The sequence below is a fragment of the Paenibacillus sp. M-152 genome (genome assembly GCF_003856555.1).
Classification (GTDB): Bacteria; Bacillota; Bacilli; order Paenibacillales; family Paenibacillaceae; genus Paenibacillus; species Paenibacillus polymyxa_C.
Map to the genome: position 1 here is coordinate 5,222,501 of NZ_CP034141.1, position 57,671 is coordinate 5,280,171.

Annotated in this window: 40 protein-coding genes and 1 pseudogene (2 of these 41 running past the window's edge); 5 read left to right on the forward strand and 36 right to left on the reverse strand. The window is 42.5% G+C overall.

Annotation, left to right across the window (positions count from 1 at the left end; all coding sequences use genetic code 11):
- The 9 genes from ligA to EGM68_RS25835 form a co-directional block, all read right to left on the reverse strand.
- Nucleotides 1-1,057: the 5' portion of an NAD-dependent DNA ligase LigA gene (gene ligA, locus EGM68_RS22955; RefSeq protein WP_129550062.1), read on the reverse strand. Its footprint begins 959 nt before the window's first position; only the first 1,057 of its 2,016 coding nucleotides appear in the window; the start codon lies at nt 1,055-1,057; its stop codon lies beyond the left edge, outside the window.
- A gap of 94 nt (nt 1,058-1,151) precedes the next feature.
- On the reverse strand, nt 1,152-3,476 hold the full coding sequence (gene pcrA, locus EGM68_RS22960) for a DNA helicase PcrA (RefSeq protein WP_129550063.1): 2,325 nt from the start codon (nt 3,474-3,476) through the stop codon (nt 1,152-1,154).
- A 42-nt stretch (nt 3,477-3,518) separates the two neighbouring features.
- A complete protein-coding gene (pcrB, locus tag EGM68_RS22965; protein WP_481854789.1) occupies nt 3,519-4,211 on the reverse strand; it encodes a heptaprenylglyceryl phosphate synthase in 693 nt (230 codons plus the stop codon).
- A 144-nt stretch (nt 4,212-4,355) separates the two neighbouring features.
- On the reverse strand, nt 4,356-5,228 hold the full coding sequence (locus tag EGM68_RS22970) for a phosphatidylinositol-specific phospholipase C/glycerophosphodiester phosphodiesterase family protein (protein WP_129550065.1): 873 nt from the start codon (nt 5,226-5,228) through the stop codon (nt 4,356-4,358).
- A 238-nt stretch (nt 5,229-5,466) separates the two neighbouring features.
- Nucleotides 5,467-6,867, reverse strand: coding sequence for an undecaprenyl-phosphate glucose phosphotransferase (locus EGM68_RS22975; protein ID WP_129550066.1), 1,401 nt, complete (start codon nt 6,865-6,867; stop codon nt 5,467-5,469).
- Nucleotides 6,864-7,772: a glycosyltransferase family 2 protein gene (locus EGM68_RS22980; protein WP_129550067.1), complete on the reverse strand. Its 909-nt coding sequence runs from the start codon at nt 7,770-7,772 to the stop codon at nt 6,864-6,866. Before EGM68_RS22980 ends, EGM68_RS22975 begins: the two co-directional genes overlap by 4 nt.
- 370 nt (nt 7,773-8,142) lie before the next feature.
- Nucleotides 8,143-8,235 (reverse strand): putative holin-like toxin, encoded by a 93-nt coding sequence (locus EGM68_RS26595; protein WP_219727884.1) that lies wholly within the window; start codon nt 8,233-8,235, stop codon nt 8,143-8,145.
- A 1,112-nt stretch (nt 8,236-9,347) separates the two neighbouring features.
- Nucleotides 9,348-9,743: a DDE-type integrase/transposase/recombinase gene (locus tag EGM68_RS22985; RefSeq protein WP_129550068.1), complete on the reverse strand. Its 396-nt coding sequence runs from the start codon at nt 9,741-9,743 to the stop codon at nt 9,348-9,350.
- Between the two features lie 99 nt (nt 9,744-9,842).
- A complete protein-coding gene (locus EGM68_RS25835) occupies nt 9,843-9,986 on the reverse strand; it encodes a hypothetical protein (RefSeq protein WP_165264075.1) in 144 nt (47 codons plus the stop codon).
- 1,014 nt (nt 9,987-11,000) lie between these two features.
- On the opposite strand from EGM68_RS25835, the gene EGM68_RS22990 reads away from it, so the two are divergent.
- Nucleotides 11,001-11,948 carry an acyltransferase family protein gene (locus EGM68_RS22990; protein ID WP_129550069.1) on the forward strand — a complete coding sequence of 316 codons (948 nt, stop codon included), beginning with the start codon at nt 11,001-11,003 and terminating at the stop codon, nt 11,946-11,948.
- Nucleotides 11,949-12,830: 882 nt separating this feature from the next.
- Here the strand turns inward: EGM68_RS22990 and EGM68_RS26285 are convergent.
- The 13 genes and pseudogenes from EGM68_RS26285 to EGM68_RS23050 form a co-directional block, all read right to left on the reverse strand.
- A pseudogene (locus tag EGM68_RS26285) lies at nt 12,831-13,483 on the reverse strand (transposase); the annotation flags it as partial.
- 679 nt (nt 13,484-14,162) lie between these two features.
- On the reverse strand, nt 14,163-15,146 hold the full coding sequence (locus EGM68_RS22995) for a glycosyltransferase family 2 protein (protein WP_129550070.1): 984 nt from the start codon (nt 15,144-15,146) through the stop codon (nt 14,163-14,165).
- A gap of 95 nt (nt 15,147-15,241) precedes the next feature.
- Nucleotides 15,242-16,117, reverse strand: coding sequence for a dTDP-4-dehydrorhamnose reductase (rfbD, locus tag EGM68_RS23000; RefSeq protein WP_129550071.1), 876 nt, complete (start codon nt 16,115-16,117; stop codon nt 15,242-15,244).
- Between the two features lies 1 nt (nt 16,118).
- Nucleotides 16,119-17,138 carry a dTDP-glucose 4,6-dehydratase gene (gene rfbB / locus EGM68_RS23005; RefSeq protein WP_129550072.1) on the reverse strand — a complete coding sequence of 340 codons (1,020 nt, stop codon included), beginning with the start codon at nt 17,136-17,138 and terminating at the stop codon, nt 16,119-16,121.
- 113 nt (nt 17,139-17,251) lie between these two features.
- On the reverse strand, nt 17,252-17,800 hold the full coding sequence (gene rfbC / locus EGM68_RS23010) for a dTDP-4-dehydrorhamnose 3,5-epimerase (protein WP_129550073.1): 549 nt from the start codon (nt 17,798-17,800) through the stop codon (nt 17,252-17,254).
- Nucleotides 17,801-17,830: 30 nt separating this feature from the next.
- Nucleotides 17,831-18,574, reverse strand: coding sequence for a sugar phosphate nucleotidyltransferase (locus EGM68_RS23015; protein WP_129550074.1), 744 nt, complete (start codon nt 18,572-18,574; stop codon nt 17,831-17,833).
- Between the two features lie 19 nt (nt 18,575-18,593).
- Nucleotides 18,594-19,970 carry a sugar phosphate nucleotidyltransferase gene (locus EGM68_RS23020; protein ID WP_126666380.1) on the reverse strand — a complete coding sequence of 459 codons (1,377 nt, stop codon included), beginning with the start codon at nt 19,968-19,970 and terminating at the stop codon, nt 18,594-18,596.
- Nucleotides 19,971-19,974: 4 nt separating this feature from the next.
- Entirely contained in the window at nt 19,975-21,192 is a 1,218-nt protein-coding gene (locus EGM68_RS23025; RefSeq protein ID WP_165264077.1) for a glycosyltransferase family 2 protein, read from the reverse strand.
- On the reverse strand, nt 21,182-22,357 hold the full coding sequence (locus EGM68_RS23030; RefSeq protein WP_129550076.1) for a glycosyltransferase family 4 protein: 1,176 nt from the start codon (nt 22,355-22,357) through the stop codon (nt 21,182-21,184). The genes EGM68_RS23025 and EGM68_RS23030 overlap by 11 nt, the downstream gene beginning before the upstream one ends.
- The gene (locus EGM68_RS23035) at nt 22,354-23,865 is read right to left on the reverse strand and encodes a coiled-coil domain-containing protein (protein WP_129550077.1); all 1,512 of its coding nucleotides are present in this window, start codon (nt 23,863-23,865) and stop codon (nt 22,354-22,356) included. Before EGM68_RS23035 ends, EGM68_RS23030 begins: the two co-directional genes overlap by 4 nt.
- Nucleotides 23,862-24,785 carry a class I SAM-dependent methyltransferase gene (locus EGM68_RS23040; RefSeq protein WP_129550078.1) on the reverse strand — a complete coding sequence of 308 codons (924 nt, stop codon included), beginning with the start codon at nt 24,783-24,785 and terminating at the stop codon, nt 23,862-23,864. The genes EGM68_RS23035 and EGM68_RS23040 overlap by 4 nt, the downstream gene beginning before the upstream one ends.
- Nucleotides 24,786-24,799: 14 nt before the next feature.
- Nucleotides 24,800-26,098, reverse strand: a complete 1,299-nt coding sequence (locus EGM68_RS23045; RefSeq protein WP_129550079.1) for an ABC transporter ATP-binding protein — start codon at nt 26,096-26,098, stop codon at nt 24,800-24,802.
- A gap of 19 nt (nt 26,099-26,117) precedes the next feature.
- A complete protein-coding gene (locus EGM68_RS23050; protein WP_240664099.1) occupies nt 26,118-26,909 on the reverse strand; it encodes an ABC transporter permease in 792 nt (263 codons plus the stop codon).
- Between the two features lie 140 nt (nt 26,910-27,049).
- Between EGM68_RS23050 and EGM68_RS23055 the strand changes: the two genes are divergently transcribed.
- Nucleotides 27,050-29,506, forward strand: a complete 2,457-nt coding sequence (locus EGM68_RS23055) for an O-antigen ligase family protein (protein WP_129550080.1) — start codon at nt 27,050-27,052, stop codon at nt 29,504-29,506.
- An 88-nt stretch (nt 29,507-29,594) separates the two neighbouring features.
- On the opposite strand, the gene galU is transcribed toward EGM68_RS23055, so the two are convergent.
- The 5 genes from galU to EGM68_RS23080 all read right to left on the reverse strand — a co-directional run bounded on the left by galU (nt 29,595) and on the right by EGM68_RS23080 (nt 37,512).
- Nucleotides 29,595-30,476, reverse strand: coding sequence for a UTP--glucose-1-phosphate uridylyltransferase GalU (gene galU, locus EGM68_RS23060; protein ID WP_058830169.1), 882 nt, complete (start codon nt 30,474-30,476; stop codon nt 29,595-29,597).
- A gap of 193 nt (nt 30,477-30,669) precedes the next feature.
- Nucleotides 30,670-33,180, reverse strand: a complete 2,511-nt coding sequence (locus EGM68_RS23065; protein ID WP_058712204.1) for a U32 family peptidase — start codon at nt 33,178-33,180, stop codon at nt 30,670-30,672.
- A gap of 433 nt (nt 33,181-33,613) precedes the next feature.
- A complete protein-coding gene (locus tag EGM68_RS23070) occupies nt 33,614-34,075 on the reverse strand; it encodes a GNAT family N-acetyltransferase (protein ID WP_058712203.1) in 462 nt (153 codons plus the stop codon).
- A gap of 241 nt (nt 34,076-34,316) precedes the next feature.
- Nucleotides 34,317-36,230: a stalk domain-containing protein gene (locus EGM68_RS23075; RefSeq protein WP_129550081.1), complete on the reverse strand. Its 1,914-nt coding sequence runs from the start codon at nt 36,228-36,230 to the stop codon at nt 34,317-34,319.
- A gap of 49 nt (nt 36,231-36,279) precedes the next feature.
- Complete coding sequence (locus EGM68_RS23080; RefSeq protein ID WP_129550082.1) at nt 36,280-37,512, reverse strand: S1C family serine protease; 1,233 nt, start codon at nt 37,510-37,512, stop codon at nt 36,280-36,282.
- A 359-nt stretch (nt 37,513-37,871) separates the two neighbouring features.
- On the opposite strand from EGM68_RS23080, the gene EGM68_RS23085 reads away from it, so the two are divergent.
- Nucleotides 37,872-39,497: a nitrite/sulfite reductase gene (locus tag EGM68_RS23085; RefSeq protein WP_129550083.1), complete on the forward strand. Its 1,626-nt coding sequence runs from the start codon at nt 37,872-37,874 to the stop codon at nt 39,495-39,497.
- A 117-nt stretch (nt 39,498-39,614) separates the two neighbouring features.
- Here the strand turns inward: EGM68_RS23085 and EGM68_RS23090 are convergent, their stop codons facing one another.
- From EGM68_RS23090 to uvrB, 3 genes are all read right to left on the reverse strand, one after another.
- Nucleotides 39,615-40,826: a hypothetical protein gene (locus EGM68_RS23090; RefSeq protein WP_016324774.1), complete on the reverse strand. Its 1,212-nt coding sequence runs from the start codon at nt 40,824-40,826 to the stop codon at nt 39,615-39,617.
- A gap of 409 nt (nt 40,827-41,235) precedes the next feature.
- On the reverse strand, nt 41,236-44,097 hold the full coding sequence (uvrA, locus tag EGM68_RS23095; RefSeq protein WP_129550084.1) for an excinuclease ABC subunit UvrA: 2,862 nt from the start codon (nt 44,095-44,097) through the stop codon (nt 41,236-41,238).
- Nucleotides 44,098-44,266: 169 nt separating this feature from the next.
- Nucleotides 44,267-46,258, reverse strand: coding sequence for an excinuclease ABC subunit UvrB (uvrB, locus tag EGM68_RS23100; RefSeq protein ID WP_013373322.1), 1,992 nt, complete (start codon nt 46,256-46,258; stop codon nt 44,267-44,269).
- Between the two features lie 208 nt (nt 46,259-46,466).
- Here uvrB and EGM68_RS23105 point away from each other — a divergent pair, with 208 nt between their 5' ends.
- Together EGM68_RS23105 and EGM68_RS23110 are read left to right on the forward strand one after the other, a co-directional pair.
- A complete protein-coding gene (locus EGM68_RS23105) occupies nt 46,467-47,294 on the forward strand; it encodes a flagellar motor protein (RefSeq protein ID WP_016324776.1) in 828 nt (275 codons plus the stop codon).
- Nucleotides 47,278-48,093, forward strand: coding sequence for a flagellar motor protein MotB (locus EGM68_RS23110; protein ID WP_013373324.1), 816 nt, complete (start codon nt 47,278-47,280; stop codon nt 48,091-48,093). Before EGM68_RS23105 ends, EGM68_RS23110 begins: the two co-directional genes overlap by 17 nt.
- Nucleotides 48,094-48,326: 233 nt before the next feature.
- Here EGM68_RS23110 and EGM68_RS23115 read toward each other — a convergent pair whose 3' ends face one another.
- From EGM68_RS23115 to EGM68_RS23140, 6 genes are all read right to left on the reverse strand, one after another.
- Nucleotides 48,327-48,554, reverse strand: a complete 228-nt coding sequence (locus tag EGM68_RS23115; RefSeq protein WP_013373325.1) for an aspartyl-phosphate phosphatase Spo0E family protein — start codon at nt 48,552-48,554, stop codon at nt 48,327-48,329.
- Nucleotides 48,555-48,846: 292 nt separating this feature from the next.
- A complete protein-coding gene (locus EGM68_RS23120) occupies nt 48,847-50,250 on the reverse strand; it encodes a DNA-binding protein (protein WP_129550085.1) in 1,404 nt (467 codons plus the stop codon).
- A gap of 258 nt (nt 50,251-50,508) precedes the next feature.
- Entirely contained in the window at nt 50,509-51,906 is a 1,398-nt protein-coding gene (locus tag EGM68_RS23125) for a helix-turn-helix domain-containing protein (protein WP_129550086.1), read from the reverse strand.
- 281 nt (nt 51,907-52,187) lie between these two features.
- Nucleotides 52,188-56,252 (reverse strand): glycosyl hydrolase, encoded by a 4,065-nt coding sequence (locus tag EGM68_RS23130; protein ID WP_129550087.1) that lies wholly within the window; start codon nt 56,250-56,252, stop codon nt 52,188-52,190.
- A 372-nt stretch (nt 56,253-56,624) separates the two neighbouring features.
- On the reverse strand, nt 56,625-57,008 hold the full coding sequence (locus tag EGM68_RS23135) for a hypothetical protein (protein WP_016324783.1): 384 nt from the start codon (nt 57,006-57,008) through the stop codon (nt 56,625-56,627).
- A gap of 273 nt (nt 57,009-57,281) precedes the next feature.
- Nucleotides 57,282-57,671, reverse strand: the 3' portion of a protein-coding gene (locus EGM68_RS23140) for a class I SAM-dependent methyltransferase (protein WP_016324784.1). Its footprint extends 168 nt past the window's final position; the window shows 390 of its 558 coding nt (coding positions 169-558); the start codon falls outside the window, past its right edge; its stop codon occupies nt 57,282-57,284.

A 57,671-nucleotide genomic window follows, 5' to 3' on the forward strand; every position in this document is an offset into this window, starting at 1 on the left:
CAGTGACTCCCGCCAGCTCTACCGGTTCTACCCTAGCCAGTGGAGTGATCTTCCCGGTTCTTCCTACATTCCACTCGACCGAGTTAAGCACCGTAGTCGTTTCCTCTGCTTCGAACTTATATGCCACCGCCCAGCGTGGGAATTTATCGGTATATCCGAGAACCTCACGTGTGCGCATATCTGTAATTTTCAATACTGCCCCATCAATAAGATAATCCAAACCGGCACGGGATTCTTCAATCTCAATTAACTGCTCCATTACATCATCAAAATTATCAAAGTAAGTTAGGTATGGGTTTACCTTGAAATGATTTTCACGCAGGAAGGTCATCATCTCCTGGTGGCTGTTAAACTGAATACGGTCCGCATAGCCTACATTATAGAAAAATGCATTCAAACGCCGCTCTGCTGTTACTTTGGGATTCAAGTTACGCAAAGCCCCTGCTGCGGCATTTCGTGCATTTTTAAGAGGCTCTACGGCCTTCTCATTATAATTGGACAGTACGGAGAGATTCATGATCCCTTCACCCTGCACCTCAATAGTTCCATTTTGATAAGGAATTTTAAGTGGCACGGATTTAATCGTCTTTACCTGTGCCAGTATCCCCTCACCTACCACACCATTACCACGGGTAGAAGCCTGCACCAGTTGTCCATCCGTGTACGTCAGGTTCAGTGTCAGTCCATCAAATTTTAGTTCTATCGCATAGCCTGGAGATGGCAAAGGTTGCTCCGGGTTCTTGGTATTGTAATCATTGACCAGCTTCACGACACGCGCGTTCCATGCACGCAGCTGCTCCATATTCTGAGCTTTATCAAGGCTCCATAATGGAGCGAGGTGGCGATGCGGTGTGAAGCCCTTGAGTATCTCCCCGCCCACACGCTGTGTTGGCGAATCTGGCAGAACAAGACCGCTTGTTTGTTCAAGCGCTACCAGTTCGTCATAAAGCACATCATATTCTTTGTCGCTGATCTGGGGGTCATCCAATGTATAGTAGTGATAGTTATATGTGTTCAGTTCAGCAACAAGCTGCTCCATCCTGTGCATTGGGTTCATGCAGGCGTATCCCTCCGGGAACTTCATTAGGGCAGAGACCTAAGCCAAGCTGCCCTATGAGGTTCGAGATTTAATGAAATTTGAGATTTGAGATTTACTCTACTTTTGTAATCGGCGCAAATCCAGCCAACAGTCGCTTAACCCCTACCGGAGCAGGGAAAGCAATCTGAAGTTCCATATCATTGCCCGTCCCTTTTACAGCTACAATGGTTCCAATTCCCCATTTGCCATGCTGTACCTTGTCTCCGGCAGCAAAAATGGATGGACCTCCTGCCGAAGCAGTCGAAGTTGGTTTTGCGGGCGAGGAAGTGGTCACTGTTACGCGGGGCGACGCGGAGGCAGACGAGCCACTACGGCTCATCGTATCAAACGAGCGCTCTCCACCAAAGTTGCTGCCACTGCTTTTGCCCAGTCCGCGACCACCATAAGATCCTCCTACATTGCCTGAACGACGGTAGCGGTCACGCTTGATGATCGTATCTTCTTTTAACTCATCCGGAATCTCTTCGAGAAAGCGGGAAGGCGGGTTAGCTGTGGTACGTCCAAACAGAGTGCGCATCTGTGCGCATGTGAGGAACAACTGCTCCTCAGCACGGGTAATCCCGACGTACGCCAATCTGCGCTCTTCCTCCAGCTCTTCATTATCCAAAAAGGCCCTGCTGTGAGGGAATACTCCCTCCTCCATACCGACAATAAATACGATGGGAAACTCCAGTCCTTTGGCGCTATGCATGGTCATCAATACAACCGCATCGCTTTGCTCTTCTTCATCGTCATTCATAGAATCAATATCGGCAATTAGCGCAAGGTCGGTCAAGAAGGAGACGAGTGACTTGTCTTCCGCTCCTTTTTCAAATTCCATGGTTACCGACAGGAACTCATCAATATTCTCCAAACGTGAGCGTGACTCGAGTGTATTCTCGTTTTGCAGTTCTAATCGATATTGGGTGGTTTCCAGCATTTTTTCGGTCAGCTCAGTAACTGACAGATAATCCACCATCCGACTTAAACCCTCGATCATATCGTAAAACTCTACAAGCGCATTGCGCGTGCGTCCAGCAAAGCCTAAGTCATCTACCACTTGAAGTACACGGAAAATTGAAACGCCACGTTCCGCTGCAGCTGCCTGCAATTTGCCGACCGTTGTGTCGCCGATGCTTCGTTTCGGCACATTAATGATTCGGATCAAGCTGATATCGTCGTCAGGATTGGACAGTAGGCGAAGATACGCCAGTAAATCCTTAATCTCTTTACGATCATAGAACTTGATTCCGCCCACGATTTGGTAAGGAATATCCGATTTAATCAAAATTTCCTCGACTACCCGAGACTGGGCATTCGTACGGTACAAAATAGCATGATGGCTATAGGTTTTGCCCGCCTTAATATTCTTATGAATTTCTGAGGCGATAAAGTAGCCTTCGTCATGTTCGGAGTCAGCACGATAAACCTTAATCTTGGCACCGCCTTCTTTGTCGGTCCATAGTTTTTTCGGCTTACGGCCTGTATTTTGGCCAATGACTTCGTTAGCCGCATTAAGAATATTCGAAGTTGAGCGATAGTTCTGCTCCAACAAAATAGTACGTGCTTCTGGGTAATCCTCTTCAAAGTTCAAAATGTTGCTAATATCCGCCCCCCGCCACCGATAGATGGATTGGTCGCTGTCACCTACAACGCATAGCCGGTGATGCTTGTCAGCCAGCATTTTGCACAGCATGTACTGCGCACGGTTCGTATCCTGATATTCATCAACATGAATGTATTGAAATTTCTTTTGGTAGAAATCAAGCACCTCAGGCACTTCTTTAAAGAGCTGAATCGTTGCCATGATCAGATCATCAAAATCAAGAGAGTTGTTATTTTTGAGCCGTTGTTGATACTTGGTATATACCTTCGCCACAATTCCTTCAAAATAATCGCCAATCTTGCGCTCATACATTTCGGGAGTGACCAATTCATTTTTAGCCGTACTCATCATAGACTGAACCGCTTTGGGTTCAAACTTCTTAGTATCTATATTCAAGTCCTTCATGCAGCTCCGAATGACAGACAATTGATCCGTAGAATCCAAGATGCTGAAATTGGAGGTAAAGCCGATCCGCTCAATATCCCGGCGTAAAATACGCACACACATGGAGTGAAAGGTGGATACCCACACATCTCTCCCCTGCGGGCCAATTAGCTTGGATACGCGATCCTGCATTTCACGCGCGGCCTTATTCGTAAAGGTAATCGCCAAAATCCCCCATGGAGCCGTCTTGCGGGTCGCAATGAGGTAAGCTATTCGGTGCGTCAACACCCGCGTCTTACCACTGCCTGCGCCAGCCATAATCAGCAGCGGACCATCTACAGCCTCCACGGCCTGACGCTGAGGCTGATTAAGGCGCGCTACCGCCTCGTGTATATCTATTGATTGCATGCGTGCATGCTCCTTTCTCTAAGCCTTCATAAAATTCACGATCTATACTTCCAATTTCACAGCTACCGTCTCCAGCGCTTTCGCCAAATTACGATAAATAATGTTCCCTACTACAATGGTGTCACAAACAGCTGCTGCTTGTAACGCGGTAGATTTATCCACGATCCCTCCTCCGTATAGGACACGAGATCGCTCCATACCACGATGTATTTGTTGTACCAGCTCCATATCTCCAAAGACACCGCTATATTCCACATATACAATCGGTAGATTCATAAGCTTGTCAGCAATCTGTGCATATGAAGCGGCAGCAGAAGCACTCAGCGAAGTATCCGCACTGGTAAGCTTAGCGACGGTGGAATCACCGTTCAAAACAATATATCCTTCCGTCACAAGCAAATCCCAAGGGATCATATAACCAAATTGCTCAATCGCACGTTGGTGCTGGCCCATGATCCAATTACTGTCACTGGTATTCAGCACCATGGGAATCATATATAGATCAAACCCCGGCACCACAGCTTCGAGATCGGATACCTCAAGCACACATGGCACCTCATAACGCCGAACCCGTGACAGCAAATCCACCGTATTTTCATACGTTACGCCCGATGAACCGCCTACCATAATGGCGTCCGTACCAGACATACACACGGCATCAAGCGCTTCATCATTCAGTTCCTTGTCAGGATCAAGCTTAAATACATGCCTCCATGATTGAATTGAATCTGCCAACACACATTCCTCCAGCATCCATTGCTTTTATCATCATCCAGACGAGCCGAATTTTAATATCCAAAAGCGTTCTATGCTAAGTCTATGACAGTGCTTAAAAGGTGTCAATGTTCGTATCAAATGGGAACACCGAGTTCAGACAGCTTATGGTCTCAGCGCATACAACCAACTGCCTCTACTAAGTTCTTTTTCCGTTAAAACGTCTGTATAGAAACCTCTTACACCCATCTGTTCGTACTCAGTAGCATCCTTCAACTCGTTAATCGTATTTACATAGCACACTGCCCCTGCCTGACGCAAACTTTCAACTAAGGCACCACTCACGCGATTTTCCGGTAAAGTTACTGCCGTTATATCATGTTGTTGAACAAATTGAATGATCTGGTCATCCGTATCTTCTGTAGCATAGAGCGTATAAATAATGGATGTATAAGGATAGATACTCCGCAATGTTTGCAGCATTTTCTCATTATAAATTTGAGGGACAATACGAGATAAAAGTTCGGGATTTTTCTCCTGAGCCTGACGGGTCAGTTGCGCAAACAACCGTTTGATTTGGGCAGAGTCCTGCTCTTTCGTATCGGTCACAATATAGGCATCCGGGTACTTTTCCAATAAATCCAATACATCCTTCCAATCTAGTGGAGTATAGGAACCGTGTATAGGGGTGTTTTTAAATTGATGATAGCTCCAGGGCTTTCCGCCCTGCTCTGTAGCAACTGCGTATTCCTGTTGCATTTGTTTTGTAAAGGATTCTGTCCATTCATGGCGTGCCACCAAATGTTCATCCGAAGTAAACATCAGGTCGACCTCGAATACACGGCTGCCTTTTTTATAATTTTCTACAAACGCTTCACGCGCATTGGTATAAGCCAAACCATCAACAGCTCCCATGGCATGCGTAATTACGCGGTGTGTGGTAAAGCCAGTATGTTCTTCTGTAGATTGTCCTTTATAAGCCAGTAAAAATGTACCGATTAACATTAAAAGAATAACCGCAGCAATCACTCGTTTCATAGGGTGTCACATCCTTTTCGTACAGGTCAATACCCTACATACACCTACTCAAAACAGCTCTATATCAGCTGAACTAAAAAATGTACATATAAGTAGGAAAAATAGTTAAGTAGGCAAAATAGTGCTGAACTGGTGAAGCGCGTATTCATTGGCCTTATTATTGAAATCTCGGGACGTTGGCTATGGAAGTGTAATAGACACAAAAATACCCTCCGGCTAAGCCGAAGGGTGCTCTGAATTAATAAGCGTTTTTGAAGCCGTTACGGATTGTACGAAAAATAATTTTAATATCGAATAATAGCGACCAGTTCTCAATATAGAAGATGTCGTGCTTAATCCGTTCCTCAATAGATGTATCTCCACGTAAACCGTTACTCTGTGCCCAACCTGTAATTCCAGGACGAACATGATGCTTCACCATGTATTTTGGAATTTCCTCACGGAATTGATCCACATAATAGGGCCGTTCCGGACGTGGGCCAACGACACTCATATCACCTAACAGTACGTTGAAAAACTGTGGCAGCTCATCAAGACTCGTTTTACGAATAAAAGTACCAAAACGTGTGCGTCTTGGGTCATTAGCAGTCGTCCAGCCCGTATCTTCAGTTCCAGGTGGCAGTACCCTCATCGAACGAAATTTGTACATCCGGAAGGTGCGACGATTCAAGCCTACCCGCTCCTGCTTAAAAATAATGGGGCCTCTCGATGTGACCTTCACACCAATCGCCACGGCCAGCATAATCGGAGAGGTCAGAATAATGGCGAATAAAGAAAATAAAATATCAAACAGACGCTTAAACAATCGATTCCCTGCTACATCCAGTGGAATATCTCGTACATTGATCATCGGCATACCTGCAAAGTTGTCAAAGTAAGGTCGTGCCGGCAAATAATCGAAGAAATCGGGAATAATAAGCGTGCGCACTCCAGCCTTTTCACACATGTTGATAATCTTGGGATACTTATCATGAGCATCCAGCGGCAGCGCCAGAATGACCTCATCAATCATCAGGCGTGACAGCGTTGCCTCCAACTGATCTAATCCTCCAAGAATCGGGCGAAAATGAGCTTCTTCCTCTTCGTTCCAATGCCGTTTATCATCCAGAAATCCCACTACTTCATAACCTAAATCAGGATACTGTCCAAGATTATGATAAAATCGTTGGCCCAAAGAACCCGCTCCAAGTATGAGCATGAATTGCTTATTGTATCCTTTTTGACGGAGGACTTTAAGAACTTGCTTCAAAAAATATCGATAAAACAAAATAATCAGCACATTACCAACCATATAGATCGCCAGGTAGGACCGCGAGATGTCGATTTGCTTTACGAAAAACATTACACTCAACAGCACAAACAGGCCAACAATGTGAATCTGGGTAACGCGAAACACGTCATCTGCAAATCTCTTTTTGCGTTTTGGTGAATAGAGTGAGAATAACATTCCCAGCACTACGGCAATCAGACCGTATATTAAGCTCCAACCTCCATATACTTGAATAGGAAGTGGCTCTTTATAAGTGATCCATTCACTTTCAAATTTGAAAAACCAAGCGATCAGAAAGGATAACTGAATGACCGCGAAATCCGCCACAATATATAATTGGGTTAAAAAACGCTGATTTCTGCGTATCATGCTTTCACCTCAGTACGAGATTGTTCCCCGCCGTCCGGCTTAACCGGTGCAGACAACTTATTTTTAAGAAAAGCCATTCCAAACTTCACCGTAATTCCGGCATATACAGCCATGTTGGTGATCCAGCTGTATTGCTGCTTATAATGCTTACGATGAAATACCCACATAGCTCTATGAAACTCATAAATAATTTTCAAAGGGCGACGGCGAGCACTGCCTCCTTTGATATGAATAATATATGTGCGTGGGTAGTAGTAAATGCCCCAACCAGCTTGTTTAATCCGGTAACACCAGTCTATGTCCTCACCATACATAAAAAAGGTTTCGTCCAATCCGCCGACCTGGTCAATCGTCTCCCGACGCACCAGCATAAAAGCCCCAACCAGTACATCCACAGGATACTCATCATCCGGGCTTAGATGCCCAAGCTGATATTGGTTGTACTTCGGGTTATCCGGGTAACGCTTCGACCAGCCGAATGCATAGTAAAAAGAGGCGGACGGCGTTGGAAACCCTCGCTTACAAGCCTTGTCTAGCGAGCCATCCGGCAGGATGACCTTACAGCCCGATGCCCCCATCTCCGGATGCGTATCCATAAACTGAATCATTGTATCCAGCGTATACGGCTGCACCAACGTATCGGAGTTCAATAGCAATACATAACGCCCGCTAGCTACTTCCATCCCCTGATTGTTCGCCTTGGCAAACCCTGTATTATCCTTATTAGCTATCAATGTAATATCCGGGTACGCAGCACGAATAGCCTCAACAGACCCGTCACTGGAGTGATTATCGATAACAATCACTTCATATCGATACTGCGTCTTTGACGCATACACTGACTGCAAACAATCCAGCGTCAATCGACACGTATTATAGTTGACGACCAGTATGCTTACATCCATATTTAAAACGCTCCTGACAAATTCAGTAATCTATTCTACTATCGCCTATTATAGCATACCGTGCAGGCCACGGGGCGCAAAAAAGCACATAACTTGTAACCTTGCATAGTTAGTAGAATTTCACAAAATTCGATTCCAGTCGCTCCAAAGTGCAAATATAGACAAACGAAACCATTTCGATCTATATATTGTTCATTGGAAGTCGTTTATTAGATTTTTGTAAAATCCTCGGTTGAGGTCTAAATTTCATCGTGGTAAGATATACATGGAAAAAGGGCTGGTGCCAGCCAGCCCCGCGCAACCAACGCTCCAAGAGCGGACGGTTTTAGAACAATCAGGCCGAAAATAGACCCTTCCTTGCGGGGGCGGTCTATTTTCGTTTGTTAAACTCTAACAGTGTGACGATTAACGCCCCGAACGTCAGCATTAAACTGAGCGCCTCAAACACTGTCACAGGCTTCACCCCCCTCCTCGGGAGAGTTAGCCGACCGCCCTTGCCAGCTCTATCGGTTGCACGTTTCAATTATACTATATATTTCCAAAAAGGAACACGCATTCGATGGGTTTTAGAGGAATATTCTAAGAATTAAGACGGGAATTTATTATATGAAGACAGCTTTTATTATAATAGCTCGTGTGTTAGACCCTAGAGCATCTCTTAAGGAATACAAAGAACCCTGAATAAAGGTAGAATGAGGATTATATATACTACGGGCAAACCGTTACATTTTGTGTTACTAGCGGCCAAAATCATGTTTGTAATCTGATACGAGATGGCTAAAAGCAAAAAGGCTGGCCAGAATCACCTGTTTAACGTATCAAAAATAGAACACGATCTTAAATCCATTTCATAAAAAAATTCAATCCAACCGAAGTAATCTTGGTAAGACTCAGTATAATTTTGACTAGTAGCCTCTGAGCACCGTGATGGAATGTTTCTTTACAAAATTAAACATGATCGTCGAAAGACTGCACCGTATAAAAACTTAGCATGTACGCCTAAAACTTTTTTGATGTTAGCTTCGATCATGGTTTAGGTGGTTCTAGTTTGAAGACAAGTTACCTTCATGTATTTAAATTTATTTGTAATAAGCTTACACCTAACAATAGGGTGTAGAAAGCTCATTATAAAATGTACTACAATCAAAAAATGAACCCCTAAGAGAAATTACTTCGTCGCTATTCTATTCTTAATGGCTTAAAGGCTGAATTATAGAAAAATAATCAATACTGCTCAGTAATACGTTAATAGGAGCGGATTGCCGATGTGGACCTCGTTAAGCGGTAAGCCACTTTGATCATATGCATGTTCAAAGTGGCTTTACCGTTGGAAGAACCATGGAAGCTAACTCATATTTCGTTTGATCATCAGGATCCGGTTTAACCCCCGAATAACGGATACTGCACCTCTTATTCGATGGATTTTCTAGAAGTACTTGAATTTGCTCCGAAATTCGTCGTTTCATTGTCTACACCTTGATTTGTATCGGCTTGGCAGTGCCGTGTTTTATTGCATTCATGTACTCATAGGGCGACATATCATAGATGCTGCCATGCATACGATCATGGTTATAGTTAGTTATGGATAAAGGCCGTGACTACTTCATACACCTGTTGGTAGCTCTCAAATTCATATCGCTGGCAGCACTCCAAAATCGCGTGGAACGACTCGATATGAGCGTTCTTATTGGACGTCTTTGATGGGATGCGCTCATGAATCATTTTGAAATGCTCACAGGCATCTGCCAACCGATGACTGATGAACTGTGGTCCATTGTCGGAACGGAGCACAGGCCGAAGGGTATTGTCAAGGAGTCGGCGCTTCATTAGCACCTCCTGTGTGATCTGAACAAGATCCTTAGCTTTACAGGACAAGCCGAGTTGGTACGTCACAACAGCTCGGTCAAACACGTCGATAATGATCATGAGAAAGGAGAACTGCCGTTCGCCAGCAATCCATCCGTACTCCACATCCGTTTCCTACACTTCATTGGAGCCCGTAATGATTCGGTTAGTCGCCAGCTCTCCGGGTGTTTGATCTTTAAGCTGCCGTTGCATAGGTAGTAGACTTTAGTGTGGGTTCGTTTTTTTTAACAAGTCACGGAGGATTTCCCTCTCTAGCGCCTGCTCGGCGTAAAGCTGTTCCAACTTCTCGTGTTCCTTCTCCATAGCTGCATAATCGGATGCAGATAGAATGAAAGCTGGCTGCTTCATTGCACAGTCATCCAATTGATCAAGATCTTTACACCTAAGCCGTTTTCTCCCATCTCAGAAGCATCTTCGGACCGAGATCATACTGCCCAGCAAGTGCTGTCATTTTACCCTCTCTTTGCCCTCGGGTTCAACCATCTTCTTAAAATTCAGATCGTATCGTTTCCTCTCCATTGCTATCCCCTCCGATTGATTGTATTGTATCGGAACAAGTGGTATGCTGTCCAAGTTCATTTGCGGGCTAAATAGGACCAAGCTTGGCACTTGCACCTGGACTTTGAGCGAGGAGCTGTATTTGCATGTCCCTTGTATGGCACCGAATGCAGGGCCTATGACAGCGATATGAAGCACTGGCCGCATTGGGACTTCTGGGAGTGTAAAACCTTCATACATGCCAGAATGCCACGGGTGAATTGTACCTCGTGCAACAAAGTGACCCAAGTGTACCAGACCCCTCTTGCATTTTACGTTGTTGTTTAAAACCCGGGCTATGTGCTTGATGGCAGAAATGCTGGTAAACATTGCTGCCCGTGAACTAGGGGAACACGATACCCGCATTGGAGAATTTTCCACTATTACGTGATAAAGCCATGTCAGAGCTGATGTTTCGACCGAAGACGCATCGCCATCGATAAACCTCCTCCAGGCGTGGTCACCGCTACATCAAGCCTGTTTATGTTAACGGAACCTTAGGCCGGATGACGTCATGAGAAGTCAGCAAGAGACGAACCCAAATCGACGGGCGATACAAAACCAAAATTTTCCTTGAGTGGTCCGAGGTTAGCATGGATGCACCCCACCTAGAAGCTCGGGATCACAACCAGCAAAGAAGGGAACGGAAACCGACGCACTGCCTACGTAGCTTCCAAAATCGAGATCCCAATATTAACCTCGCATTTTAGGAAAACAAATTAAAATACATTCACCTAATTATAGGTAATAAAAGGTGTAATATTTACTGAATGTAGTTGACCGATTTCTCTTTATCCTATATTTTCAGATACAGGGGGAGAAACTATGAGACAAAAATGGATTGATATTGTAAGAAGTATTTTAATTATTCTAGTGGTATTCGGGCATTCAGCATTCATACAGTATTACTCAAACTGGCATGCAGTTATCTATTGGTTTCATATGCCAGCATTTTTCTTTCTTAGCGGATATGTATTTAAACCTAAGGAAAGTTATACTCGGCAAGCTAAACTCATTACCAAAAGATTGCTTATCCCGTATGTTATTATTGTTGTAGTGATAACATTTTATCGGTATATGCTTACGCCGATGTCCCCGGATATTTGGGATGAACTCTGGAATATCGTTTTGGGTGGCAGATTTATCGATGGTTTTTATGCTCCAGTATGGTTTATTACTTGCCTATGGGCTACACAATTGATCTATACTGCTGTGCTAAAGTTACCTAAGGGTTATATGTGGTTATTAATCCTAGTTATGTTTACGACAGCACATTTCCAACCAAGTTCATGGAAGTTACCTGGAAGTATTGACCTTAGTTTATATGCAATTCTATTTTATGCATTAGGACACCAGATAAAATGGATTGTTAACTGGTATTGTTGCACACTGGGAGCATTATCCTTCTTGTTTTTCTACTATTTAGCTAGACAACAATCAATTTCTTTTGCACTTGATATGAAGCAGCATGTATTGAATGGTAAGTTTGATTTACTTATTCCATTAAGCGGAATACTAATGATTATTGGAATAGGAAAAGTTCTTGAAAGAATCACCTTCGGCGATATATTTGTTCCAATTGGTAAAGAAAGTTTAATCATTATGTACCTACACTTAATAACTGCACTGGAGTTATATCGATTGGGTGCATACACTAATATTTTTTTGTTTGTATTCCTTGGAATTGGTTTACCTATGATTATAAACTCTATTATGCAATTTACCATTAGGGCGATAATGATCATAAAAAAAACAGCGCTCGCAAATTTCTAAAAACACTTTAAGGTTGGATGACCAAAGATTTATCTAATTCAATTTCTTGTTGGACAGTCAAAAGTCCCCATCCTTAAAAGCCAGAGAATCACCACGAGTTCATACAGTTTAGAGCAAATAATCGTGTCATGGAAAACGCGGACTACAAGCAAACAGGTAGAAAAATAGATTTGCGTAAGCCATCACCGTGGCTTCGGGTGCAATAACTTTGGACGGCGTTCGTAGTAGTGGAAGAATAGACTCGGAACATGGTGGAGTAGCGTACCGCGATCAATTGCAACAGACTCATGGCAATGCACTATACATGACATACCCCTCGATGCCTGTCTTAACCCATTCGCAGAATGTTCACCTTGTCTTTCTCATCGGTGACGCGCTAAAGCGGATGGACTTCTCCCTTCTTCAAGTATCGGTTCAATTTCGGCATGGATTTGCTCCAGAAATGGTAGCTGAACCCGCTAATGGCCTGCTTCTTTTCGCGAAAGATGTGCTCGATCTTGAAACGCTACCGTACAAGTTGATGATGTCCGCCGGTGTAAGCTTCAGATTAATATTCTCCAATATGGACAACTGCCCTGGTACTGAACCAGAACAAAGCGCAGCTCCTTGTATAGCCCTTATCCCCACAGAAGATCCAGAGAGTAATCGCTCACCGTTTCTTCCTTGCCGTACATCTTCATCGTGGCAGATTGAAACGCAGTTATAGGAGTGTGGAACATAGTCTTCAGCTTAAGTACAGCGTCCTTTTTCCGAGGTCTCTGAATAACTTATAGTTCCGAATTATTATCTTTAGCAACATTCAAAAAAGACGAAGCCCTTCTAATTATTAGGAAGAAAGCATCGTCTTTTTTTGGATATGACGGGTCTCGATTCCCTATAAAACTAATCTGTGAGTTTTAAAATTCGCTTTAAACTCACTGCAAACTTCACCATGGCTCCTTGGCCTTCCATATCTAGGGGCCCATTGGATGACGCTACAACATATCCATGCCTGTGTTTTAATTCGCTGTTTTGAGCTTCAATTTTGTATCGCTCTTTCGATCTCTTTTTGAAGAACTCCCCTTCTTGGAAATCGCTTACTCTGTATGTTTCGTAGATCTAATACTCGCCGCACAACTATTAACTTTCAACCCCTTTTTATAACAGACACCTTTCAATGGACATCTTTTGCATTTCTCAATATCAAAGTAGTACATATCCGTTTGGTTTGTGCCTACACATTTCTTTCCTTTCCGAGCCTTACGAATCGCCAGAGACCTGCCTTACAGACATATATGCCTGCTTCTTTATTAAACTCAAATCCGTCTTCTTTTCTTCGGGCCCCTTGATTAACCATTGGATTTAGCTTATCAACTAAATGAACTTCGTTCTTTTTACTGTACAGTAGATTGTCTTTTCTAAAAGAGCGGTATCCCAAATGACTATCAAATTTCAGCATGATTTTTTTCAATAAGAGACTGTAGTTCCTCCCCATCATTTTTCACCAGTCGTTATTATAACTGCTGTAATAATCGTTCTTCCGAGATTTTCAAATGCTCCATGAGAATGCCTACCGCGCCAAAGAGATGCCCGAAGAGTTAATCGGATTTAGAAGAGTTTTCCGATTCCTGTGCAAATTCTTGCCTTCAGGCATACGGCGGGCCTGTTTGACCCAGTCACCGATGAGTACACTGCTCCTTGCTCATAGTGGAGGGAAGCCCAATCGCCTGATAATCTGAATCCAGGTCTTCCGAAGGGGCTTCAGCGACATGCGAAGGAACGAAAAGAATGGTTTAGCATTTCGTAGCAAACTGGGTGCAGCAAGAGATTTCGGATGATAGAAGTCGTTCCCAACTAGTCGGAACGCAGCATCTTGCACACGATGATGACAATAAACCACTGAAAAGAAGCCTCTTGGGAAAAGTAGGAACGAAATACACGCAACCAGAATCCAACTATTTGAGTTTATGGTAGGTTAACTTCTGTAACTCTTTAAGCGATTGTCTCCTTGGTATGAGAACCAAAGGATGCCTTGCAATTGCTTTGAAAGAGATACTTTTATTAGGAACTTTTCAGCGTCCAGGATCGAAGTAATCACTACTTTCGCCGTAAATTATCTCTAACTCTATATCTGCTGGTCGATCCGGCCACCAATACTTGAGAATTTCCTTTGTTACTTACCAGAGGAACAAATCCAAATTAAGTACAGAATAATATTTGCGGGGAGTAGTGACTTTATAATTTACCCAATATGAAAACTAATTTATATATGAGGTTGTCCAGCAGCGACTGTCTATAAAAAGGCGATCGGAAAATATATTGCACACGAGTAAACAAGCCGCTCTGATAATTCTGCAGAAAGCAGTCGAGGTCTGTATATAACTGGCGAGGCAAGTCTTGTCCATATAATTGAATAAACTGCCGAGCTTGCTTACTTAAAATGTAGCGGTTTTTACCTTTAACAAACCTACTTAACCTTTTCTTCCATTTGCTTACCCAACCATCCGTCGAACCTCCAAGCACATTGTTTTGATGCTGACGATATAGAATAGAAGGTTTAGGATCGAAAACAACCTCTCCGAAAGAGGATACACATAAATAAATCCACCAGTCATGCATAATAATGTTTTTCAAAGAAGCTGGTATTCTCTTTTTCACAAGCTGAAGTGTTTCTTTATTGATCACCATGGTACAGCCTACACATACATTTTCAATGAGAGCATTATAAAAGGATAAAGGTCGGGCTAGATCTGCTGGCCATACCTTGAGAGGTTCCAAAGTTTGAGAGACCATTTGCGTAGCAGAACAATACATCAGCGGTTGCTCCCCATCCTTTTCCTTAAGTAAAGTTATAGCCTGACTAAGCTTATTCGGCATCCACACATCATCTTGATCGCAAAAGGCGTAAAATTTGAAATTCTCAGAGGTTTTTTGTATCAGATCAAAAAAGCTCGCAATAACCCCTACATTGCTCTCAGGGTATAAAATAATCTGTTGAGGATAACGCTGCTTCAATGCATTCAGCTTGGCAACCGTGTCATCTGTTGAGCCATCATCACGAATTATAATCTGAATATTTACGTCTTTCTGATTTATCAGGCTTTCTACTTGCTCATCTAAATAGGCTGCTCCATTATATGTAGATAACAAAATTTGCACATTGGGCCTTTTCAGAATGATACCCTCCTTATAGCTCCATATATGGCGAACTGTATACATTATAATACTCATTGGGCTTGACCGACATATGTCTTCACATCATAAAATCTCCCAATCATAACATGATGGGAGATCAATGTAAATATATTCCATCTCTACTTGCTTGGACTTTCCACAAACTCTTTCAGAAAATCCTGCAGCCCTTCACGCCAATTGCGCAAATCATTCAACCCATTTGTTCGGATCGCAATATGCTCCATAACCGAATTACGCGGGCGTGCTGCGGGTCTGGGGAATTGTTCCGTACTACATGGGTCCAGTTTCGCTGTAATCTTGACACCTAATATTTCTGCCGCATCCTGAAAAATTGCTTGCGTAAACTCATACCAGGTGCAAGAATCACTATTGGATGCATGATATACGCCATACTTCTCAGTTTGAACCAATACTGCCAAAAAGCGAGCCAAGTCCACAGTATAGGTAGGTGAGCCTTTCTGGTCGTTCACGACCTGAAGGTGCGGCTTTTCCTGCCCAAGCTTCAGCATCGTTTTAACAAAATTGTTCCCGTGTAATCCATACACCCAAGATGTGCGAACAATAAAGTACCTAGAGGAAAGTGTTTGGGTCAATACCTCTCCCGCCCGTTTGGACTTTCCGTAGATACTCTGCGGATTGGTATTATCATACTCATGATATGGCTGCTTCGCTGTTCCATCGAAGACATAATCCGTGCTGATATATACCAGCTTGGCTCCGGCTTTCTCCGCGGCCAGTGCCATATTGCGTGTCCCCGCAGCATTGACCTGATAAGCTCCGTCAATGTCGGACTCGGCTGCATCCACTGCCGTATATGCTGCACAATGGATGACAGCGTCAGGTTGATACTGTCCCACGATCTTTACTGCTTGCTCCAAATTCGTTATATCCAGCTGTCCCCGATCGCATCCAAGAACATCATGTCCTTGTCCCTGAAAAACGTTAACTACATCTTTGCCAAGTTGACCGGATGCTCCAGTAACCAGTACCTTCATCTTACACATCCCCTAAGTGGGAACCGTACTGCTTAGCATAATATTGCTGGTAATCGCCTGATTGAATACGAGTCCACCAATCTTTGTTATCCAAGTACCAACGGATTGTTTCTTTAATGCCCGTTTCAAAAGAATGCTTTGGCTTCCAGCCCAGCTCATTCATAGTCTTCGTTGGATCAATGCCATAACGGCGGTCATGACCTGGCCGATCCTGTACATACGAAATTAGAGATTCGGGCTTGCCCAGCTCCTCCAATACCGTTTTGACGATGTGTACATTTGTCCGCTCGTTATTTCCACCGATATTGTATACTTCACCAAGCTTACCCTGATGAATGACCAGATCAATTGCACTGCAATGATCCTCTACATACAACCAATCGCGAATGTTCAAACCATCCCCGTACACAGGCAGCTGCTGGTCATTCAGCGCACGTGAGATCATCAGCGGAATCAGCTTTTCCGGAAACTGATATGGGCCATAGTTGTTGGAACAACGTGTGATATTCACTGGTAGACCAAAGGTCTCGTGATATGCACGAACCAATAAATCGCCGCCTGCCTTTGACGCAGAGTATGGGCTATTGGGCTGGAGTGGAGTTTCCTCCGTAAACAAGCCTGTTTCACCCAGAGTGCCATACACCTCGTCTGTTGATACCTGTACAAACTTGGTTATTTTGTACTTTTTTGCAGCGTCCAGTAGTACCTGCGTACCCAATACGTTTGTTTTTACAAACACTTCGGGTTCCAAAATGCTCCGATCTACATGCGATTCAGCCGCAAAGTTCACCACTACATCAATTCCCTGCTGCATCAGCTGGTCAATTGTTTGTGTGTCGGTAATATCCACTTTGACAAAGCTATGTTTAGGGTGATTTTCGATGGATTTCAAATTCTCCAGATTGCCTGCATACGTGAGTGCATCCACATTCACAATTTCGTAATCTGGGTGTTGCTTTAACATGTATAATACAAAGTTGCTGCCAATAAATCCGGCCCCGCCGGTGACAAGAAGTTTCATACAGTCCTCCTAAATCATGCTCTAATACATATAAGATATGCTTTATTGAACTAATAAGAAACAAAAATGGTTTTTTATTAGTTTAACTGTGTATATAGCTGAGGTTAAATCCTCTAATCAAAATTAATGTCTGCATCAGCCAGTACCGGATGCTTCTGATCCTTCTCTGAAAGAATAGCATGAGAAGTCGGCCAGTCAATCCCTAGTGCAGGATCATTCCACAGAATTCCACGATCATTTTCAGGTGAATAATATTCGTCTACCTTATACAGTACCTGGGTATTGGGAACAAGCGTACAGAATCCATGAGCAAAACCTTTAGGCACCAGTAACTGACGTCTATTATGCTCGCTTAAAATCACCCCAACCCATTGACCGAATGTTGGAGAACTTTTACGAATATCTAAAATAATATCGTAGATGGCTCCTGAAATCACACGAATAAGTTTTGTCTGCGCTTTTGGATTAAGCTGGTAATGCAATCCGCGAATCACACCAGTTTCTACAGATAAGGACTGATTATCCTGAATAAAAGCATGATTAATACCATTATCTTTCATGACCTGCTCATTGTAACTTTCCATAAAGAAACCACGGTGATCACCATGAACCACGGGTTCAATGATTTTGGCTCCTTTTAGTTTCAGAGGAATTACTTTCATGAATATGTATCCTCCCTTCAATTATAATTATTATAGCTTTAATTTCCCAAATTCGTCGCCAAAGATGATATCTTTAGCTAGTTCATTAGCACGTGCAAGAGATGGATGGGTTCCAGCATCAGTCCACCAGCCTTGAAGGACATCGTATGTCAAAGTCCCATTAGCAATATATGCATTGTTAACATCAGTAATCTCTAGTTCTCCACGCGCGGAAGGTTTGAGCGTTTTTACAATTTCAAATACATTATGATCAAACATATAAATACCAGTTACGGCAAAATTACTTTTAGGATTTTTAGGTTTTTCTTCAATAGAAACAATTCGTTCTCCTTCCAGCTCAGCCACGCCAAAACGATGAGGGTCTTGGACTTGTTGAAGCAATATCTTGGCCCCAGTGGTTTGGTGGCGGAAATTGCCCACAAAAGGCGCAATATCATCTTCAAATACATTGTCTCCTAAAATTACAACCATTTGATCATCGCCCACAAATTGTTCAGCCAAGTCAAGAGCTTGTGCGATTCCACCAGCTTCATCTTGTACTTTATAAGTGAACGTCACGCCCATATCGCGACCGCTACCAAGAAGGTTAACAACATCCCCCATATGCTCTTTACCTGTAACAATAAGGATATCTTGAATGTCAGCTTGCTTGAGTTTGCATACAGAATGGAAAATCATTGGATACTTACCAACGGGTAATAAATGCTTATTTGTTACTTTGGTTAAGGGGTATAGGCGAGAGCCTGTACCTCCTGCTAGAATTATTCCTTTCATACCAATTCTCCCTTTATAGTCACATACTTTTAACAACTTTACCTTTAATTTCGTCCCAAACGGAACAAAATCTTATTACATCTTCCTCAATAAGCTCCGGACCTTTTTGTATTTCTATAATTTCCAAGTCACTCTTAGCAAATATACTGTGTTTTTGCCCCGGACTAATTTTGACACTATCGCCTGTTTTTAATGAACTTATGCAGTTATCAATAACTAACTCGCCAATCCCACTGATAATATTCCAAATCTCCGTACGTTTAGTATGCATCTGATAGCTCAAATTTTGTCCTTTTTTTATGCGGATTTTCTTTGTAAGCACCTCATCTCCATCTTCATTATTAATATTATAATCGAGTATTCTAAACCATCCCCATCTTCTTTCCTCATACATTGGACGATTGTTCAGATTTTTAATAGAGTTCTTCAACTGTGGCGTTATTGCTACATCTGAAACCAAAATACCATCAGGACTAGCTACCACAACAACATCGTTCAATCCTAAAACTACAACAGGTATGTCTAACTCATTAATCAGATTGACTTGTTGACAATCGGAAACGATGCCCTTACCCAATTGTTTAGAATCCATCTCTTCAACCAGAGAATCCCACGTTCCCAAATCTTTCCACTTCCCTTTATAAGGGAGGACATGAAGTACTTTTTCTTTTTCCAAAACTTCAAAGTCAAAACTAATTTTTTGAAGGTTGCTATATTTCTCAACCATTTCATCAAATTGAACTGGAAGGCCTCTGTTTTCCATAATTCCTGCTAAATACTTGAGTTTAAAAGCGAAAATCCCACAATTCCATAAAGCTGATTGGTCAATCAACTCCTTAGCTCTTTCAACAGGTGGTTTTTCTATAAAACAATCAACTTCCTGTAATGAGGAAACGTTTATAGAATTAACCTTTGGAAGAATATAACCATATTTCTCAGTAGGAACAAGTGGTTTAACACCCAACAGAGCAATATTTAGTTCTTCTTCATCCATTATCTTTTCCAATTGAAAAATTTGCCGAAAGAAATCATCTTCTACATATAAATCTACAGGCAAAACAACAACAACTTCATCAGGACTCTCGTTTGTTTGAGATAATAAATATGAAGCAGAAAGAGCTATGGCTGGAAATGTATCTTTTCGTTCAGGTTCTATAATTAAAGGTGGGCAATCATTAAGTTGAGACTGTATCATCTCTACTTGAGATTTGCTAGTCGTAATAAATGTGGACGAATCTAAAGACACATTTCTAATCTGTCTCCAAACACGTTGTACCATAGACTCATCATTCCCGTGTTCATCCTTTAAAATTTTCAAGAATTGCTTTGAACGCGAATCATTCGAAAGCGGCCACAATCTAGTACCGGAGCCACCTGAAAGCAAAATTAATTTCATTTTATTACCTCATTTTTTTCTTTAGCCAATAGGAAGGAGATATTTTTATAACAGCAAATAATGCCTTCAGCTTCGCTTTTTTTAGGCTTGTTTTTTGTTTTGTAAAAAAGATCTCTTTAATCACATGAGCAACATACCAAATAAATTGTTTAGCAAATATTTTAAACTTGAAATTTTTAGATATAAACAGCAGCTTATTGCGATAGACATGGAATACAAAAAATGGCGACCATTCTTGGCTACTCCCTGTATGTACATGTCTAACTAGTGCTGTTGGACAAAATAATAATTGCAAACCTTGTTTCTTTACTCTATATGATAAATCAGTATCTTCATAGTACATAAAAAACTTACTGTCAAACCCGCCTATTTCAATAAATAAATCACGTCTTATCATCATTGCGGCTCCACAACAGGAATCAATTTCTCTGGCTTTATCGTATTGTCCCTGGTCTTCTTCACAAAAGCCCTGATCAAAACCATTAAAACCTTCATCGACTCCAGAACCTGCATTTTGGATCAATGTTACTTTATTATTACTGATGAAATCTTCATCTAAGAGAATTTTTTCGTGAAGAGAATAGCTATTCTCACCTATAATTATAAAATCAGTAGTTTGATCGTGTTCTTTTATTATTTGTAAATCAATACTATATTCTGACAACCCATGAATTAGTGGTAAGTAAAAAACAGTATGACCAAAGCAAGTTAATTCATTATCCATGTACAATAAGTTTTTTGTGAATTTCACATCGACTTTTTGACTAACATCATTTATCTGTACATTACTAGATATTATAATTTTGTCTTGGGTTTTAACTTGAACTTTGATAAAATCATAAAAAAATATTAGCTTCGAGGCTACCATACCAATATTTTTCTGACTACTAAAAAAGGTGTACATTTCGAGAAGCCAGTTTTTCTCTACCGCCGTATCATTATTAAGAAAAACAATATATTCACCTTCCGAATGTTTAACCCCATAATTGTTACCACCAGCAAATCCCAAATTCTTTTTCGTTTCTAAAATCTTCAAATTGGGAAAAACTTCACGATAGCTTTCTGTTAAAAATTGAATGGAATCATCAGTAGAATTGTTGTCAACAAAGACTATTTCGTAAGTAAGACCAGCTGAATCCATTTTAGAAAGAGAATCGAACAGATTTTTTATATACTTTTTCCCGTTAAAGTTAACAATAACAATTGAAATTTTATAAGACATCAAAAATCTCCCTATTCTTTTCATAGAAAGTTTCTACTGAAAAATCCTTTGCTCTCTTGGATGCGTTAAGAGCAATAGCCTCTCGTTTCTCCGAGTTGCTAATTAACTCCTGAGTGTATTCCAGTAACTCTTCCTCGGAATTCCATAAATACCCATCCTTTTGTTGATTAACAATTTCTGTTTGTCCCCCTTTATTTATGACAATCGGAACAACACCTTTGCTCATTGCCTCTACAGTAGTTATACCAAAATGCTCCATTTTCTCAGGGAAACGATCACTCTCTTCATTAAATCCCGTTGCATGCCAAAAAAGCTTAGCTCGATCATAGAGATTATTTACTTCAGATAAATCACTATTAATGTACAGATAGATGGGATATCCTTGGATTTTCTCCTTTATTTCAGCCACATACTCTATATCAACAGGGTTATTAGATAATGCTCCAACTATGTGCAGTTCCCATCCTTGGAGTTTATGAATATTCTTTACAAAAAAGTCAACTAAGAAATCCTGTTTCTTATTATGAGCCCCTACAAAAAAACGGCCTACAGATAAAATAATATTTTCTTTTTTTTCAAACTCAATTTCATTTATTTCATTTTCTAAAAACACAGGAGGATATATAGTGACATTTTTCTTTCCAGTTCTCCAATAGTGTTGAAGCCAATGGTTTGTAAATTTAGAATTACTTATAAAATAATTGTAGCTATTCTTAAAACGAAAATTCAACCATTCGGCAAATAAATTATGTGGGAATTTATTGAAACTAAATTTCTGAGGCGGAAACATACAAGAGTATAAGTTTCTTTTCGCTCTGCCTATATGTTTGCTTAGAAACATGAAATTTAAAAATAAGTCATACTTACTTGTAATCTCTTCTATAATTTTTTTATTTTTATAGTGTTCTATTAATGACCCAGGTGCCTTCAAATCCAATTTTAAAATTTTAGTTCTATCCAAATGAATTCCAAAACGATTATTTAATTCATTTATGGTAGGGTAATTCTCCGAATGAATGTTAACTTCGTTATAATTATGAACCAATATATCAATTTCAACATCGTTATAATAGGATTCGATGAATTTACAAAAATAAGCCATATGCTTCTCCCCTCCTCCCAGAGTAGGATAATAGGGGTTTAATACAAGCACTTTCTTAGTCATTCATCTTCTTCCTTCCTTCGTGCATCATTAAAAATTTGTTTTTTTAGTTCCACAAATTCATACTTTAACTGATGATAATCATGTTGAAGATTTTTTAACAAATCAGACAATCTTCCGTTTTCTAAAACAACCTCATGGTTATGCTTTTGCAAATGAGTATATGAAAGATTATTTTCATTGAATTTCTTCGTCATTTCATGAAGCGACAAATTCAAATGATTTATTTGTAACCTAAATTCATGATTTTGTTCACTGAGCTCATTAATTTGAATATTTTTTACTGCGACTTGTTCATTTAATAAATCCAACTCTTGATTCTTTAGAGCTAGCTCTTCCGAGCTTTGCTGAGCAACTCTATCTTTTTCATTTATTAAAAATTGATTTTCTGCAATTAAATGCTTAGTCCTTTTGAAAATCGCTCTTCTTTTAAGGCTGTGATTTAATAATTCAGTAATATTTTGGTCAATTTTAAGGTTAATTTCGTAATGCTGTTTTTTTAATAAGTCATACTTAAGTTGCAAATGACTAAACTGTTTTTTTATGTTTTCTGACTCCGATTTCAAATGAGCTTCTTGACTTTTATAATTATCTAGCTCAATCATTCTATTATTTAAAGTATTATTGCTGTTTTCTAGTTTAATTAATAGCAAACTTTTTTCACTATTCAAAGAATTAATTTTATCTTCATATTCACTTAGCAAGTGTAGTTGGTTAATTGTTTGACTCTCACTCTTTTTGTTTTCATCTAAAACGTTATTTAAAGTTTCAATTTTTTTCGTATATTGATCACCAATATTATAGAAACGATTTTTACCAAGCACATACTCCTGGAATGCCATCTCCATTTTTTGATATTGGGTAATCTCATTAATTTGAAATTCTTCAAATAGATCATCTAATTTCAGAAAAGAATTTAAATATTCGCCATACTTCCAAAACAATCTTGACAAACTCCTATAGATTATAAAATTCAAAGGAATTGATGTGTGAATTATCCATTCGTAATCAATGACAGTAAAAACAGATCCATCAAAAAAAACATTGTCAAAGGTTAAATCAATATTTGCTTCAGCCATACACACTACATCTGAAAAGTTTGGTTCAAATCCGAATATATCTATAAATAATTCCGTGGGTTTAAAAATTTCTTGGTACGTAATATCAAAAGTTTTCAAATAATCAATATAATCTCTAATATATCTTAATAAATCAGGGATGTTTTTTTTTGAAATTGCATCTAGCATATGTTCATCTAAAGATTTTCCAGGAGCGAATTCAAATGTAATAGCACTATCATCTTTTAAAGATGCCTCAGCAGTGTTTATATGTGGATAGCGTTCACTCATAAACACGTAATTGTCATAGATTTGCTTGATATGAGCTTTACTGTCTGTTGTTAGAGCTTCCTTTTGGACATAGTTAATTTCCGTGTTATCTGTTAATATACTTGTTTTAAGTTGAAACCTCGGCAGGCGGTTACGGTTGTATTTGGTATATATAATTTTCATTTGGCAGCCCCCTCATGATTTTCAGTAAAAACTAAGAATGAGTTGGCAAAAAGGTCAAAATAACCATTTTGTATAATATTATTAAATACTAAATATTCCTCAAAACAAACAATTTGCTTAGTATCATAACTTGGAGTTACTTTATCAAGTTCTCCTACTTTTGGTAAACAACTATCGGAAAAAATTTGTGTAGGAAGCTTATAATCCGGCATAGGATAATAAAATTGTGAATTCTGAAATCCTGCTGTTCCAAGTAAATTGATTAGATCGGTCTTGCCAAAGGTTTTAACACCTTTATTAGAAATATACCCTTCTAAACCTTCAAATTGAATTCCTGTATGATCTTCTTTCCTTCCAGCCCAATACTTTAAACCCAGTTTATTTTCAATAGCAATAATTAATACACCACCAGGTTTTAGCAATTCTTTTATACTCTTCAAAAAATCCAGATAAGGTTCAGCAGTCTTCGTGAATTTCCCAGCATACTCTAAAACTCCAATTAAAGTTATATAGTCGAACTTCTCATCGAATTGAACCTCATTTAGATTTCCAACTATAATTTCGAGATTTTTCTTATCACTATTGCGATAGGCATTTATTTCTGCCCTCTTCTTAGAAAGTTCTACAGCCACAACTCTTTCATTTTTATCACATATTACCCCAGTAATACCACCGCAACCTGCCCCAATTTCTAATACAGAACTTCCTTCTTTAAAAGGGTACCAATCGAGCAAATTATAGCGATAAGGCGATAAATGATACAAAACAGGCCATCTATCATCTTTACTTAGGATCTCATGAACATTAAAATCCCCCTTCACCATTTCTAAAATTTCATTTTCTATATCACCGTCACTATATAAATCCTCACCATGATAGTATTCATAATTCATTAATACATTTCCAATTTTTGTTTTCATAGGGTTTCCCTCTATTATTCATTTTTAAACAACTGAATTTGCGACTCTAAATCATATAAACCAACTATATTTTTAAAGATAGAGGCCTCAAAGGAAAGGACATCATACAAACGGTGATAGACTACTAATTCATCGTTCTGAAAGCCAGTGCAGCCCAAAGAAAGAGTATAATATCCACTTTGAAGTTTAAAACTTTGCGTGAATGTCACAATTATCTCTTCACCTGGTTTTATATCTGGTGTCAATACATTTTCAAACATTGTATTAGTTCCACAAATTTCATTTCCCTTTAGGTCTTTAACTGTAAATGCAAAGATAGGTTGATCTAATTTTGTATGGAATCTAACTTTCATCTTAATTACGATCGGCTCATCGCTGATAATTTTAGATGCAGGAATACCTTCTAGATCAAAAATACCGAAATCTATGATTTCAGCCAGTTTGTCTCCATACTCAAGTAATGTTTTGTTTACAGAAAAGCTCTTTTTCCACTCGCCTGCTTTAGTAAGGCTAGTTTGTTTATTTACTTTTAACTCCTCACTTATATCATATAGATTAACCAGTATTTTCTTATATACATCTACCATTTCTTTCGGGGTTCCCTCAGCAACATTTTCTCCATTATGAATTACTGCTGCTCTATTACAATATTTTAATATTGTATCCATTGAATGAGTAACAAATATAATAGTTTTACCTTGATCTATAAACTCATTAATTCTTCTAAAACACTTCGTCTGGAAGGCAACATCCCCGACAGACAACGCTTCATCGATAATTAAAATATCCGGATCAACATTTATTGCAACAGCAAATGCTAACCTAGCAAACATCCCGCTAGAATATGTTTTAACAGGTTGATGAATAAAATCATCAATATCAGCAAAACTTAAAATATCATCCATACGCAAATCCATTTCGTCCTTGGAAAACCCCATAATTCGACCGTTAAAATATATATTCTCCAAGCCTGTTAATTCAGGGTTAAAACCCGCTCCCAATTCGAGGAGCGCTGCAATCTTACCATTAACTAGAATATCGCCTTCACTCGGTTTCAGTACCCCAGTGATCATTTTTAGTAATGTTGACTTACCCGCCCCATTTTTGCCCAATATTCCAATGCACTCACCTTTGTTAATAGTAAGCGAGAGGTTTTTCAAAGCATAAAATTCTTTATGCCTTTTCCCCTTCATTGGGACTACTGCTTCCACTAAGCGATCTGTATTCTTCTCATATAGCTTGTAAATTTTAGAAACATTATTCACACTTATAACTGGGTATGGAGAAAGTAATTCTTGCACGTTACTGGACATCTCCGTAACCTCCTTAATTTTAAATGACATCAGCAAAATGAGGTCGCAATTTTTTAAACAAGTAGTTACCAATTATTAACAAAATAATAGTTATAAGCCAAAAGTAAAGTGTTTGCTGAGGGCGTTCCCAGAACCAATAATGATACAAAAATATTCCTCGATAGCCCTCAGTAATGTAATAAAGAGGGTTTAGTTTAATTAAAAATTGATATTTTTCTGGAACAACAGTCAGGGAGTAAAAAATTGGAGTCAGCCAAAAACCGAATTGTAGAATCATAGAAACTACTTGGCCTACATCCTTCAAGAAAATAACTAGTGAAGAGGTAATCCAAGAAAGACCCAATAATAAGGCAATCATACAGATCAAGAAGTATGGAATTTGTAAGTAATAAATATCTGGTTGAAATCCGTAAATAGAAAATAATACAAATAAAAAGACCAAAAAAAACAAATGTACAAACAATGAAGAATAAATCTTAACAATAGGTAAGATTTGAACCTTAAAGATAACCTTTTTCACCAAAAAGCTATTCTCTGTTATTGAATTGGTAGCTGTTTGAAGTGCGTCAGCAAAAAAATTCCATGGTATTAAGGCTACAGAAAACCATAATATAAAAGGAAAATCATTCATAGGTCTTTGTTTAAAACCTACTTGGAAAACAAACCAAAAAATCAGCAAGCTAATTAATGGTTGAATAAATGCCCAAGCAATTCCCAGATATGATCCAACATATTTTTTTTTAAAGTCGTCTTTGGACATATCAAAAATAAATTTTTGTTGTTTTAAAAAACGCAATAAAACTGATTGCACAACTACTCGCCAACTTTCCTAATTAAATTATAGATTTAAAATAAGTCGTTTTTACTTCGTGTGAAATCGGGTTACTAGTTATAACAATATAATGTATGCTAAAATATTGACGTATCTACAAGAAAAGGAGATTGTAAACCTTGTCGAATCCAGTATACGGGAAACAGGCCAAAACGTCGACCCGTGACGATAAAAGGCCGGCTATATTTTGGGTGTTAATTGTTGGCATGATTTTGTTCTTAGCTTGGGCCCCCTTCCAGGCTGCACTTTTTAATGGTCAAATGCTCGACTTTGAGAAGCCTCTGTATTGGGCTTTGATCATCAGCACGATTCTATTAATTTTAGGAATCGTAACCTATTATAAAAAATTCAAGCTAGAAGAGCAAAGGGATTGGCTAGTTGTACTAGTATTACTGCTTCCTCTGACCTATGTGCTTTCACTGACGTCAGCAGCTTCGCATTACCTGGCCATGAATATGGTGGTGGTACAATGCATATATGCTGCCCTGTTTATCATTTCAATCTATCTACTCCAGGGTCGTTTAGGCAATAAGATTATTCACAACCTGATTATGACTGTTGCTTATATCATCGTTGGTTTTGGCTTCATTAACTGGTTCGGACAGTGGGTGCTTGCCGGCAAGATGGTAGGCTGGTTTAGCCAATATGTGTATCATGACCGTTATACCAATGCAGTCATGACAGATACGAATGGTCTCCGGCTGACATCGGTGTTCCAATATGCGAATACATATGCGGCCTTTCTAATGGCTTTCCTATTCGCTGCCGTTTTCTGTCTGATGAAATCAAAACTATGGTATGGCAAGGCTATTCATGGCTTCATGTTGGTGCCTATTCTGGTCTCGCTATTTCTGACTTTGTCACGGGGCGGTCTGGTTATGCTGCCTGTCGTGTTCGTGCTGCTCTTGCTTTTCCTTAAACCTGCACGCCAAATTATATGGATTTTACATTGCGCCACTGCTGGTGTAGCGTCAATTTCTATTTTGGCCCCGATTACAAATATGGGATTACAACTCAATAAGACCTACAACGGTGGAGAGGCGGCCAAAGGATGGGGATTACTTATTGGAGTTTCCCTGGCTGTAGCTGTCGTACTGTGGCTTGTTGAACGTTATCTGGCACCAAAGCTGGAGAATGCTCTCAAAGGGTGGAGTTCACGAAAGTTATCCAACCTGTGGTTGCCTGTCGGATCAGTTGTGGTGATTGGCTTGTTGGCTTTTCTGTTTATTGGAACTGGCTTGCGCAGCGTACTGCCGGAGAACGTACAGGTTCGGTTGGAAAATATCAATTTCCGCCAGCATAGTGTGCTGGAACGACTTGTATTCTATCAGGATGCTGCCAAATCGATTAAAGATCACCCTATTATTGGGGGCGGTGGTGGCGGATGGGCTACCTTGTACGAAAGGTACCAGGATTATCCTTATAGCAGCCGCCAGGCCCATAACTTTTTCATGCAGTACCTGGTTGAAGTAGGCATCTTCGGTTTTGTAATTTTAATGTCATTCATCATATATATTTTCTACAAATATATTCGCAGCTATATTAGACAAAATGATGAGGAACGGGATTCTCACTTCCTATATCTCATTTTGGCACTCTCGATCTTACTTCATAGCTTGCTGGACTTTAATCTGAGTTACGTGTTTATGGGCGTACTGGTATTTATGAGTCTTGGTGGTATGGCCGCTGCTATGGACAGCAAACCGCTTAAACGCCTGTCCATGAGTGCTTCTGCATTTCGAATCATGTATAGTGCAGCCATCGGCATTCTAAGCATTGTGTTGCTTTTTGCAGGTCTCCGCTTCGTGCAATCGGCCAATGCTGCTACATATGCCAAACAGATTATGGCGGTAAGCACATCATTCGAGGAAATTCAAAGTGCGATTAATAAGGATCTTGAACTTCGTCCTACACATCCGGATTCGGTTATAAGTTTGGCTGCACTGTACAAGAATGTGTATGATCAAACGAAAAAAGAGGAATTTTATAACGCTGCAATAGAAGTACTAAATACAGGTCTGAAGGCAGAACCGTATAATAAAATCATGTTAAACTCCAAAGTTAACCTTTTACGAGCAAAAGGTGAGAACGAGCAAGCCTTCAGTATTTTGGAAAATAACATTTCCAACTTTAACTGGGACAATGACTGGTACAATATGTTGATTACCCAAGCTTACACTGTTGGCATTAAGGCACGTGAGCAAAAAGACATCACCAAAGAACAGAAGTTTTTCCAAGCAGGTCTTGCTGCTTATCAGCAGGTTTTGGATAGGGTAGCCCATATTAAGACGCTTCCACCTGAAATTGAGTTGCCACGTACTTTTGAAGTAACTCCAGGTATTGCACTCAGTACTGGCAAAATTGAGTTCATGTCAGGTAAGCCTGCTGAGGCTGCAAGCATCCTCAAAAACGGCTTGAAGGACGACTTAAGCGATGCTACGAATCGTGAGGTTGCTCGCTATTACGTTGCTGCCCTACAGCAGCAGGGACAAGATGACAAAGCTTTGTACGATAAGCTGATTAAGGCTGATCCGAAGGAAAAAGAGCAAATTGCTCAGTTGAAATCGGAGAAATAGTTAATAAAAAGAGACTATCAGATGACGTTATATCATCCGGTAGTCTCTTTCTTATATTAAGGAAGCATAGTTGGGTTTAGCGAGATCTTTATTTTTGTTGGTCAATCTCTTCAATAACCTGTCTCATATAAGCCAGTACTTCATCCTTAATCTCATTATGCTGTAGAGCATAATGAATGGTCGTTTCAATGAATCCTAGCTTCTCGCCAACGTCGTGACGATTACCATCAAATTCATAGGCTAGGATCGGACTCTTTTCTCCCAGTTTGGACAATGCATCCGTTAACTGAATCTCCCCGCCTACACCTGCAGATTGCTGACCCAGGATATCGAAAATATCAGGTGTCAGGATATAACGTCCCATGATCGCCAAATTGGATTTAGCTTCTTCCTTCTTTGGCTTTTCTACCAATCGTTCCGCCTCAGAGATTTTGGAAGTAAGTGCGTGGCCTTCAACAATCCCGTAACGATGTACCTCGTTCCAATCGACTTGTTTTACACCTACAACGGAACGCTGATACTCATCGAACACGTCAATCATCTGTTTGAGGCATGGATTCTCAGATTCAACGATGTCATCCCCTAAAAGAACAGCAAAAGGTTCGTCACCAATAAACTTACGAGCACACCATATGGCATGTCCCAACCCTTTAGGTTCCTTTTGACGAATATAGTGGATATCTGCCATCTCTGATGGTTTGCGCACTTCATTGAGCAGGTTCCATTTTTCCTTTGAGGTCAAATTATGCTCTAGCTCGAAGGAATAGTCAAAATGATCCTCTATCGCTCTTTTGCCTTTACCAGTAACGATAATAATATCTTCAATACCAGATGCAACAGCTTCTTCAATGATATATTGAATTGTTGGTTTGTCTACAATGGGAAGCATCTCTTTAGGCATCGCTTTCGTCGCAGGAAGGAACCGGGTTCCTAATCCCGCAGCAGGAATAATTGCTTTACGGATTTTCATAGGTAAAACTCCTTTGTCTTCAATATAACGGATAGAAATACTGTCTATGATTATAACAGGTAGATGGATAAATTTAATAGGTTAAAGAAGAAGACATCTTCCCTTAATGAGAACATGTCTTCAATCTCTACTTACTATATGATTAGATTATGCTTCTAAAATCTATTTGGCTCCTGAACAAATATACAGTTGTTTATTTCACCAGTTGCCCACGTGTAACCCCTAACTGATTCGTCGCTTTCAGCGTCTTCCATACTTGTGTTCCGCTGATTTCACCGCGCAAGGCACGGTTGTAGAGATCAATAACCTCATGAACTTGCTCTGGTGTCTCCTCCAAAAATTCCACGCGGTAACGGGATACGCCTAATTCTAGGAAGTTAGACAGGTATTCCGCGCCTGATTGCTCAATCGCGTTATACACTGTATTACGGCATCCTTCGTCCACGCGAACCGGGTGAGACATCCCAATACGATCACGCAGGGATGCGCGATGATCCTCACACGGACGACCACAGTTGGTGTAGTCTGTGCCTTCACTCATAAAGGTACAATATACACAGTGTTCGGTATGGAACATCGGCAAATGCTGCTGGATGACGATCTCCAGCTTGTCGGTACGTGTACGTCCCAGCATATCGACCATCTGTTGGATGTTCAGGTCATACGACGGTGTTACCAGGTCACAGCCGGAATCCAGGAATAGATCAGCCGCTTTATGGTTGGCGATATTTAGCGAGAAGTCGCCAATCAATTGCGGATGATGTGCATCCGGGTTCTCCAAGCGATGACGCATGTAAAAATACAAGGCTCCCGGATTGCGTACCAGCACAGCATCCGGTTTCAGGCGCAGGATATTGTTGTGATATCCGTTTTCGCCCGGCATGTGAATACGCGGAGTCACCAACGCAATTCGGCGCCCAGCGCCGTGCACAGCCTCTACAGCTGCCGGGAATTGCTTGATGAACTCGAAGTCGGCGTAGATGAACTCCACGCCGGCCTCAAGCGCAGCCTCCACCTGAGGGAGACTGCGGCACAGCGCGGTCAGCTCTGCCTGACCGCGTGCCACAGACGATGCCGGAGCCGAGGCATCGCCATACACCTCTACCGCCCGTTTCGTGTATACGGGTGGTTTGGGGCGTTCGCCCGCGAGCAGTTCCACCGCCTGACGGCGGATGCTGTTCAGCTCGCGCATGGGCACGATGACGTCTCCATGCAGATGGACGTCCAGCTCTTCCAGCTGGAACACTGTTCCGCCCAGTCGGCCGAATTGCTCTTCGAGCAGTTCGTGCGTCATCGGACGCTTCTGGGCGATTTCAAGCTCCAGCTCGGAGTCCACGCGGACCGTTGTGCCCTTCTGCACGTCGGTCCACCATGTCGACAGTGGCTGTCCTGGGGAGCCGCTGACCCGCACATGTACCGGGAAAACTCGGTACGGCTTTTCGGTTTCGTACGACTGGCGCAGACGCTTGTCCAGCGCCGGGTCGTTGGTCTTCCAAATACGGTCGCCTACGTGCACACGGCGCAGATCCACATCATTGCGTCCTGCTACGATGTCAACGATCCAGCCTTCTCCGGCTTCGCCTTCAATCTTCACACCCTTGCGGCGGATATCGTATACACGTCCGCCTTCTTCTTTTTGCGTAGGATCTCCTGCATCAAATACAATACCATCGCCACGCTTGAGCGGGGCATCGATGCGGCATACTACCCCATCACGAAGGATTTGTTCCACTCGGCCCAGGTACACGCCCCGGCTTTTCGGGAACGTACCGTCCACCAGCTTTTTGTTATTCGTTCCTTCCAGAAAACCGTGCGTAAAGCCGCGTGAAAAGCTCTGCTGCAGCTCGCGGATATCTTCTTTGCTCGTCTTGGACGTATCGCCATCAAAATACTTGTCAATGGCCTTTCGATATTTGCTAACCACATTCGCTACATATTCAGGCGTTTTCAGTCGCCCTTCAATTTTAAAGGAAACCACCCCGGCATCAATCAGTTCTGGCATCAAATCAATGGCTGCCAAATCCTTGGGGGATAGCAGGTATGTCACATCGGCCATCGGCTTTTGCTCTCCATCCACCATCAAATCGTAAGGCAAACGGCATGCCTGTGCACATTCACCACGGTTTGCAGAGCGTCCGCCCCACATTTCTGAAGTCAGGCATTGGCCTGAATAAGATACGCATAACGCTCCATGCACGAATACTTCCATCGGAAGTCTCGCTTGATCGCCAATTTTTTGAATCTGTTTTAGATTATTTTCACGACCCAGCACAACCCGTTCCATGTTGTACGGCTTTGTGAATTCTACAGCCTCCGGCGAGGTGATCGTCATTTGGGTAGAACCATGGATCGGGAAATCCGGTGAAATGTCGCGGATCATTTTCACCAAACCCATATCCTGAACAATTAGGGCATCGACTCCGGCATCAATACAGGCATCAACCAGCTCTTTAGCGTCCTCCAGCTCGTTTTCAAATACCAGTATATTGAATGTCAAAAAGCCCTTAACCCCGTAGCTATGCAAAAAGGCCATAATTTCGGGCAGTTCATCCATGCGAAAATTATTCGCCCGTGCTCGTGCGTTGAACTTTTCCACCCCAAAAAAGATCGCATCGGCTCCGTTCGCTACCGCCGCGCGCATACAGTCCCAGTCACCTGCGGGTGCCAGAAGCTCGACATCTTCTCTTCGTACTGCTGATTTCATTATTGCCCTCCCTATATGCTGAAAACGAATGACCCCTCATTGAATCTCGCTGTTTTCAGGGCAGCTATGCTGCTTACTTGGTCATCTCAAGAACGTTCCATCCACTCATTCCAAAGCTGGTTATGTTCAGTCAGGGGATTGGAAACTTACTAAGAATCATATTATTAAGTCCTATCTGTCTCTATCATCTTGTCCGATCATTCACACACCGAACCATCGGTCCTCCGCATGAATCGCATCCAACTCAAAAAATCCGCATCACAAACATCTGCGGCAGAAATCATTCTTATCTTGTAACTAATCTAGTGTACCAGACTGCGCCCCAAGCTTCTACACTTTCCAAGCGATTCCTTTAAAAATATAATACTAAAAGCACAAAAACACCTCCAATCCCGGTCAGCGGTGCTTTGGAGGTGCGTCATCATATCATTAACTAAGCAAACCTATACTTCGCAAGCATTTCTCCCCAGGGTGATATTCCTTCCTCCCTGAAACCAGATTTTCTGTATAGCTTTCTAGCTAGTTCATTGTCTGGTTTATATCCAATCATGATAACATCAGTCCTATCACTGGCTTTCCTGATTTCGTCGATAACCAGCAACATTGCATGGTAACCATGACCTCGACCTTGAAATCTTTCGTCAATCATAAATCGGTAAACCCAGTAGTTTCCGTCATCCGGGTCTAAACCAAACATCGTAAAGCCAATCAATACGTCATCATTATAAATTGCTTTAGATAAAAATCCATCTAAGAACTGACATTCGGCAATTGAGTAAAGGTTAGATACCATAAACCTTTGTTGCTCAGGGTTCGGTTGAAGTTCAGCACATTCTTCCCAATTACTTTTGTCGACTGCCTTTAGCGTAATTATGTTCGGATTCCTCCTATACATTTAGTCCGACATCTTCGCTCTCCCCTGCTTACTTCACTCTTTAAAAGATTGGGGATATTTGGCGGGCGCCAGCGAAGCGGGCCATTTGAATCCGAAGAAGCGCCAGCGTTCGCCTTTGACCCGGGATTCTTACTATTAAATCCTTATATAATCCAAGAATCCCGGGTCAACAGCGATCGTAGGATCAAATGGCACGCGTAGCGTCTTCCCACATAACTCACTAATCTTTTACCCACACCCTCTACTTCACAAAATGAAACGAATTCAGCGTCGAATCTAGTGCATTAGACTGTGCCGCTGTGTTGTTCGCATCGTTTAATGTTGTTGTCACGGTGTAGGTTTTGCCGTTATGCTCCAAAACGATTTGGCGACCTGTATAACCGATACCTTCCTCTACACGGTGGAATGTAAAGGACACTGCTGGAACTCCAGCAAACGTTACGTCCTTCACTTCCTCTACTTTGAGGTTTTTATAGTTCTTGGCTTGCTTATCATAGAAGTCCTTATGCTGAGACACCGTTAATTCAAAGGATTGGTCGTTGTCGATTTTGATGGAAAAACGTCCTCCGGTAAATTGATACTCTATATCTCCCAATTCAAATTGATCGCTAACCGCGGTCCAATAGCGTGGGATATTCACTGTATATTCATATGCTTTAGACGTCTTTTTAATCGTTTTCGTTTTGTCCGCCAGGTAGTCATCCTCTTCCAATTGTCCAAAGTTATTTGCTACCGTTTGAAAATCAATTTGAAGCGAGGAGATGATCGCGTTGAACTGGTCATTTCCCTTGCTTACTTTTTCAGGCACTGCATATTCAGCCAGGTAGCGGTATCCATTTTGCTGAATCAGCACATTGTACTCTTTGACCCATTCATCTCCAAAATTATAGCGGTACTCCTGCACTAATCCCTGAACGCCTGCAACTTCCAGCGGATATGTCTTTTGTGCCTCATAAGCAGTTGACACAAATGAATCGCTCAGCCATTTTTGCAGCTGCTGACCCCAGTTCTCCAATTTTCCATCCGTAGGAGCTGAGGTGACTTTCATGTTGAAGCTTGATCCGTCATTGCTTTCATATTGCATTCGCTGGTCGTCCATTTTCCAGCCTGCCGGTATTTTGAGTGACACACCATAGTCTGGGTTCCCGGCCTCGCGTGTGCCTCCGACAACAGTGGACAAGTCTTTAATACTTTTATCCTGTGCGTTAAAAGAGGTTTTAAAGGAGTTCAGCAGTCCGGCATACTGGGCCAGATCTTTATAGTTCGTTGCTTTAGCATCGGAAAAATATATTACATACAGTCGTCCATTGTCATAGTACTGACGATTTTCCCATAGTACGCCGTCCCCATCCTTCGTAATAACACGAGCATAAGGCACTTTCGCTTTCGGGAAGGATTTTCGATCCACCACAGTTTCTCCTGTTTCCTTAGCTGCCTGCACCAATTGTTGCAGCAGATCGTCTGCATTCAATGGAACCGGTTGTATTGCTGTGTGTACTTCCATATAGTATGCACTGTTCTCGTCCATAAATGTGGAAATGCTCTCATCTCCACCTCCCTGACCGATGACGAGTCCTGTTGGATAGTTCATGGACCAATCGTAGTAACTGTTCCCGATCTGCGTCTTGCCCTCATCATTATCAATGTTCGGTGTTTCTTCAGCTACCGTACCCACCTCTTCTTGGGCTTGCATCCGAATGATGATTCCTGCGCCATTCTTCTCCATCTTACCGCCAAGCCCTTCTGCTACTTGACGCAAAGGCACCATGAGGATCCCTGATGACATTTCTGGCGGAGCCGGAAGTGTTACCTTGTGGCCCCTCACCCAGGCTGTACGACTACCAATTGTCAGCGATACGACGTGAGTGCCGCTGGTGATCTTGACCACATTATCTTCAGCTAGGCGAATTTTGCTGTTAAATGCCTTTTTAAACACACCAGCCGGAACCATCAGTGCACCACTTTTGGAATAGGGCTTCGTAATATTCGCATTTTGACCGTTCACGATGGCTGTATTGTTGCCACTTTGCAGCCGCAATTCCAATATGTTTTTATCTTGATCTGCTGCAACTGCTGGTAAAGCGGTAAGCAGAAGGGACAATGCGACAGCGCCGACCCCCAGCTTACGCATCATTTTTCTTTGCATATGCTTCACAGTAAATCTCCCTTTAGCTTTATTTTATAGATTCATGAGCCGTTATCGTTCATTTTCCCGTAGCTGAATCTGATGCTTCTTTCGAAGGCGCTATGCCATCATCTACAGTAACTCCTGATTCATTCGAATCCTCAAGATCTTCTCCAGACTGAATGGAATCATAAATTTCACCATTATCCTGTGTCAGTACCAGCTTGCGCTTTACAATATCACCGTCCGATTGCATAAGTACACTCACCGTTTGCCCTGGTTGATAGTTTTTAAGCAGCTCATTGACATCAATGGCAGAGGCTACACGCTTGCCGTTAATACTATACAGCTCATCGCCTTCCTTGATTTTGGCCTGTACGGCATTGGCTGAAGTGATTTTCGTGACTTTCAAAGGATCCTCGGTAGGCAATCCGACGATAGCTGACCAGCTCTCTTCGAGCCCTAAGCCAAGACTAGCACGCCGAACCTCGCCATATTTGAAAAATTGATTGATGACATATTTCACTGTATCTGCCGGAATCGAAAAACCCATATTTTCAATTCCGACCGCTGAGAATTTCATTGTATTAATCCCGATGACCTCGCCCTTGAGGTTGACCAGCGGACCACCGCTGTTACCAGGGTTGATCGCGGTATCACTTTGGATCAGACGATAAGCAGCGTTGACACCACGGTTCAGCCCGCTAACAACACCTGAGGTTGCCGAGTTACGAAGTGAGAAAGAGATCGGCGTACCGATAGCCACTACCTGCTCGCCTACCTGTAAACTGTTCGTAGAAGCTGCAAAGGTAGCAGGCTTAAGGCCGCTTGCCTTAATTTTAATCAACGCCAAATCACTGATCGGATCGCTGTAGCTGTCGATGATTCCGTAAGATTTTCCGTCCGAGGTTACAACTACGGCATCACCTAATCCTTCGATAACATGCGCATTAGTAACAATCCATCCATCTGCCCGAATGATGACACCCGTGCCGTGAGCCAGGTTGTATCGGTCTCCCCCTGCTACGGTCTCTCCTGTCGCTGAACGGCCAATGATACCGACTACAGAAGGAGAAACATTTTTAACGACCTGTGGCACACGATCGGCCGATAACGTATATGTACCATTTGCGCTGTTATACGCGCCGTTGGTTCCTAATGCTTTATTCATATCACTTACGTTAACATAGACCCCACCATTAATGACCTTGGCCTTTAACGCAGTTCCACTGCTGGCTGCACCTGCCGTTCCAGAAACACATAGAGCGCTGCCCAAAGCCAACACAGCCACCCTTTTCCCCATCTTACGCATATACTCACCATTCCCTCTCCAACATGACCCTGTTCTATCAGTTAGTCCAAATCTACCATAGAGGGGACACGCATACAATCGCTTTAAGCCCTATCTTTTTCTAAAAAAGGACCGTTTGCTGCATCCCTACTCTCTCATACTATTTATATTATAAATTTTCCAAATCCTTATATCAAAAAAATAAGCAAAAACAATAAAAAATCGTTATACCTTTTAGACCATTCCTTCGTTTACGGGCGTAACCAACTATGATACCATCAGATTATATCTTAGTTATATTGTCGGAAATAAAAATAAAATCGTGAGTTCTATATCTAACATCTCAAGTATAAATAAGACACCTGAAGGAGGTTAAAAGGATGGCCTATGAACCAATCTGGAACGCTCATCCCGATAAGCTTAACAAGTTTGAGTTAGTCAAGCTGGAAAAAGACGGTCTCGACGTTATACGTACTATCATCGAAAGCTATGCGCACAAAGGCTATGACTCGATCTCTGCGGACGATATGGACCGATTCAAATGGGCTGGGGTTTACCAGCAAAAACCCAAGGATGGCCATTTCATGATGCGCGTCCGCATCAACACAGGGATCATGACTTCAGCCCAGGCACGTGCCTTAGCGGACATCTCTGCGTTGTATGGGCGTGGTCTCGTAGATGTCACCACCCGTCAGGCGATTCAATTTCACTGGCTGACCGTTGAAAGCTTGCCGGATATTTTCGAACGATTGGAAAAGGTCGGTTTGTATTCCTTTGAAGCCTGTGGGGACTGCCCGCGTACCATTGTCGGCAATCCGCTGGCTGGCATTGATCCTAATGAACTGGTGGATACTCAGGAGATTGTAGATGAAGTAAACCGCTTTTTCTTATTAAATCGTGACTTTTCCAATCTTCCGCGCAAATACAAAATGTCCATCTCCAGTAATACCTACAACAATGCACAGGCTGAAATTAACGACCTGTCCTTCACACCGGCAACCAAGATCCTTGACGGAAAAGAAGTGGTTGGTTTCCATGTGATGGTTGGCGGTGGATTATCTGCCAAGCCGCATTTGGCACATCCGCTGGACTTGTTTGTCCGTCCTGAGGAAGTGCTGAAGGTTGCTATTGCTGTCACAACCATCTTCCGTGATTACGGCTATCGGGAAAAACGTCACCATGCCCGTCTGAAATTCCTCATTGCCGATTGGGGCCCGGACAAATTTCTAGCCAAGCTTACCGAGTACACTGGCGAAATGCCAGGACGAGGTGAAGATAAAACCATTGGGTGGCAAGCCGCCTATTTTGACGGTATACATCCCCAAGCCCAAGAAGGTCTGAACTATGTCGGTCTGAACGTACCTGTCGGTCGCCTCAGTGCTGACGAGTTGCACGAACTGGCCGACCTGGCTGATCGCTACGGCGATGGACAGATTCGTACCACGATGTCGCAAAATATTTTGCTGAGCGGTGTGCCGGATGACCAAGTAGATGAGCTACTGAAAGCTCCTGTGCTGCAACGCCTGACACCACAGCCCAAGCATTTTATGAGCCGTACGGTATCGTGCACAGGAAATGAATTTTGCAATCTGGCGATTGTGGAAACGAAAAAGCGAGCGGTTGACGTTGCCGAGTATTTGGATCAGCACGTACAATTGGATGAAAAGGTGCGCATCCATTTCATCGGCTGCCCGAATTCCTGCGGTCAAAAGCATATTGCGGATATTGGACTGCAAGGCTCGCTCCTTAAGACACCTGAAGGCATGGTTGACGCGTTCGACATCGCTGTTGGCGGGGCGCTTGGAGCTGGTGCCCAGTTCAACAAGACACTCAAAGGCCGCGTACGTGGGGACCAGGTTGGTCCTGTATTGGCAGAGCTTATTCTGTTCTACAAAGAAAATAGGATTGCTGGCGAAAGCTTTTATGCGTATGTACAGCGTGTAGGCATTCCGTCTTTCCAGGAAAAGCTGTCCGCCATTTTACAGTCCAGCCACGTTGCATCCTAGACATTAAGTCCATTAACAGCCTGCTTGTATTTTATATACAAGCAGGCTGTTTCTTATGCCATAAACCAGCGCCATACCTACTTCCTACTTCTTCGATTGAATAAAAAAGACACCGGATTACTCCGGTATCAATATTTTCGCAAAATCGAGTACTATTGGCTTATGAGCGCCTGTTGTAGATGTCACCACCGCGTAGCCTGAAGGTATCTTATATATCAATCCCGTATCATATCGGATGCCGAAGGAGTTATCTTCCTTATAATGAGTCTTCGTTTCCCATACCTTCGTACCGTTTCCTTTTAAGCCTGTGATAGTGATGCCATGCATCTTCGTGGTTTTACCCAGTGGGTCATATTGATCACTGAACTGGACGTACAACTGCTCCTCGGGCAGATATACCCGGTCAGCCGCGTAGTCCTCTGTGTTACTAAACAATTGCAGACCATTACTTAACACCTGGGTGCGTTTGCTGTTTCCTTTAAGCCCTGTTACAGCAATATGACCGCTAGACAACTCATGTACCGCGGCAATTTCTTTACCTGATCCTAAGTCCAGATGGACATCACGGATATTGCGACCATACACATCGGCTTGTACCCCCACGGGACCATCTGAGCTGTTCAATAGCGCATAATATCCATTGTGATTGCCGACCAGCCAACCCGAGGTCACTCCGTTTGTCGTTCGATTCCATTGTATATCGCCAGTTTCAGTGTATTTGAGTACAGTGAAGGACTGCTCCGCAGGGTTCAGCGAGGACACCAGAAAACTGCCATCCTCTAGCGGCTCCAATCCTACCTGAGAATTCTGCCCATAGGATATCAAACCGTCAGTGGATAACGTTTTGGACCACAGGGGGTTTCCATCCGCATCCAATCGTGAAGCCTGCACATCTCGCATTCCGTTCGGTTGGGTATAATCAAGCAGAAACAGCAAGCCACCATCCGACGTCTCCCGCTGGACTCCCCTGCTACTTGTTCCCGGCTGTACGCTCAGGTCTTGCTGGTGTTTCCATACTGTCTCCAGAGAACTATCCAGCTTGCCATACGTGACGTGTACTACACTGGCTTCTGTATCGTCTTCGACGTTCAGCATTAAGAACCCGCCCTTTGCAGCGGGCTGAATGTAATTGTGAGCGCTCTCGGAATCCTTAATACTGCCAATCGCTGCACTAGTTTCGATCTCGGCTTGTTTGGGCGCATACGCCTCGGACACCTCGGATGCATAGGCCGGTACAGCACTATAACCCAACAACCATGCCGCTAAAGCGACTCCTGCTGCCCATGAGTATACACGTGTACGTAGAACTCTACTTTGCTTAATCTTCAAACGTTCCAGCTCCCTTCATGACTTCCTCAGAGATGTGATATAAACCTTAGATGCAATTTAACTATAAACGGTCGCTTCAACTAGTAATGGTTGTCACGTGGGCACGGAACTTCGTATGATGCTAGATAATCATAAGTTATATATTAACCTCTTCAAGCCCGAGCCTAAACATCCAAAACTCTAAAATGTAGAGATTACTCAGAGACTTTCTATCGAAGAATATACCTATAGATTTATTATTCCAGCGCTTGGTAAACTATGTGTCACATGCTTTAACGCAGGAATTTAATAAAAGTTTTCTTTTTTTACAAAAAAAATAAACCCTGCCAACGGGAAGGCACAAATACGCTAATTTGTATTCTGCCTTCCTGTCTGTGCAGGGCTTTCACAACGTACGTTAAAACTGTGTCTATAGATCGACGGTCTGAAGCGCGTGACTGCGCTGTGTATCCCGTTCAAGGATCGGCTTTAAGTATCGGCCTGTATAGGATTCCTCTACTTTTACAAGTTGTTCTGGTGTCCCGGTAGCCAAGATCGTTCCACCGCCGCTTCCGCCTTCGGGCCCCAGATCAATCAGGAAATCGGCTGTTTTAATTACATCTAGATTATGCTCAATAACCAGTACGGTTTCGCCTGAATCGACCAAACGATGCAACACAGTCAATAATCGGTCAATATCATGAACATGCAAACCGGTTGTCGGCTCATCCAAAATATAAATGGTTTTGCCTGTGCTGCGACGATACAATTCGGAAGCCAGCTTCACACGCTGTGCTTCACCACCAGACAAGGTAGTCGCTGGTTGACCCAGCTTGATATACCCCAAACCTACATCCATCAGCGTCTGAATCTTGCGATGAATCTTCGGGATATTTTCAAAAAATGCTGTCGCATCCTCTACCGTCATCTCCAGCACATCAGCAATACTCTTCCCTTTATACTTAACCTCAAGGGTCTCCCGATTATAGCGTTTGCCTTTGCACACTTCGCATGGTACGTACACATCAGGCAAAAAGTGCATCTCAATCTTGATGATCCCGTCGCCTCTGCAAGATTCACATCGGCCTCCCTTAACGTTAAAGCTAAACCGGCCTTTCTTGTAGCCTCGAACCTTAGCCTCGTTCGTCTGCGAGAATAAGTCACGGATATCATCGAACACACCTGTATAAGTTGCAGGATTGGAACGCGGGGTACGGCCGATTGGCGATTGATCGATCTCAACAACCTTTTCGATATGCTCTAGCCCGCGAATTTCTTTATGTTGACCTGGGCGTACTCTCGCACGGTTCAGATCACGCGCCAACGTTTTGTACAAAATTTCGTTGACCAGCGTCGATTTTCCAGACCCGGATACGCCAGTGACAGCCGTGAAAACACCCAATGGAATTTTGACATTCACATTTTTGAGATTGTTCTCCTTGGCTCCGCGAATCTCCAGCCACTTATCCGCAGGCTTGCGCCGCTCGGTATTGACCGGAATAAACTTGCGACCGCTCAAATATTGCCCGGTCAGGGAATTCGGATCTTCCATAACTTCCTGTGGAGTCCCCTGCGACATGATCATCCCGCCATGGATTCCGGCTCCTGGCCCAATGTCAATGATATAGTCTGCCGCCATCATCGTATCTTCGTCATGCTCCACCACGATCAGCGTATTGCCCAGATTCCGCATATGTTCCAAAGCACTAATCAGACGATCATTATCGCGCTGATGCAGCCCAATACTTGGCTCGTCCAAAATATAAAGCACGCCCATCAGACTAGACCCGATCTGTGTCGCCAATCGGATACGTTGTGCCTCCCCGCCGGACAATGTACCTGCTGCACGGCTTAAAGTCAGGTATTCCAGACCAACGTTCACAAGGAATCCCAGTCGGCTGTTAATTTCCTTTAAAATGAGGTTGGCGATCGATTGCTCTTTCTCACTCAACTCCAGTGTATGGAAAAAGTGAGAAGCCTCCCCGACAGACAAAGCTGTCACATAAGCGATATTGCGCTCTTGAATGGTTACCGACAGGCTTTCTTTTTTCAGTCGGTGCCCCTTACAGGTGTTACATGGCTTTGCACTCATAAAGCCTTCAATAAATTCACGTATTCCCTCAGAAGCGGTATCACGGTAACGACGCTCCAAATTCGGGATAATGCCTTCAAAGGTCACATAGGCTTCCTTACGTTGACCAAAATCATTTTCATAGCGGAAACGGATCTTCTGGTCACCTGTTCCGTGCAAAATAAGATTCATTTGTTCTGACGTCAATTGGCTTACAGGAATATCCTGCGGAATACCGTAGTGTTCGCATACGGACTGTAAAAATTGAGGATAATAAGTGGAAGTTCCTCCACTCCATGCCTGGAACGCCCCATCTTCTACACTTTTTTCTGGATCGGGTATGAGCAGATCAGGGTCAACGACCATTTTGACTCCTAACCCATCACAATCTGGACAAGCGCCGAACGGACTATTAAAAGAAAACATCCGTGGAGATAGCTCATCTATGCTAAAACCGCAAATCGGACACGCAAAGTTGGAGCTAAATCGCAACTCCTCTTGCCCTATAATATCTACAAGCAACTGTCCGCCTGAAAGATTCAGTGCCGTCTCAATAGAGTCGGACAGACGCGCACGTACATCTTCCTTGACTACGATCCGGTCTACGACCACTTCAATCGAGTGCTTCTTGTTCTTCTCCAGTTCAATCTTCTCGGACAATTCACGCAGTTCGCCATTCACACGTACCCGTACAAAGCCCTGCTTGGCTATATCAGTGAACAGTGTTTTATGCTCACCTTTGCGACCGGAGACCAATGGAGCCAGGATTTGCAGCCGCGTCTTTTCAGGATACTGCAAAATGCGGTCTACCATCTGTTCGACGGTCTGTGAAGTGATTTCAATGCCATGTTCAGGACAATGAGGATGACCTACTCGGGCAAATAACAACCGCAAGTAATCATAGATTTCTGTAACTGTTCCGACCGTAGAACGAGGATTCCGACTTGTCGTTTTTTGGTCAATGGAAATGGCTGGAGACAGGCCGTCAATCGAATCGACGTCCGGTTTCTCCATTTGCCCGAGGAATTGACGGGCATACGCAGATAATGATTCCACATACCGCCGCTGTCCTTCTGCATAGATCGTATCGAAAGCCAGTGATGATTTACCTGAGCCGCTAAGCCCCGTCAGGACGACGAACTTGTCCCGTGGAATCGTCACGTCAATATTTTTGAGATTATGCGCGCGTGCGCCTTTGATGATGATGCTTTCATTCGCCAAATGTTTCATCTCCTTAGCCGTAATTCACGTCATCCTATATCGCATTAGATTATCCGATGGAAGTGATATATCGCAAAGAGAACGACCACATCGGCCGTCCTCACTATTTCTTAAAAGCAATCAAACATTTTATTATCAATATGTTTTGCTTATAGCTTATTCCCAATGTTTAATCAGCCCGCAACTCCAGCAAAGCATCACGCAACTCGGCGGCCCGTTCGAATTGTAGATTCTTGGCCGCGTCCTTCATTTCTGCTTCTAGGCGCTGAATGAGGGATTGACGCTCCTTCTTGGAAAGTTTACCCGTCTCATTAGGAAGGTAATCATTCTTGGACTCTGCCGTCTTGGTTGCTTCAATGACATCACGAATCTTTTTACGGATGGTTTGCGGGGTAATTCCATGTTCTTCATTGTATTGAATTTGAATCGCACGGCGACGTTCCGTCTCCTTGATCGCTTTATCCATAGAATCGGTAATCTTATCGCCATACATAATAACACGTCCGTCACTATTCCGTGCTGCCCGCCCGATCGTCTGAATCAGAGAGCGCTCAGAACGCAGGAAGCCTTCTTTGTCCGCATCCAAAATCGCAACCAGCGATACTTCCGGCAAATCGAGACCTTCCCGCAACAGGTTGATCCCGATCAGCACATCGAAGGTTCCCAGACGAAGATCCCGCAAAATGGCCATCCGCTCCAAAGTCTTAATCTCAGAGTGCATATATCGAACTTTGATGCCCACTTCTTTTAAGTAGTCAGTCAAATCTTCAGCCATTTTCTTCGTGAGTGTGGTGACCAGTACCCGTTCTTCACGTTCTATGCGCTGCCGTATTTCATTAATGAGATCGTCAATCTGCCCTTTACTCGGACGCACCTCAATAATAGGATCAAGGAGACCGGTAGGACGGATAATCTGCTGCACCATCGTATCGCATTTTTCCATCTCATACGGGCCTGGAGTAGCCGATACATAGATAATCTGATTCACTTTGTCCTCGAACTCTTCGAACTTCAGCGGACGGTTATCCAAGGCAGATGGCAAACGAAAACCATGTTCAACCAGCACATTTTTACGCGCTTGGTCCCCGTTATACATCGCACGAATCTGCGGCAATGTAACATGAGATTCGTCGATGACGATCAGCATATCATCTGGAAAGTAATCCAAAAGAGTATATGGTGTCGCTCCGCGCTCGCGGAATGTCAGTGGACCCGAGTAGTTTTCGACACCGGAACAAAAGCCAACCTCTCTCATCATCTCGATATCATAGCGGGTACGTTGCTCCAAACGTTGCGCCTCTAACAGCTTCCCTTGTTCCTTCAGCTCTGCTAACCGCTCTTCTAGCTCACGTTCAATGTTAACCAATGCTACCCTCATCGTATCCTCATGAGTAACAAAGTGAGACGCCGGGAAAATAGCGATATGTTCACGTTCACCGATCAATTCACCTGTAAGCACATTAATCTCAGTAATTCGTTCAATTTCATCTCCGAACAATTCTACCCGTATTGCATTTTCTCCATGGGAAGCCGGGAATATCTCAACAACATCCCCCCGTACACGGAAAGTACCCCGCACGAAGTTGATATCGTTCCGCTGATATTGAATATCGACCAGGCGGGACAAAATCTGATTGCGGGGTTTCTCCATGCCGACTCTAAGCGAGAGCAGCAAGCTTGAATATTCTTTCGGGGAACCCAAACCATAAATGCAAGAGACACTCGCTACAATAATAACGTCACGACGCTCAAACAGAGAGCTTGTGGCTGAGTGGCGAAGTTTATCAATCTCCTCATTGATGCTGGAATCCTTCTCAATATACGTATCGGAAGAAGGGATGTACGCTTCCGGTTGGTAGTAATCATAGTAGCTGACAAAATAATCAACTGAGTTGTTTGGGAAAAATTCTTTAAACTCACTTGCCAGTTGAGCAGCCAAGGTCTTGTTATGCGCAATAACCAGTGTAGGCCGATTCAGCTTGGCAATGGTTTGAGCGATGGTATACGTCTTACCTGTTCCCGTAGCACCCAACAGAGTTTGATGCTTCTTTCCTTCTGCAATTCCTTCTACCAATTCAAAAATGGCCTGGGGTTGATCGCCTTGAGGTTGGAATTCCGACTGAATTTCAAAAGTCTTATCGCTAACAACGATATCACTCATTGCCCTGCATCACCCTTATCGTCTAAAATGGAAACATCATGTTTTTACACCAATCGAGCTTTAACGTCTTTACCTGTAATTCTATGTCGATATTTCCCGAGCAATGATACTTGGGAAATATGGTTGAATAAGAATGTTTGTTCCCGTATTATACCTCTTTCTTACCGCGGATGCAAACGATAAGTCTTGAATAGGAGTGAATTGAATTTTGGATATCACCATCGTATTGGGCATCATCGCCGGAATCATAGCATTAATCGGTGGCTTCTTGTGGGAAGGCGGAGAATTCACAGGGCTGCTTCAAGGTACATCAGCTCTGATCGTATTCGGCGGAACTTTCGCCGCCGTTGTGATCAGCTACCCTGCCTCCAAGCTGAAGACTATACCCACCGCTCTGCGGATGGCTTTTAGTCGTGAGGACAATCCAACGGAGCAATATATAGAAGATTTGGTTTCCATGGCAGCCACCTCCCGCCGATCCGGTGTGCTTGCGCTAGAACGTATATCATCAGAGCATCCGAATGCATTTTTGCGGGAAGGTCTTCAACTAGTCATTGACGGCACTGAACAGGAACAGATCAAGCAAATTTTAGAACTAGAGTTAGATGCTATTGGGCACAAACATGAAGGGTACGCCAAAATATTTGAATCGGCAGGCGGCTATGCCCCTACGATGGGGATTATCGGTACGGTCATGGGTCTGATCCATGTACTTGGCAGCCTAACCGAGCCTACTGCGCTCGGACCGTCGATTGCTGTAGCTTTTATCGCAACATTATACGGCGTTGCTAGCGCCAATCTGATCTTTCTGCCCATCGCGTCCAAAATAAGAGCAGCCAGTGAAAGTGAAATTATTACGATGGATTTGCTGCTGCAAGGTATCCTGGCTATCCAAAACGGAGAGAACCCTAAGCTTGTACGCAAGAAGTTGGAGTTTTTTATCCGCTCAGAGCAAAATATAGATCGCAAACCACCTCGTCGCTCACGTACAGAGAGCGCTACTCCAAAGGAGGACTTCCATGAGAGCGCGCGCTAAGCGCCGTGGGCGTCAAGGTGGCGGCGGAGACCAACGAGATCGTTGGATGATTACCTATGCCGATCTGATCACCCTACTGCTCATTTTTTTCGTCGTGATGTATGCCATGAGCAGTCTGGATGCTAAGAAATACGACGTCGTTGTTCAATCCCTCCAGGATACGTTCCACAAGGGAGATTCTATTTTGGAACAAGGCTCGGGCATTACAGGAACTGCCGATCGTTATACCAGCAAGAATCCACCCGCGACGAAGCAACCGGCCTCTAATAAAAAAGAAGCGGGATCAACCAAGCTCACCGAGCGTGAACAAGCATTTCGCAAGCAGGAAAAAGAGCTGCAAAACCTAATGGGTGTCATTCAGGAATATATTACAGACAACAAGCTACAAAACCAGATTTTCGTATCCGATCAACCGCGTGGCATTGTCATTACGCTGAATGACCGCTTTCTATTCGACCAAGGCAGAGCGGCACTCAAGCAGGGTTCTGCAAACACGTTATCCAAATTAGCCAGTCTATTTCGAGATTTGAAAACACCGATTAGCATTGAAGGTCATACGGACAACATTCCATTCACGCGTTCCTCTAACTCGTCGACCTACAAGGACAACTGGGAGCTTTCCGGCGCTCGGGCACTGTCTGTACTCCGGTTTTTTATCGACCGAGAGCAGTTATCCCCATCAGGCTTCCAGTATGCGGGTTATGCAGATACCCGTCCGGTTGGTGACAATAGCACCGAAGCAGGACGACAAAAAAACCGCCGTGTCGAAATCACTGTGCTGCGCCAGCTGCAGCAGTAAAATCCAAAAACCTCCCGAGTCACGCAATAACGTGAATGGGGAGGTTTTTTTAAGATGTATCATCATGTTACGTGGCTTCCGCTCTGATGTAGACGCAGAACAATAAACTGTACGAACAACGTGGATAAGGGCGGCGTACAAGATGCAATAGAGATTATTTTGTTTATGCTATATCTCACTATGTATTAGAAGCCAAGGTGAAGTTAGGTTTTATCTTGTCATGATGCTTGATGTTAGTAAGATAGGACGAGCTCGTGTTGCTTTTCTTGTATCTGTGAACTTTGAAGTACGCTCTGTTGTCTACGATAGCTATATTTCCAGTCGCTGTACTTATTAAGGAGCCGATCCAACTCCATAGACTTGGTCAACACCCGTCGATCCTTCAATCCCACCTCTTTCGCCAAATCATTTAATTCTTTTCGCTTTTCTTCGATGCACTCCTCCAATTGTTGCCATTTCACATCAATAAACCTCCTGTTCGGTGTGGTATTTACATTAGTTTACAAGCTGATACCTTCCCTACAGGTTAAAAATATAATAAAACCCATTTCATCCCTTTAACAGGATGCATCAAAAAACCAGCCTTACCAAGACTGGTTTTTTAATAAGTCCATTTAGTTGGAAGATTTCCTTAGTTTCAATTAGAAACGAAGAGCATTATTGCAGTTTTATCCTCCTCTACCGTGACTTGAAACTGTAATCTGTGAACCATTACCAATTGTAATATTATGAAAAGAAGACAGAATCCCAATATTACTGACTACTATTAGAGAAAGCAAAAGTGAAAGAAAAACCTTCTTCATCTTTGCACACCCCCTTAATAATAGATTTATAAATTTCAATTTGTACTTCGTCACATAAAGCTCTATGATTTTCGAAAAAAACCATACTCTGGGCAAAACTCTCTACATTTTTAAGAAAGAATGATGTCTGTATACATTGTAAAATAGCATTTATTGCATCCTTGTATCTCTTACTTCGCCTATAATAAATGGCTAATTGAAAATTAAAATTATAATAATCATCCATAAATATTACATCTTGAGTATTCTTGAAAATATCAATATATTTGATGAATTGATCTAAAATACTATCAACTGAAAAAAAATTCTTATTAGCCGATTCCAAAATATTCACAAGACCCGGTAATATCTCATCATTATTGTTCTCTAATAGGTTTACATATTGGGGGAGCACAGATGTATCTCCTAATAGTAAATCAAGTGTATAAGAGTTCCCTCTAGACCATACCTTAAACTTTTCCACTTCTCTTTTTCCAACGGTGTCTAAACCATTAAACCAACTTAGATCAGCATACTCAGAAACAATTTTTTTGGCATTCTTATAATCCCCAATTTTTTGTAATGCATAAGCTTTCATTAGTAATCCTTGTCCATAATATACTACTAAGTGTCGTTCAGTTTTTATCGGTACATAATTCCTGTTTTTCCGAGCTCTTCTTTTATTTTCCTCTTCATAAATAATTTTAGATTGTTCCCAAAGCTCATCACTGTGCGTAATTGTTTCTTGCCATTTATGTAGTGAGGAATATATATTTGTTAGGTGCAATAATCCGTCTAATTGATGACACTCTGGCAACCGAAAACGAAAAGGCTCAAATTGAATAGCTGCCTTTAAATTTATTTCAGTATTCTCACCAATTTTTGCACGAAATAATTTATAATGACTGATCGCCAAACGTTCTGAGTGCTGATACTTTTCATTTTCAATGACACATTCATAGAAAGGAATTGCCTCCTGTAGCTTTCCTCCATCGTATAGCTCCTCTGCCAAAGCAAAGATTGTGGGGATGTGATTAAGATCCTCCATTAAGCGTGAAAGCACTTTCTCCACGCATTGCAGGTTTCCTACTTCAACACAACGTATAAGGAACGGCTTAACCCTTTTCCAATGTGGTCTTCCATCATAAAAACATTCATCCACATACAGGTCATACAACCAGTCTTCTGGATAATTAAGCGCTTTAGTGATCAAGTCCATTTGTCGTACGGAGATAGGCTTAGGCGGATTCCCGTTAAGCATTGCACTAAAAATGCCCCGATTAAGACCCGTAGCTTGTCCAAAACTATTAAAAGTATAGCCACCAAGTTTTAATTCTTTCTCAATTTCCGAACGAATCGTGGTTGCATTTTCCAATAAAAACACCCCCGGCGTATTCAGATGATTTTAAAAATCACCCTCCTCGACAATCAATTACAATATACTAGAAATTATATGAATAAATTGGATGATGGTCAACCCTTTATTCTACACCATTTCAATATATTATGGAATTTAATGTGTATAAAAATCCTCACAGAGAATTACACTAAATTTTTTCAAACAATTTAGCACGATAAATTAAAAGAGCTATGTGATCTTCTACTCTAGGTAGAGAAACATTGCCCTTTTGCTCTAAGAGGTCATTTGCTTCGTATTATATTCCACTGCTTTTATCGCTTTTTCATATTCTGTCCGTTGTTCTTCAGTCGAATGATCCTTATATTTCTCAAACAATAGCGTGATGGACTTGATATAATAAGTCTTATCGTTCAACTGAGAGGATGCTTTTAAACTAATCAGCATATTGTTTATTGCCTCGGTGTAGCTTCCCTTATTAAAAAAGTATCGACTAAGTTCAAGAAAAAAACGAGAATATGTCAGCAGACTGTTGTTGGTATGATAATACGAAATATCTGTACGTAGCTCCCTAAATTTATTAATATTCTCTGCAAAAAGGTCCAAAGTATCGTCTACTGAGTAGCTGTAATTATTTGCCGATTCTATAATGGTTAATAGGCCTAGTAATATTTCCTGAGGATTATTCCTCATAAGTTCAACATAGGCAGGCAGACTATCCTTATCCCCCATCAGAATTTGTAGATTCAACCGATTGGCTTTCCCCCATACTTCGAATTTCTGTGCTTCTATCATTCCTACCTCATCCAGACCTTCAAACCTAGTTAAGTTTTCATAGTAAGGTATGAACTTCATAGCTGCTTCATATAGTCCTTGTTTTTCTAAGGCGTTTCCCTGCATTAAATAGGCTTGACCATAATAAACGATTAGATGTCTTTCTGTATTGAGACGTGTAACTTCACGATCTTTCGCCCTCGCTTGAGCCTGGTCCCAAAGAATACCTGTGACTAATACCTCAAGTTCTTTCGCATAATGTATAGCCGTATCATAATCATAAAATTGGAAATTTATATTGGTCAATTTCAACAAAGCGTCCAGTTGATAATTCTCGGGGAGATTCTTTGGAAACGGTGCAAACTTTATAGCTGCTTGCCGATTATTATCCAAATCAGTATTTAGAGAATAACAAAACAAACGATACTGGCAAATTGCCAGCCGCTCCGAGTGATAATACCTTTCGTTCTCTATCACACACTCGTAAAAAGGAACCGCCTCATTTTCCTTCCCCTCTTTATGCAGTTCTTCTGCAAACTCAAATACCGTCGACACATAGGACAAGTCTTCTGTTAATCTCACCAATACCTTTTGAATACAATCCTTCCTTCCTAAATCCACACAGCGTAATAAAAAAGGCTTGATCCGTTTCCAGTGCCCTTTCCCATCGTAAAAACATTCATCTATGTATAACTCATACAACCAGCCTTCGGGATACCCCAATGCCTTGGTAATCAGATCCATCTGCCGAACCGAGATTGGCTTGGGTGGATTACTGTTCAGCATGGTGCTAAATGTCCCACGGTTAATTCCAGATATTTTACTGAAGCTGCTAAATGTATAGCCTCTCTGCTTGAGTTCGGTCTCTATCTTCGAGCGGATCGTAGGTGTGTGTTTCATCTCAATCCCCCTCTTAATTTAAAAAATATATTTTTCGTCTTTTCTAACATTATGAGGTAATTTTATCCTATGATTTCTTTAACCTGAATATAAAAGCCAAAATACGTCTCCTTCATTATCCGTTTTAGGTTATAGAGGTTCTATACAAAAAAATGAGCAGATGGAATACAATCCCCTGCTCATTTCAGCAATGTTATTTATATAAGTTTAAAATGGCGGGATCTCCCCATCGGCGCAAAAAATCGGTTGATTGCACATGTCACCGCACATCAAACATTTATTTAATTAGCTGTCGGTTCGGTTCCCCAAACAAGTACGCCGTTATGATACAAGGTAGCTTTCATATGATCAGCATATGAGGTTTGTGTGCCTTTATAGGAGTAATCGTCACCTTCGTTATAATTTGACCAGTCTGTTTTATGAATACGGGTTTGGATTTCGCCCGTGCTTCCTCCAGGTGCTAACACGCCTGCGTCCGAGTTGAAGCTGACTTCCAAATAATAATCGGCACCAGTTGCAGGCTTCTCCATTTTAACCAGTTTACCGTTCAGCTTCGAGCAGCTCAGCGTCGCATAGTCGCAGTTGAAAGTCTGCTCACGGTCACCGTCGATCGTGTAGTAGTAACGAATTTTCAACTCGTTGAGCGGTACGGGGGTTGTGCCTTGGTTTACAATTTGGAAATGCGGATTCAGGTGATTGTCGTTCACCTTGGTATCCGCTGTGCGATACTGGAGCAGCAGTCCTGTTGTTGGCTGCTGAGTATCCGCTTTTGGCGCTGCGCTAGCCGTGTTCGACAGCGTCTGTCCTGCATCGTTCTTCGCTACGACTTGGTAGTAGTACGTCGTGTCTGCCGTTACAGCTGTGTCAGTGTAGCTACTGCCATATACATCACTCACTACAGTGGCGAACGCGCCGTTTTCAGCCGTCGAACGCTTCACTTCATAGCTTTTTGCATTCGCCGATGCTGTCCAGCTTAGCGATACTTTCGCCGTTTCGCCCGCGGCGTTCAGCGTGAAGCTGCCCGGTACTGACGGCTGCTCGGTAATGCCATACGTTTTTAAGTTCGTTGGAAGCTCATCAAGCGTAATAACGTTCGGATGATTATACACTTTTTTCAGATGCTCAAGGCTGTTTTGTTTACCGTCTCTCAGGAAATCCCCATACCATGTAGCGAACCAGCTCCAATGGGCTTGATACGCCTTCATTAGATCAGGGTCTGGGATCGGTCCGTTTTCGCTCATGGCAACTAACTTTTTGTCCTTGCCCAATGTAACAAGGTCTTCGTATTTTGCAATTTGCGGGCTGTAATCACCTGCTTGCGGATAAGAATCAAAACTCAAAATATCCACATACTCGTCTCCCGGATACCAGTCTGGAGCAACAGAATTCCATACCCATATCAGATTGTTCAATTTGTGCACATTCGTCAATCGGTCGTGCATTAAAATATACAATTTTTTAACAGGCTCAGGGCCTTTGGCGCCCCACCAGAACCATTTGCCTTCTGCTTCGTGCAAAGGACGGAACAGGACAGGAACCTTCGCATCCTGCAGCTTCTTTAATTGCGCTGCGATCACATCGATGTCGCGAATGAGTAATTTATAATCCTCGGACTCTGGATGGCTCATCGCATATTCTATATCGAATGTGGTCGAATCGGCATAGAAGCCTCTCCACCATTCTTTTCCCTGCGTATCGATCAGACCTTTCGGCGCGTTCCAGTGCCATGCAAAGGTAACGATGCCCCCTTGCTTATCCCATGCAATCGCCTTTTCTGCCTCTGTAGAACTAAGACCATGCTCTGCTCTGCTTGGCGAATAGTCGATCAGATCGAGCGCTGCAATCGCCGGCTTTTTACCTACATTAGCTTGAAGCCAATCAATTTCGTTTATTTCCTCTTGACCAGAGAGCATATTCTTCCCGTATTGATCAACCAGGTAGTTCATCAATGCTTTTGCTTCTACCGTCGCATTCGGATTAGTGAGCGTTTTGGTTACCGCATGGGGTGGGCGATCAGCAGCAGGCTCCAGCCTGACATAGTCGATATCGTACCAGCCCCAGCCTGTTTCAAAACCGATCGTATTCGCGCCTGCATTCAACAGAAGCTTGCCTCCGGAAGTTTCTTTGAAATCAGCCGTTTTCCCGAGCACCAGTTCTCCAAACGCTTTGCCGTTTAATGAGAAATTCGTGCGTTTGTCATCATGAGGAGAACGATAGCCGATTGTAAGATTGTACAGACCTGCCGTGGGAGCCTGGATCGTCATCGTTAGAGAATCCCCTGCATTGTGAAAATTCGTTACATAACCAGTACCGGAGTAGCCAGTTCCACTGGATTCTACAATGGTTCCCTTCAGCGTGCCGTCTTCAGCTTCATAGCGAACCGGATCGTTTACAGACACCTTCGGAACCGCTTTCAAAATATTAGATTCGCTCGTTCCCTTATTTGTCTTGGCGGTTACTTTGTAATAGTATGAAGAGCCGTTCGTTAAGTTAGTATCCGTATAAGACGTTTCGATCAAGTTGGATGCTACAGTAGTAAAAGGGCCGTTTTCATCCGTTGCCCGCTGTACACTGTAGCCCACAACTCCGTTGGAAGCGTCCCAGGACAAATGGACTTGCCCATCGCCTGCCTCTGCTTTCAGCTTAAAGCCCTCAGGATTTTCCACTGGGGGCACAGACGTATCTTTACCGGCAGTCAGCACGATATGATAAGCCGTCAAAGGCGGTACGGTATAAGTAAAACGGTTGCCTGAAATTTGCGTGATTGGCGCTGCTTCTTTAATTTGCGAGCTAGTTTTATCAAAGCCCCATACTTTACCGGAGCCGTAAGTCGTCTCGCCAGAAAGATCAAATTGGGCGTCGAATGCGCTGTCTATGCTTTTATTCATGACTACGAGGTGCAGTTCCTTGTCGGATGCATTCGCTATGGAAGCATGCACTGAGCTGTTGACAATATCCGACGTTTGCGCACTAACACTGGTGTTACCAAAAGTAGAGCTTTTTCCGTCATAATTGCGGTAAAGCTTGTAAGCGGCACTAACGTAGTTGTTGGCACCATCCTGTAACTTCCAGTAGTTTGCCATATAGACATCATTTTTGCCTAAAATGCCGAGCACATCGGTCATCGCGATCCCGCCGGAAATATCATTTTCGCCGCCATAGCTATACTCGGTCATTGCCAGCTTGGTTCCTGGATAATATTTATCCACCGACTGCTTCAATCGAGGCAGTATAGGCAAAAATTCGCTGTTCCATTGGGCGATCCAGCTATCTTCCTTATAGGTCGGGTCCCACAAAGTACGAGGTGCCTGCATTCTGGCTTTCTTCGTTTCGTCATTGCCTACCTCATTCGTAATTCGTATGCCTCCGCCCATCGCTTCGGGATACCAGTGCACATCGAAGACATCCAGCAATCTCTTGCCTTCGGCTTGCGAACTGAGGCGCATTTGATCCAGGTAATAGTCCACAAACCAGCTATAGCTGCCTTTTACAGAGTCCCAATCAGGTGCGGTTTGCAGATCTTTATAAGCGCCAAAACCGTAAAGAACCGGCCCAAAAATTTCTGCACCCGCGTCAACCGCCTTCACAGCTTTGGATAAGCTTACTGACCGGTCTACCAACTCTTTCGCCCCAACCTTTTCGCCATGAATACGCGGATGTGTATGCGACCAGAGAGCGGGTTCATTGTCGAGTGCATATCCTTTCACACCCGTCTTTGTTGAAGCAGCGCCATACTTGTTCACTAAAAAATGGACGAACTCATCCGCATAGACCCGATTGTCATTCAGATCAGGCTGTAGCTGAAACGGTGCATTTTTGGCATTGATGACCTGATTCCAACGAGCGGAAGGGGCTTTTTCGCTTTCCTGCACACTGCCGTTTCCATCCTTGGCCACGTAGCCGGCCATCGGCAACGTAACTAAAGAATAAGCGCCTAGCTTCAGCGATTGATCATGAAACGAAGTCGTCACCGCTCCCGGTTTTTCGCATTCTGCTCCTGTCAGGCCACCGTTATTACATAAAAAGTTATCGCTGGATTGCTGCCAGTCACTTCCTGCATTGGACATATTGTTTTCCCAGTTGTATCCGGTCATTCGATTGCCACCAAGTCGTCTGGCAGCCATATTTTCATCGCCTGCCAAATCCTGATTCGTACCGTATATATAAGGACTAATAGGCTTACGATCCTTGGATGTATCTACTTTAATGGTAATAGTTTTTGCCGTTTGACCGTGAACTACAGTTGGAGCTGGTAGAGCCCCTCCTACTATCATTGTGCATGCCATGACGACAGGCAGCCATTTGGAACGTTTGAACAAAAGATTACTACTATTTTTCGCCCTCATACCACTTTCCTCCTTTACATTTGAAAAGAGCAGCACCCCATACGAGTGCCGCTCCATCAGGCTTTAAGGCTCCTGATTCCTAACGAGTTAATCTTCCGGTACAGCGTCTCGAAGCTCCAGGTATTCGGTTGATTACACTCTCCTCTCCGTCCGAAATTCAGAATTGCTCGGATCTTCAAATGTTGTAATACAGCTTTGCTATACGTTCTACCGACCAAATCTTCATATCGAACCATTTATGGGACGTAATGTCCATATACTTAGATTATTCCATATATCCATATAGCAGAACATTGACTAGAGTTAACTTATTAAATAACTTTATAGCCTGAGTATAGAAAAAAGCCCCTTAGTCAAGGGGCTTTTTTATCTCTACCGTACTTTATCCTTTTGAATAAGCTCATAGTAAATTCGTGCAGGCTCGGCATCTCCAGTAGATAAAATGTATTCTGCTAAAGGTGCACACAGCTTTTGGAGATAGAAGGAGTACAGCAGTTCAGCCGTGTCAAAATGAATGTTCAACACTCGTTTCATCAGTTCTTCAAATTTGTTATAATCCAGTTCTTCCGGGCTAATATCAAACGGGTATTCTGGAAAGGTTTGTTTTTGAATCTCAACAAATTGTTCCTTAAGTTTCGGTTGATTGCCTGATCGTGCAGCCGAAAAATTCATCATAAAAAAAGATACAAAATCTGTTTCACGGTCGCTTAACCCATAATACTCACACCAGCGCATGAACATCAGCGGTTTTACCATATATAAATCTCCTTTAACAAAAGTTCAGATTTATTATGAATCCTACAAAAATCTAACAGGTTCCAACTTATGTAATATATAGGTTAAGCCCCATTTTAAAATATGATTCCTTAAAACAATTTTGCTATTTAACATATCCATTCTCTTATATTTCCATAAAAGTAGGCAACAAAAAAGACCGTTTCAACATCTTAATGATGCTGACCTAGTCTTCTCATAATCATCCGCATATGGATATTCGTATTTATTCTAATCTCCTACATAGCTGAAGGGTCACAGGCTGCAAGTGAAAACATAGGCTGGCGGAACATTATAGTTTACCTTTTTAATCTGGATATCTGCAAAAAAAGTACGGAAGAAATTGTGCTTAACCTTGCTGTACTGGAACGTAATAAACTTGCCCTCCTGGCCTAGTACCTCGGCCGTTTGTCCCAAAATAAGGCTGGATAACGCAGCGGGTAAGCTGGTAAAAGGGAGCCCCGATACGATATAATCCACCTTCGAGACATGATACTGTTTCATATACCGCGCTACATGCTCGGCCGATCCATGAATAATGTGTACCCTTTCCAAGTGTCCGTATTTGCTTTGTAATGTTTTATAAAACGATTCATTAGCTTCAATCACTAACAGTAACGTTTCTGGACGCTTGTTCAAAATCAA

Excerpts from the sequence above, each read along its gene's own strand:
- pcrA (WP_129550063.1), bottom strand. The coding sequence starts at position 3,476 with ATGCAATCAATAGATATACACGAGGCGGTAGCGCGCCTTAATCAGCCT.
- EGM68_RS22970 (WP_129550065.1), bottom strand. The coding sequence starts at position 5,228 with ATGAAACGAGTGATTGCTGCGGTTATTCTTTTAATGTTAATCGGTACA.
- EGM68_RS22975 (WP_129550066.1), bottom strand. The coding sequence starts at position 6,867 with ATGATACGCAGAAATCAGCGTTTTTTAACCCAATTATATATTGTGGCG.
- EGM68_RS22980 (WP_129550067.1), bottom strand. The coding sequence starts at position 7,772 with ATGGATGTAAGCATACTGGTCGTCAACTATAATACGTGTCGATTGACG.
- EGM68_RS25835 (WP_165264075.1), bottom strand. The coding sequence starts at position 9,986 with ATGAAGCAGCCAGCTTTCATTCTATCTGCATCCGATTATGCAGCTATG.
- EGM68_RS22990 (WP_129550069.1), top strand. The coding sequence starts at position 11,001 with ATGAGACAAAAATGGATTGATATTGTAAGAAGTATTTTAATTATTCTA.
- EGM68_RS22995 (WP_129550070.1), bottom strand. The coding sequence starts at position 15,146 with ATGTATACAGTTCGCCATATATGGAGCTATAAGGAGGGTATCATTCTG.
- rfbD (WP_129550071.1), bottom strand. The coding sequence starts at position 16,117 with ATGAAGGTACTGGTTACTGGAGCATCCGGTCAACTTGGCAAAGATGTA.
- rfbB (WP_129550072.1), bottom strand. The coding sequence starts at position 17,138 with ATGAAACTTCTTGTCACCGGCGGGGCCGGATTTATTGGCAGCAACTTT.
- rfbC (WP_129550073.1), bottom strand. The coding sequence starts at position 17,800 with ATGAAAGTAATTCCTCTGAAACTAAAAGGAGCCAAAATCATTGAACCC.
- EGM68_RS23015 (WP_129550074.1), bottom strand. The coding sequence starts at position 18,574 with ATGAAAGGAATAATTCTAGCAGGAGGTACAGGCTCTCGCCTATACCCC.
- EGM68_RS23020 (WP_126666380.1), bottom strand. The coding sequence starts at position 19,970 with ATGAAATTAATTTTGCTTTCAGGTGGCTCCGGTACTAGATTGTGGCCG.
- EGM68_RS23025 (WP_165264077.1), bottom strand. The coding sequence starts at position 21,192 with ATGTCTTATAAAATTTCAATTGTTATTGTTAACTTTAACGGGAAAAAG.
- EGM68_RS23030 (WP_129550076.1), bottom strand. The coding sequence starts at position 22,357 with ATGACTAAGAAAGTGCTTGTATTAAACCCCTATTATCCTACTCTGGGA.
- EGM68_RS23035 (WP_129550077.1), bottom strand. The coding sequence starts at position 23,865 with ATGAAAATTATATATACCAAATACAACCGTAACCGCCTGCCGAGGTTT.
- EGM68_RS23040 (WP_129550078.1), bottom strand. The coding sequence starts at position 24,785 with ATGAAAACAAAAATTGGAAATGTATTAATGAATTATGAATACTATCAT.
- EGM68_RS23045 (WP_129550079.1), bottom strand. The coding sequence starts at position 26,098 with ATGTCCAGTAACGTGCAAGAATTACTTTCTCCATACCCAGTTATAAGT.
- galU (WP_058830169.1), bottom strand. The coding sequence starts at position 30,476 with ATGAAAATCCGTAAAGCAATTATTCCTGCTGCGGGATTAGGAACCCGG.
- EGM68_RS23065 (WP_058712204.1), bottom strand. The coding sequence starts at position 33,180 with ATGAAATCAGCAGTACGAAGAGAAGATGTCGAGCTTCTGGCACCCGCA.
- EGM68_RS23070 (WP_058712203.1), bottom strand. The coding sequence starts at position 34,075 with ATGTATAGGAGGAATCCGAACATAATTACGCTAAAGGCAGTCGACAAA.
- EGM68_RS23080 (WP_129550082.1), bottom strand. The coding sequence starts at position 37,512 with ATGCGTAAGATGGGGAAAAGGGTGGCTGTGTTGGCTTTGGGCAGCGCT.
- EGM68_RS23085 (WP_129550083.1), top strand. The coding sequence starts at position 37,872 with ATGGCCTATGAACCAATCTGGAACGCTCATCCCGATAAGCTTAACAAG.
- uvrB (WP_013373322.1), bottom strand. The coding sequence starts at position 46,258 with ATGAGTGATATCGTTGTTAGCGATAAGACTTTTGAAATTCAGTCGGAA.
- EGM68_RS23110 (WP_013373324.1), top strand. The coding sequence starts at position 47,278 with ATGAGAGCGCGCGCTAAGCGCCGTGGGCGTCAAGGTGGCGGCGGAGAC.
- EGM68_RS23125 (WP_129550086.1), bottom strand. The coding sequence starts at position 51,906 with ATGAAACACACACCTACGATCCGCTCGAAGATAGAGACCGAACTCAAG.
- EGM68_RS23130 (WP_129550087.1), bottom strand. The coding sequence starts at position 56,252 with ATGAGGGCGAAAAATAGTAGTAATCTTTTGTTCAAACGTTCCAAATGG.
- EGM68_RS23135 (WP_016324783.1), bottom strand. The coding sequence starts at position 57,008 with ATGGTAAAACCGCTGATGTTCATGCGCTGGTGTGAGTATTATGGGTTA.